Source organism: Thermotoga neapolitana DSM 4359, assembly GCF_000018945.1.
GTDB lineage: Bacteria > Thermotogota > Thermotogae > Thermotogales > Thermotogaceae > Thermotoga > Thermotoga neapolitana.
Window position 1 is genome coordinate 403,701 of sequence record NC_011978.1, and the last position, 56,962, is coordinate 460,662.

Below are 56,962 nucleotides of genomic sequence, written 5' to 3' on the forward strand. Positions count from 1 at the left end.
TCCTCCCAGGTTGTCGGCAGTGTGAGTTCTCTACCGTACTTTTCCTTGAAGGCCTGTCTGATCTTTGGATCTTCGAACAAATCCTTTCTGTAGTAGAAGAGCATCGTGTTGTTGTAGAACGGAAGACCAATGAGTTTTCCCTGCCACTTTCCGGATTCTTCAAGAACCTGCGGTATGAAGTCGTCCAGGTCATAATCTTCTGGAACAAGCTCTGGATGTTGTTTCATGAATTCTCCGAGATCGACCAGACCAAAAGAGACGGCTCCCGTTGTCATCACGTCGTAGGTGAACGCATCAAATGAACCTGCCTGGGATCTCAGATCCTGAAGCAGTTTTGGATACAACACTTCCCACGAAAGTGGAACGATCTCTACCTGGATATCCGTGTTTTTCTTCATGAACTCCTGTGCAAGCCACTTCAAGGCATCTGCGTTGTCTGGAGAACAGAGAACCGAAATCTTGACCGAGAAGATGAAAGATGCGACAACGAGTAAGACCACCAGGAAAAGTTTTTTCATGGAAATCCCCCCCACTCAAAAATGGTTGATATCGGTACGTACCAGTTGAAGTATATCACATCTGTCAATAAAGAATCACCCTACAGTCAATTTGTTAACATTCACTTCCCTGGTGTTGTGTTAGGATACGTATAAAGGTACGTACTTTTGTGTTATACTATGAAGATGAACACATCGGAAGGGAGGTTGGAGAATGATCGATCTCAAACAGTATGAGTTCTGGTTTCTTGTCGGCAGCCAGTATCTCTACGGTCTGGAGACGTTGAAGAAGGTAGAGCAGCAGGCAAGCAGGATAGTTGAGGCACTGAACAATGATCCCATTTTTCCCTCAAAGATCGTTCTGAAACCCGTTCTGAAAAATTCCGCCGAGATCAGAGAGATCTTCGAAAAGGCAAATGCAGAACCAAAATGCGCCGGTGTCATCGTGTGGATGCACACGTTCTCACCTTCGAAGATGTGGATAAGAGGCCTCTCCATCAATAAAAAACCCCTGCTTCACCTCCACACCCAGTACAACAGGGAGATCCCGTGGGACACGATCGATATGGACTACATGAACCTGAACCAATCTGCCCACGGTGACAGGGAACACGGATTCATTCACGCGAGGATGAGACTCCCAAGAAAGGTCGTGGTGGGACATTGGGAAGACAGAGAAGTCAGGGAAAAGATCGCAAAATGGATGAGAGTGGCCTGCGCGATACAGGATGGAAGAACTGGACAGATCGTGAGATTCGGCGATAACATGAGAGAGGTTGCCAGCACCGAAGGAGACAAGGTGGAGGCACAGATAAAACTCGGCTGGTCCATAAACACCTGGGGTGTCGGAGAGCTCGCCGAGAGAGTGAAGGCGGTTCCAGAAAACGAAGTGGAGGAATTGTTGAAGGAGTACAAAGAAAGGTACATCATGCCAGAAGACGAATACAGCCTCAAAGCGATCAGAGAACAGGCGAAGATGGAGATTGCACTGAGAGAGTTTCTGAAAGAGAAGAATGCCATCGCCTTCACCACCACCTTCGAGGATCTTCACGATCTTCCCCAGCTTCCCGGTCTTGCAGTCCAGAGGCTCATGGAGGAAGGGTATGGATTTGGAGCGGAAGGAGACTGGAAGGCAGCCGGGCTTGTGAGGGCTTTGAAGGTCATGGGAGCTGGTCTTCCCGGTGGTACATCCTTCATGGAGGACTACACCTACCATCTCACACCGGGAAACGAACTCGTGCTGGGAGCGCACATGCTAGAGGTGTGCCCCACGATCGCTAAGGAAAAGCCAAGAATAGAGGTGCATCCTCTCAGCATCGGTGGAAAAGCAGATCCTGCACGCCTTGTTTTCGATGGACAAGAAGGTCCCGCTGTCAACGCCTCCATCGTTGACATGGGAAACAGGTTCAGGCTGGTAGTGAACAGAGTGTTGTCTGTTCCCATTGAAAGGAAGATGCCCAAACTTCCAACGGCAAGAGTTTTGTGGAAGCCGCTTCCTGATTTCAAGAGGGCGACGACTGCGTGGATTCTCGCTGGAGGATCCCATCATACTGCCTTCTCAACAGCGGTGGATGTGGAGTACCTCATCGACTGGGCGGAGGCTTTGGAGATAGAGTATCTTGTCATCGATGAAAATCTGGATCTGGAGAACTTCAAAAAGGAACTGAGATGGAACGAACTCTACTGGGGACTTTTAAAAAGATGAACGAGGGGCGAAAGCCCCTCATTTTTTTGGATACGTGACGGATTCTCTCATGATGAGCCTTGGCTTGAAAACGTACTTTTCAGGTTTTTCGCCATCGATCATTTTCAAAAGGATTTCCACTGCCTTCTTTCCAACTTCCTCTTTTGGATGCTCGAACGTGGTCAGGATTTCTCTGATGTCACCTATGGGAGCATCGTCGAATCCTATGACAGAGACATCGTCCGGTATCTTCAGTCCCATTCTCCTGGCTGCAAGAAAGAACTGCAAAGCCGTTGCGTCGTTGTAGCAGAAAACGGCTGTGGGACGCTGATCCTTGGGAAGTGAAAGAAGCTCGAATGCACTCTGCATAACAACACCGGTGAACTCGGAAACGTGGAAGGATTTTTCATGGATCTTTTCAAAACCGAGTTCTCGTCCTCGCTTTAAAAACGCCTGAGCTCTGACAACACTGGGAAGGTGTATGGTTTTGTAGAGGACTGCCACGTTTCTGTGGCCGTATTGATAAAAGATCTCTGCGGCCTTTTCTCCACCATACCAGTCGTCTAGAACGACACTTCCCGCACCTTCTATATCCCAGTTGGTGTGGACAAGAACCACCTTCGTTCCCTTCCGTACAATGTCTTCTATGAGATCTCTGTTGGAACGCCTGGTGGCACTGCACACAGGATCTATAATGAGACCATCCACACCGATTTCAAGCCACTCGTTTATGATCTGCCTCTCTTTGTGCGGATCTTCGGATGCGTTTCCAAGAAGCATCTTGTAACCATTGGTGAAAAGAACCTCTTCAGCGCCAAGCGTTATGTACGGAAATATGTAACTCGTGATCTGCTGAACGAGGATTCCAACGACTTTGTTTCTCCTTTCGATGTTCACGAACGTTCCAAGCCCTGGCTTTCTGATGACCAGGTTCTTCACGACCAGTCTTTCGAGGGCCTTTCTCACCGTCTCCCGACTGGCGTTGAACTTTTCCATCAGTTCCTTTTCCGTCGGAAGTTTGTCTCCGTGTTTGTACTTTCCCGATTTTATCTCTTCGATCAAGAACTTCTCTATGATTCTGTACTTTGGAAGAATACAGGATCACCTCTTTCCGAGCCTTTCAACTATTTCTTTCGTATCCCTTGCGATCATGAGTTCTTCGTTCGTGGGAACAACCAGAACCTTCACACGAGAATCTGGTGTTGAGATTATTCCCTCTTTTCCCCTTATGGTCTCCTCGTTCTTTTGTTTGTCGAGTTTCACTCCGAGGAACTCCAGATAGGAACAGACATCTTCTCTTGTTATTGGGGAATTTTCTCCAACACCGGCTGTGAAGACTATGGCATCGACTCCGTTCATCGCCGCAGCGTACGCACCAATGTACTTGGCGATCCTGTAGTCGTATATGTCGAGGATGAGCTTGCACCACTCGTCTCCCTTCAGAGCAGCCTCTTCAATATCTCTCATGTCAGAACTGAAACCCTTCGAAAGACCGTAGACACCACTCTTTTTGTTCAGTATATCGTACATCTCCTGGGGAGAGATCCCCTCTTTCTCCATGATGAAGAAAGGAATGGCTGGATCCAAATCACCAGATCTTGTACCCATGACGAGCCCCTCAAGAGGAGTGAATCCCATGGAAGTGTCGACGCACTTTCCATGTTTCACAGCCGCTATGGAGGCTCCGTTTCCTATGTGACAGGTGATGATCTTGAGTTCTTCCAGTTTTTTCCCGAGGATCTCTGCTGCCCTTTTTGAGACGTACCTGTGGCTTGTTCCGTGGAAACCGTAGCGTCTAACTCCGTACTTCTCATAGTACTCATAGGGAATAGCGTAAAGATAGGCCTTTTGAGGGATCGTCTGATGAAACGCTGTGTCAAAGACTGCAACGTTGGGAACTCCAGGAAGAAGTTTCATGGCTGCCTTTATTCCCATGAGATTTGCCGGGTTGTGAAGCGGAGCAAGCGGAGATACCTCTTCGATTGCTTTGATCACTTCTTCGTTTACAAACACGGATTCTTTGAACTTCTCACCACCGTGGACCACCCTGTGTCCAACGGCATCTATCTCTTTGAGATCTTTTATAACACCGAGGTTCTCATCAACCAGGGTGTTCAGAACGAGTTTCAACGCTTCTTCGTGATCGGGAAGGTCTTTTTCTATCACGTGCTTTTCTTCGTTTACCCTGTGAACGAGCCTGCTACCATCGAGTCCAATTCTTTCGGCGATACCCTTACAGAGGACCCTTTCGCCCTCCATCTCGATGAGCTGGTATTTTATCGACGAACTTCCAGAGTTTATCACGAGTACTTTCATTTCTTTCACCTCACGCCTTTCCACTGGATCCGAAGATTCTGATTCTCTCTTTGACTATCTCTTTCACGTGTTCGAACACGGGTTTGAAGATCTTCCTTGGGTCTATCTGCGACTTGTCTTCGGAGAGTACCTTCCTCAAATAAGCAACAAAGGTGATTCTCAAATCGGTGTCCGTGTTGATCTTGTTGATTCCAAGTTCTATGGCCTTTTTCAACATGTCCTCGGGTACACCTTTTGCTCCGGAAAGTTCTGCTCCGTACTCGTTTGCCAGTTTTACAACATCCTGAGGAACCATGGATGCCCCATGGAGGACAAGAGGAATCTGGGTGTACTCTTTCACTTTCTTGAGTCGTTCAAAGTCAAGTTGCGCTTCTCCCTTGAACTTGAACGCTCCGTGGCTCGTTCCAATGGCGGGAGCAAGGAAGTCCACTTCTGTTTCTTTCACAAAGATCTTTGCCTCTTCGGGATCGACGAGGACGGATTCCTTCTCCACAACGTTGTCTTCTATTCCCTTGAGTTTTCCAAGTTCTGCTTCCACACTGATACCAACGGCATGAGCGATCTCCACAATTTTTTTGGTTTCTCTGAGATTTTCTTCAAACGGCAGGTGAGACGCGTCTATCATCACCGAAGAATAACCGGCCTTTATGGCGGTCATGATTATTCTGAAGTCTCTTCCATGGTCCAGATGGAGAGCCACGGGAACAGAGAGTTTCTCCGCGTAGGTTCTGACCATCTCAACGGCGAGTTTTGCACCGGTTTCTATGTCACCCTTTCCTATGTACTTTATCGCACCTTCGGATGTGGCAACTATGACAGGGGCTTTTTCTTCCTCCGCTGCCTCAAGGATCGCCTGAAGGAATTCCATGTTGTTGAAGTTGAACGCACCGATGGCATAACCTTCCCTGCTGGCCTTATCCAGTATCTCTTTCGTATTCTTCACGTAGGGCATTATCGCACCTCCTTCAAGGTAAAGGCCGGGACAAGCCCGGCCCAATTGTTACTGTTTATTCTTCAGAGCCGCCTGGGCTGCTGCAAGTCTGGCAACGGGTACCCTGTAAGGAGAACAGGAAACGTAATCAAGACCCACTCTGTCGAAGAACAGGATCGATCTTGGATCTCCTCCGTGCTCTCCACAGACTCCGACTTTGAGGTCCGGTCTTGTGCTTCTTCCTTTCTCCGTTCCCATCCTCACCAGTTCTCCCACACCATCGTAATCGAGAGATTTGAACGGATCGTGTTCGAGGATGCCCTTTTCAAGGTACTCCGGCAAGAACTTTCCAACGTCGTCTCGGCTGAATCCGAAGGTCATCTGCGTGAGGTCGTTCGTTCCAAAGCTGAAGAATTCAGCCTCTTCTGCGATCTGATGTGCGGTGACAGCAGCTCTTGGAACTTCGATCATGGTTCCTATCTTGTAGGTGAGATCGACTCCTGCCTCTTTGATCAGCGCATCGGCTGTTTCTTTGATGATCTTCTTCAAGTACCTGATCTCGTTGACGTGTCCCACAAGAGGAATCATGATCTCGGGTATGACATCTATTCCTTCCTCTTTCTTGAGTTCGATGGCCGCTCCGATGATCGCTTTAGTCTGCATCACAGCGATTTCAGGGTACGTGATGGTGAGCCTACATCCTCTGTGTCCAAGCATTGGGTTGAGTTCTCTGAGATTCTCTACGACGTTCTTGAGTTCTTCGAAGGAAACTCCCATCTGTTCTGCGACCTCTCTGATCTGCTCGTCCTCCTGCGGGAGGAACTCGTGAAGAGGAGGATCTATGAGCCTTATTGTGACCGGAAGGCCTTTCATCACCCTGAAGAGTCCCTTGAAATCCTCCTTCTGAAGTGGCAGAAGTTCGTTCAGGGCCTTTTCTCTTTCTTCCTTTGTCTTGGCAAGGATCATTCTTCTCACTTTGGGTATCCTGTCTTTTTCGAAGAACATGTGTTCTGTTCTGCAAAGACCGATTCCTTCAGCACCGAACTTTCTGGCAACCTCAGCGTCCCTTGGAATGTCTGCGTTGGTTCTCACACCGAGTCTTCTGATTTCGTCAGCCCACTGGAGAAGTTCGGCAACTGGTCCTTCGAGTCCCTGTGGTTTTATGGTCGTCACCTTTCCAAGGAGAACCTCTCCGGTCGTTCCATCGATGGAGATCCATTCTCCTTCTTTCACGGTGACATCTCCGACTTTGAAGTACCCTTCCTCTGGATGAACCTCTATGGATTCTGCTCCGACAACGGCGGGCTTACCCATTCCTCTTGCAACAACGGCAGCGTGAGAGGTCATTCCTCCTCTGGAGGTGAGAATTCCCTGTGCTGCTGCCATTCCACCGACGTCTTCGGGGCTTGTTTCCGGTCTTACAAGGATGACGAGTTCTCCGGCTTTTCCGAGTTCTTCCGCTTTCTTGGCATTGAAGACAACCTTACCAGTTGCGGCTCCAGGTGATGCTGGAAGACCCTTTGCAATGACCTTCGCCTGGGCCTTTTCTTTCGGGTCGAAGACAGGGTGAAGCACCTGCTCAACATCCTCTGGCCTGACTCTCAAAATGGCCTCTTCCTTGGTGATGAGTCCTTCATGGACCATATCAACGGCAATTCTTATAGCAGCCTGAGATGTTCTCTTTCCGCTTCTTGTCTGGAGGATGTAGAGCTTGCCTTTTTCGACTGTGAACTCGATGTCCTGCATGTCTCTGTAGTGCTTTTCAAGTTTATCCATTATTTCAAGGAGCTGATTGTAGACTTCGGGCATTCTGTTCTTCAGTTCTTCGAGTTTCAACGGAGTCCTTATACCGGCAACGACGTCTTCACCCTGAGCGTTGGGCAGGAACTCTCCGTAGGGCTTCTTTTCTCCTGTGTTCGGATCCCTTGTGAACGCAACACCTGTTCCGGAATCCTCACCCATGTTTCCAAAAACCATTGCAACGATGTTCACGGCCGTTCCGAGAAGATCTCCTTCTTTGATTCCATGGATTTCCCTGTACTTTATAGCCCTTTCGTTCATCCAGCTACCAAACACAGCATCGATGGCGAGCCAGAGCTGTTTCCAGGGATCCTGCGGGAACTCTTTACCCTCTTCCTTGTAGATCTGCTTGTACCTCTCGACGAGTTTTTTGAGATCCTCCGCGTCGAGTTCTGTGTCGAGTTTTACACCCTTTTCCTTCTTGATTTCTTCGAGGGCTTTTTCGAATTTTTCGTGAGGTATCTTGAGAACGACGTCACCGAACATCTGAAGGAATCGTCTGTAAGCGTCGTAAGCGAACCTTTCGTTGTTGGTCAGCTTGGCGAGTCCCTTCACTGTTTCATCGTTCAACCCGAGGTTGAGAACTGTATCCATCATTCCAGGCATCGAAATGGCCGCACCGGATCTGACGGAAACAAGGAGCGGATTGTTGGGGTCACCGAACTTCTTTCCGGTGACCTCTTCGAGTCTTCTCATTGCTTCTTCAACCTGTTCCTTGAGTTCTTCTGGATAGGTTCTTCCGTGATCGTAGTAGTACTTACAAACCTCTGCGGAGATGGTGAAACCGGGGGGAACGGGTATACCAAGGTTGGTCATTTCAGCAAGGTTGGCACCTTTTCCACCGAGGATATCTTTCATGTCTGCCCGGCCTTCTGCTTTACCGTTTGCGAAGAAGTACACGTATTTCTTGGCCATCTTCTGACTCCCTCCTTTTCTCTTCGTAATCCAAGATCTATTATAAGCACAAAAACTCACGATTAACTTCGGTATCATTTCACGTTAACATAGAGAACCATTTTTCCATCATCGTAGAATCCTCTCACAAGTACGTACGCTTCTTCACCCTCTCCAACGAGTGCCTCCATCACAGCTTTCATATCGAGAAAGAGGAAGAATACGTCCTTTTCGCCAGGGTGCTCACCAGGAGTCTTCGGTGTGAACTGTTCACTCTTCAAAACGACCGTGCCGTTTTCTAAAACAAGACGCAGGTTGTTCTGCAGAATGAATTCTTTTCCTCTCTTTTCGTACTGAACGTTGGCTTCTTTCAAGGCCTCTTCGATGGCTTTGGGATCTTTTATCCTGGCCTTTGCCACAAGTTCAAGAGTGGTGGGTGTCGAGCCTGAAATCAGGTCCATGAGCGACGAAGAGATGTTGGCACTGATAAACATGGGAGTGTCCAGTTTCTTCGAAAGATTCTCCATTGCTTTTCCGAGTTTTTCGTCTGGAAGCTGGACGGGGACTTCCACACTTTCACTGGAGAGGCTGATACCTGCGTTGGAAATCAGATCCATCAAACCGTCGTAATTTGCCGTGTTGAATATGAGCGTCAGTTCACCGTACACGTAGTAGTCCTGTGGAATGTTCCTTGGCTGGCCAACTTCTCTCAGGAAATCTCCGGAGATGTCATCATTGGGAATTATTTCTGTCTCTATGGTAAGATGATCCTCAACCGGTTTTTTCCTGCTCACAATCGTGAACGAATAGTCTTTCACATGAACTCTGGCGTAATTGAAGAAATCGAGACTCTTCAACTCCTCAGGAACACTTCCTCCACCCTTCAAAGCAGCGCTCACCGCTTTGCTCGTACCTATGAAAAGATAACCATCCTTTTCCATCGTGACGACGCTTTCTGCTCCAAAAAGATCGGCCAGAAGGGATTTCACACTGTCTTTCAGAGTCTTTGCCTTGCTGGACGGTCCCAGGATAAAACAGTTGTCTTCGTCGTCGAGCTGTACGTAAAGGAGCTCATGGGAGAGAAGATCGTAGAAATCTGAAGGTTCTATGTTTCTGCTGAGAAGCTGGGATTCCAGAACACCCTGAACCATCATCTCCAGGCCAAGAGTTTCTGTGAGGAATCTTCCGGTAGGAAGGTTTTTGAGTTCACCGTAGAAGTCCGAGAGATTTTTCACATATCGAATCGCCTTGAAATCGGTCGGGACATAGTTTAATATTTGTGAAAAAGAAAGGACAGCGATCAACACCGAAATGAAAACGAGCCACTTTCTCATAATGAGGACCTCCTCCTTGTTTTTCTTCCCAACTTCTATGATAACACAGGAAAGGAGGTAGCAAGTTGAGAAAATCTCTTGAATCAGGAAAGTGTGTGGTTCTGGAGGTTCTGACACCGCGAGGGACGAATCTAAAAAAGTTTCTGGATTTCACTGAAAAAGCCTGGGAAACCGGCATCGACGCGTTCACGGTGACGGACATGCCCATGGGCAGGGTGAGAATGGCACCATGGGCGGTCTCTCATCTGCTTGTGGAGAGTGGAAAGGAGGTTCTCATGCATTTCACAAGGAACACCAGAAACATGATAAGGATACAGTCCGACCTTCTGGGGTGTCACGCCCTCGGAATAGAGAATCTTTTGCTCCTCTCTGGAGACGATCCGTCCCACGGGGATTATCCACAGACAACTTCCGTGAACGACGTGGATATACTGGATCTTATACGACTCACAAAACTTTTGAACGAAGGAACAGATCTTGCGGGAAACAGGATGTATGGGAAGACGAATTTCTTCGTTGGAGGTGCGTTGAATCCATTCAGCGAAAAAGATCTGGAGAGGGCAAAGCAAAAAATAGAGGCTGGAGTGGATTTCCTTGTCACACAACCTCTTTTCCAGAGGGATGTAGCACAAAAGATCAAGGAGAAATTGAGCACGAAAATCCTTGTTTCGATAGCATTCTTCGAAAACGCAAAGCAAATGAATCACTTTTCTGGTGTTCCGGGAATAGAAATACCAAAAGAAATAATCGAGTCAGCAGAAAAGGGCGACGAACATGTGAAGGAGAGAAGCTTCGAGGCTGTTCTGAGGTTCGTCGAGGAAACCAGAAACATCGTCGACGGTTTCTACATAGTGGCCGTCGTAAAGGATCTCGAAAAAATAAGGATGGTGGTGGAGGTTGCCAAAGGTTGAACTGAATCCGGAGGAAATAAAGATTCCAGACAACGTGTTGAAAGCAAAACTTGGATTTGGAAAGGCCAGGGAAATTCCGGAGCATTTCAGAGAATACGTGATGAAGGCTTACGAAGAGTTACTCAAGGTTGCAGAACCTGTTGTTCTGTGGAAAGATTTCGAAACAAAGGGATCCCTTTCTTTCAACGACATAGAGATCACGGGTGATCTGGCAAAGAAGCATCTGTCGGGTAGCAAGATCATCACCGTTTTTCTTGCCACGCTGGGAAAAGAGGTGGATAAGAAAATAGAAGAGTGCTTCAAGAAAGGAAACGATCTTCTTGGCTTTTTCATAGACGGTATCGCATCGGAGATGGGTGGAGTACGCCCTCAGAAAGGTCGACTCCGATCTGAGAACGAAACGATCTCACCTTGAAGGAAGTTTCAGGATATCACCGGGTTATGGGGATTTGCCACTTTCGCTGAACAAAGAGATAGTAAAACTCTTCAAAGACGAAGTGGATGTGGACGTACTCGAAGATTCCTACGTTCTCGTTCCCAGAAAAACCATCACAGCACTCGTGGGATGGAGGGAAAAGAATGAGGAACAGGCGTGAAGTCGCAAAAATGTTGTCGGAAAAGGTGTTGCTCCTGGATGGGGCGTATGGAACGGAGTTCATGAAACTGGGACACGAAGAACTTCCAGAAGAACTCAACATAAAAGCACCTGAGGTGGTTTTTAAGGTCCACAGGACGTACATAGAAAGTGGCTCCGATGCCGTGTTGACAAACACCTTCGGTGCCACAAAAATGAAACTGAGAAAGCACGGACTGGAGAACGAACTGGATTCTATCGTCAGAAACGCAGTGAGGATCGCAAGAAAAGCCGCCGGTGAAAGACTTGTGTTCGGTGACATCGGTCCAACGGGAGAGCTCCCTTTCCCGCTTGGAAACACCCTGTTCGAAGAGTTCTACGAGAATTTCAAAGAAACAGCCAGGATCATGGTGGAAGAAGGTGTGGACGGCATCATTCTGGAGACGTTCTCCGACATTCTGGAACTGAAAGCGGCGGTTCTCGCGGTGAGGGATGTTTCAAAGGATGTGTTCCTCATAGCGCACATGACGTTCGACGAGAATGGAAGAAGTCTCACGGGGACGGATCCGGTGAACTTTGCCCTCACCTTCGATGAATTGGATGTCGATGCCCTGGGTATAAACTGCTCACTCGGACCGGAGGAGATCCTTCCCATCTTTCAAGAACTGTCTCAGTACACCGACAAGTTCCTCGTCGTAGAACCGAACGCCGGAAAGCCCATTCTGGAAAACGGAAAGACGGTTTACCCCCTGAAACCAGAAGACTTTGCAGTTCACATCGATTCCTACTACGAGGCAGGCGTGAACATCTTTGGTGGCTGCTGTGGCACCACTCCAGAACACATAAAGTTGTTCAGAAAGGTGCTCGGAAGCAGAAAACCACTTCCAAGGAAAAAGAAAAAGATCATCGCCGTTTCTTCCCCGTCTAAACTTGTGACGTTCGACCACTTCGTGGTGATAGGGGAGAGAATAAATCCTGCGGGAAGAAAGAAGCTGTGGAAGAAAATGCAGGAAGGAAACCTGGATGTGGTGGCGAACGAGGCAAAGGATCAGGTGGAAAAAGGTGCAGAGGTTCTCGACGTCAACTTCGGCATAGAATCCCAGGTGGATCCATCTTATGTGGAAAAAGTGGTGCAGTCACTTCCCTATACAGCAAGCGTTCCCCTGTCTCTGGATGTGCAGAGTTTAAACCTTGCAGAAAGATCCCTGAGAGTATACCCCGGAAGACCCCTGTTCAATTCATCAAAAGTCACGGAAAAAGATCTCGAAGAGAAGATAAACATGCTGAAAAAATACGGTGGAGTTCTCATTGTTCTTCTCATGGAAAATGACGTTCCAAAGACCTTCGAAGAGAGAAAGAAAAACTTCGAAAAAGCCTTGAAGATCCTGGAAGAACACCGTTTTCTGGACAGAGTGCTGTTCGATCCGGGAGTTTTGCCCCTTGGAGCAGAGGGAAAGCCCACCGAGGTATTGAAGACCATAGAGTACATCTCGAAGATGGATTTCAAAACGACTGTTGGTCTTTCCAATCTCTCCTTTGGGCTGCCCGACAGGAGTTTTTACAACACGGCTTTTCTCGTTCTTGGAATATCAAAGGGATTGAGTTCAGCCATCATGAACCCGCTCGATGAGAACCTGATGAAGACCCTGGACAGCACGCTCGTGATTCTTGAAAAGAAAGATCTTCCAAAAGCCGAGGTAAGAGAAGACAAACTGGTGGAAGCGATACTTTCAGGAAGAAGAGAGGACGTTGAAAAAGAGGTGGAGAACCTCCTGAAAGAGAAAGATCCTCTCTCGATAATAGAGGAACACCTGAGACCGGCCATGGAGAAAATCGGTTTGCTTTACGACAAAGGAAAAATATTCCTTCCTCAACTCATTCTTGCTGCTCAGACTGTAAAACCCGTCTTCGACAAACTGGCATCGATGCTTTCATCCGAAAACCAGGGAGAAACCTTCGTCATAGCGACCGTGAAAGGAGACGTACACGACATAGGAAAGAACATCGTGGCGTCCGTTATCAGGAGTAGCGGTTATCGAGTGGTAGACCTGGGAAAAGACGTCGATACCGAAAGAATAGTGGAAGCGGTAGAAAAAGAAAAACCGGTTGCACTGGGACTTTCTGCCATGATGACGACCACCGTGGGAAGGATCAAGGAAGTCGTTGAAAGCCTTAAGAAGAAGGGATTGAAAGTTCCGGTTATAGCAGGTGGCGCATCTTTGAACGAAAAATTGGCGAAAGAACTTGGAGCCGATTATTACGCAAAGAACGCTTCTGAAGCTGTGAAGATATTGAAGTCTCTTGGGAGATGAGAGTATGGACACGATAGTGGCGGTTGCCACGCCACCCGGAAAGGGAGCGATAGCGATTTTGAGATTGAGTGGCCCTGAAAGCTGGGACATTGTAAGAAAACACTTCAAAACCCGCTCAAACATCGTCCCAAGAAAAGCGATCCATGGCTGGATACGAGAAAACGGAGAAGACATTGATGAAGTGGTAGTGATCTTTTACAGATCTCCAAGGAGTTACACCGGAGAAGACATGGTGGAAGTGATGTGTCATGGTGGGCCATTCGTTGTGAAAAAGCTCCTTGATGTGTTCTTGAGTGCAGGGGCGAGGATGGCAGAGCCAGGTGAGTTCACAAAGAGAGCCTTTCTGAACGGAAAGATGGATCTCACCTCCGCCGAGGCAGTACGGGATCTTATAGAAGCAAAGAGTGAAGCGAGCCTGAAGCTTTCTCTGAAAAATCTGAAAGGTGGCCTGAGACAATTTGTTGAAACACTGAGGGAAGAACTCATAAACGTCCTCGCGGAGATCAGGGTGGAACTGGACTATCCCGATGATGTGGAGACGGATGTGGAAAGTGTCAAAACAAAGATCGAATCGATTCATGAAAGACTGAAAGAAGAACTGAAAAAAGCGGACGCAGGAATCATGCTGAACAGGGGTCTCAGGATGGTGATAGTGGGAAAGCCTAATGTGGGAAAATCCACTCTTCTGAACAGGCTTTTGAAAGAAGACAGAGCGATCGTCACCGACATACCTGGAACCACAAGGGACGTGATAAGCGAAGAGATCGTGATAAAAGGCATTCTGTTCAGAGTTGTGGATACAGCGGGAGTGAGATCCGAAACGAGAGATCTGGTGGAAAGGTTGGGAATAGAAAGGACTTTTCAGGAGATAGAAAAGGCCGATATCGTTCTCTTCGTGCTCGACGCATCATCACCGCTGGACGACGAGGACCGATTGATTCTCGAGAGAATAAAGCACAAAAGATACCTTGTGGTGATAAACAAGGTGGATATTGTCGAGAGAATAGACGAGGAAGAGCTGAAAAGGAAACTCGGAACCGACAGGCACATAGTTAAGATCTCAGCGCTGAAAGGTGAAGGCCTGGAGAAACTGGAAGAAGCCGTCTACAGGGAAACACAGGAAATATTCGAGAAGGGTTCCAGTTCTCTGATAACGAATCTTCGCCAAAAACAGCTGCTTGAAAACGTGAAAAAATCTCTGGAAAGTGCCATCGAATCTTTGAAGAACAAAACACCTATCGATCTGGTATCCATCGATCTAGAGAGGGCACTTCATGTTCTCGACGAAGTCACCGGCAGGAGTTTCAGGGAGGACCTTCTGGACGCGATATTCTCCACCTTCTGCGTGGGAAAATAAAGGGGAAGGGATTCCCCTTCCCCATCACTTGACCTTTTCTTTGAGAGCCTTTCCAGGTCTGAACTTCGGAACTTTCCTTTCGGGAATGGTGATGGGTTTCTTGGTCTGCGGGTTCACGCCTTTTCTGGCGGCTGCCTTTCTCACTTCAAAGCTTCCAAATCCAACCAGCTGGACCTTCTCGCCCTTTGCGAGGGCTTCTGTGATCGTTTCGAGAACAGCATCGAGGATCACTTTCACGTCCTTCTTCTTCGCACCCGCTTTCTTCGCCACCCTGTCAACGAGTTCCTTCTTGTTCATGAAACCCCCTCCTTCCTAGGGTTGTGAAGCGATCTCCTCACTGCTTGTAAATATACCATTTTGTACGAGGGGTTTGCAAGTCTCTACACAAAAGCATTTCGAAGATTTTGAATTCCAGAACCAGCATCAGAAGCGGATTTGGATATCACAAAGAAAAAAATTGGACTTTTTACTAAAAGTTTACAATCTCTCCAGAATTCTCCTTGCCACCTCAGCGCTTCCTATTACTCTTGCTATTTCTTCCACAGAAGCAGAGCGAATGCTCTCTATGGAACCAAAGTGCTCAAGAAGCTTCTTTTTTCTGATAGGACCCACTCCAGGAATCTCGTCCAGAACAGATCTGAGAGACTCTTTTTCCCTTCTTCTTCTGTGGTAGTTGACGGCGAATCTGTGAGTTTCGTCCCTCACCTGAATGAGAAGCCTCAAAACAGGATGATCCTGCGGGAGTACGATATCTTTGTCCTCAGTCACGATGATCTCCTCTTTCTTCGCAAGACCAACAACGGGACATGCTTTTCCCAGATCTTTCAACGCTTCCAGGGCAGCGTTTACCTGTCCCCTTCCACCGTCCACGAACAGAAGGTTCGGAAGAGGATGTTTGCTGTACCGTCTTCTTACAACTTCCCTTATAGCTTCGTAATCGTCGGGCCGTTCCAGATTCAATCTGTACCGTCTGTACTCGCTCTTTTTCGGGAGGCCATCCTCGAACACCACAAGGGAAGCAACGGTGTGTTTGCCCTGAAGATGAGAAACATCGATTCCCTCTATTCTATAGACGAATTCTTTCAGGTTCAACAGTTTCATCAACTCCTTCAGTGCTTCTTTTTTAAGCCCTCTCATACTCAGCTCGGTTTCGAGATTTTTCCTGGCCTTTTCCAGCAGATCCTTTTCCAGCTGAGATCGAGGTTTTCCAACATACTGGAAACCCAGTGAGGTGTAGTCCATTTCTTCCAGGTCGCTTTCCACTACGAGAGAATTTGGCACATCTCCCCTTCCAGACACGTAGTATTCTCTTATGAAGTCGTCCAGGTTTCCTCCTTCCATCTCAAAGGAGATCTTTCCTATCAGATAACCATCCCTTACCCTCAAAACCACGAACAATCCCTGAGCGTGAACTACAACGTCACAGTTGATCTTCTCTTCAAAAGCAACTCCCTGCGACTCCAGAACACTCGAAAGGTTCAAAAGCAGATCCCTGTACTTTGCAGCATTCTCAAAATCCAGCATCCTGCTGTGAAGTTCCATCTTCCTGCGCAGATAATCGAAAACGTCCCGCATGTTTCCAGAGAGGAAGTCTCTCAGTTTCTCTATCGCTTCTTCGTGCTGATCAACGTTACCAGCACACGGTCCAACACACCTTTTCAGATGGAAAAGAAAGCAGGGTCTTTTCACCCTGTTCAGATCGAACTTGCACGTTCTAAAACCCAGTATCCTTTGAAGCGTCTCAAGAAGATCTCGAACAAAACGGACCGTCGTGTAGGGGCCGAAGTAGGTACCATCCTTCAGCCTTCTCTTCACGATTTCCACATAGGGGATGTCATCATTCGATATCCGGATGTAAGGGTAAAACTCCGTGTCTTTCAGTCGAACGTTGTACTTTGGCCTGTATTTTCTTATGAGATTTGCCTCCAGAAGAAGCGCTTCCTTTTCGGTTGTTACCACGATCGTCTCCAGATCGTCCGCCTCTTCCACTATCCTTTCAACCTTCTCCGAGGAGGGATTGAGATAACTTTTCAGTCTGGAAGAGAGCCTCTTTGCCTTTCCTATGTATATGGGAGTCTCACCCTTTTTGAACAGGTAAACTCCCGGATCATCCGGTGCCAGTTCGATCTTCTTTCTGATCGTTTCCTTCAAAGACCTGCCTCACCTCCTCTTCGCTGAGGAACCTGTACTCACCCGGTTTCATCTCCTGGGGAAGTCTGAGTCCACCTATTCTGACTCTCTTCAAATGGATCGTTTTCAAACCAACCGCCGCCATCATTCTTTTCACCTGATGATACTTCCCCTCCGTTATGACGATCTTCACCGTATCATTCGAGATTTTCTCCACGTGTTTTGCCTTTGCAAAGAAACCATCCCTTAAACTCACACCTCTTCTCAGTTTTTCCAGTTTATCCTCCGTTATCTCTCCTTCCACTTTGACCACGTACTCTTTCTCGACCTTCCATCTCGGAGAGATCACCCTGTGGGCGAACTCACCATCGTTGGTCACCAGAAGAAGCCCCTCTGCATCCTTGTCGAGTCTTCCCACAGGGAATATACCCTTTATATCCGGTAAGAATTCCATGATAGTTTCCGAGTGAGGATCTCTGGTGCTTGTAACGTAGCCGGCAGGTTTGTAGAAGAGGATGTAAACTTTTTCGGGAAGATCGATCACCTTTCCATCGACTTTCACCACATCTTTATCCGAGAGTTTGTAAGCGGGATCGAGGACTGTTCTGTCGTTGACGGTTACCCTTCCGTGTTTTATTAACGCCCTTACTTCTTTCCTTGTTCCTATTCCCCTGTTTGAAAGATATCTATCCAGTCTCATTTTTTCCTTCCATCCAGGTAGATGATGAGGTTGGATATATCGGAAGGATTGATGCCCGGGATCCTCATGGCTTGTCCTATCGATCTTGGTCTGATCCTCTTCAATTTGTCCCTTGCCTCGGTGGAGAGGTTTGGAACAACGTCGTAGTCTATGTCTGCAGGTATCTCGTAACTTTCGTACTTTTCGAATATCGCCACCTCTTCAAACATCTTCTGGATGTATCCCTCGTACTTCACGTTGATCTCCACCTGTTCCGCAACCTCTGGATCGTCTATGGGATTCGGATCGAATCTCTTCAGCACCTCGTAACTCAACTCTGGTCGCTTCAAGAGCTGGTAGAGAGAGGTTGCTTCTTTCAGAGGAGTTGTGCCTTCGGCCATCAGAATGTCGTTGATTCTGTCTGAAGGTTTGATCACAACTTTTTTGAGCCTCTCTATTTCTTCCTTGACTCTTCTCTCCAGACTAAGCACCTTTTCGTAGAACCACTTTGGGATCAATCCAACACGATAACCGTGTTTTGCCAGTCTGAGGTGAGCGTTGTCGTGTCTTAAGAGAAGGCGATACTCTGCCCTTGAGGTGAGAAGTCGATAGGGCTCGTCGACACCCCTTGTCACCAGGTCATCTATGAGAACTCCGATGTAGGCTTCCGATCTTTTCAAAATCAGGGGAGGTTCCCCTCTCAACTTCAAGGCGGCGTTTATACCGGCTATTAAGCCCTGCCCGGCCGCTTCTTCGTAGCCGCTCGTTCCGTTCACCTGCCCTGCGAAGAACAGGTTCTCCACGATCTTTGACTCGAGTGTTGGATAGAGTTGCCTTGGATCTATGTAGTCGTACTCTATGGCGTAAGCAGGTCGTGTGATGATGGCGTTTTCTAGTCCCTTCACGCTCCTTATCATCTTTATCTGGGCTTCATACGGGAGGCTCGTACTCAGACCGTTCAGGTAGTACTCTTCCGTGTCTCTGCCCTCTGGTTCAACGAAGACCTGATGGGATTCTTTGTCCCTGAATTTGATCACCTTGTCCTCTATCGATGGACAGTACCTTGGTCCAACACCCTCTATGAGTTTTACCGTTCCGTAGAGTGGCGAAAATTCCAGGTACTGCCTTATTATGTTATGGGTTTCGGGATTTGTTCTGGTCAGCCAGCAGGGATAATCTTTCGGAAGGACTTTTGGCTCGCTGAAGAAAGAAAATGCAAGGGGCTCATCTGACGTGTCCTGCCTCTCCATGACAGAAAAGTTTATGCTGCGCTTCAAGACCCGAGCGGGAGTGCCCGTTTTGAATCTTCCAACCTCAAAACCCAGTTCGATCAGACTCTGCGTGAGTTTTGCGGCCGGAAACTCCCCCATTCTACCTGCAGGAAAAACCGATCGACCTATGAATATCTTTCCCCTCAAGAACGTGCCGGTTGTGATGATAACGGCCTTCCCAAGATAGTCTATCCCGTAGTTGTCAACAACTCCGACGACTTTGCCTTTCTCCACAAGAAGCCTTTCAACGATTCCATGTCTCAAAACAATGTTCGGGTTGGTTTCGAGTTTTCTTTTCATGGTTCTGCTGTACGAGATCTTGTCTATCTGAGCCCTCAGAGCTCTTACAGCCGGTCCTTTGCTCACGTTCAGCATTCGTACGTTGATCATCGTCTCATCGGTGGTTTTGGCCATCTCGCCCCCGAGAGCGTCTATTTCACGAACAACAACACCCTTTGCGGGACCACCTATGGCTGGGTTGCAGGGAGCCCAGCCTACCGTGTCGGGATTCACAGTGAGCACCAGTACCCTGAAACCCATTCGAGCAGAAGCCAGAGCCGCTTCTATACCGGCGTGACCGGCACCCACCACTATGATGTCATAGACTCTATCATCGTCTGGCCTCAAATTCTCACCTCATGCCAATCTTATGGGCATGACAATGTAGATGTAGCCGGAGATATCGAGAGGATTTATCTGACAGGGACTGGTCGAGTCGACAAAGTTCATCTCCAGTTCTTCCGTTTCAATGCGCCTCAGAGCATCCACTATGAACTTCGGATTGAACGCTATGATGAGGTCTTCACCCTCTTTCTGAACCTCCAGCTCATCGATGACTTCACCGTAGTCCGGACTCCTACTCACAAGTCTCATCGTGTTCTCTTCTATCTCAAACTTCACGGATTCGCTTCCCTTGCTGGCGATCACCATCACCCTTTTCAAAGACTCCTGAAGGGACTTCTTCGAAACAACCACCTTCGTTTTGAAGGTCTCGGGTATCACTCTTCTGTAATCGGGGAACTCCGCGTCCACCACTCTCATCACGGTTTCAACATCGTTCGTTGTGAGGGAAACCCTTCGTCCATCGTATCTCACAACCACCGTCGGTTCCGTTGTGTTGTTCAAAACGTTCTGGACTTCCTTCATGCTCTTCAGAGAAAGCAAAAAGTTCGTCTCCTCTTCGTTTTCTATTTGCTCCTCAGCCAGTGCCAATCTGAAACCGTCGCTTGCCACGAGCCTGAGAAAACCTTTGTGAAGCTCCCAGAACACACCGTTCAGGTTTCTCATGAACTCATCTGTCGCCGCCGCAAATATGACTTTCTCAACCATCTCCTCCAGAAGTGATGTGTCGATTTCGAAGGATATTCCAGATTCCGCCGGAGCAATGTCCGGGAATTCATCGGCCGGCATGGTCGTTATCCTGAAAACAGTACTTCCCGACGTGATCACCAGATTGTCTCCTTCGAGGGAAAGCTCGGTGGTCTCATCCGGCAAAACCTTCACAAGTTTTTGAAGAACATCCCCTGGCACTACAAATCGAGCATCCCCAGAAATCTCGGCGCAGTTAACTGACGCCTTAACACCCGTTTCAAGATCTGTGGCACAGATGAAGAAGTTTCCGTTCTTCACCTCGAAGAGAAAGCCAGCAAGAACCGGTTTGACCGATTTCTTTGCGAGTGCCTTTGATGCTATTGTTACCTTGTCCTTCAGTTCCAGTGTGGTGGTCACGATCTTCATCTTTACACCCCCATTAGAATTTTAACACGAGTTTCAAAATAGAATACACACCCGCAGAGGTCGCAGCGACGGTGGGAACGATCAGAAACCAGGAAATAACTATGTTCTTGAGAACACCGACGTTCACAACCTCAAGCCCTCTGGCCAATCCAACACCGGTGACCGCTCCCACGACCACGTGCGTGGTGGAAACAGGAAGACCCAGTGAGGACGCAAGAAGAACCGTCGTTGCGGTTGAAAAGTCAACGGTGAATCCCCTTGAGTTCGTCAGGGTGGTTATCTTCTCACCCACCGTTTCCATGACCTTCTGCCCGAGGAAGAAAACCCCCATGGAGATACCGATTCCACCCAAAGCAAGTGCCAGAAAGGGAATTTCAACGGTTTTGGGGATAACACCCGTTGATGCAACCATCATGACTGCGGCTATTGGACCGGCAGCGTTTGCCACGTCGTTTGCACCGTGCGAAAAAGAAACATAGCAAGAGGTCAGAATCTGAGCACGTTTGAATACATTTTCTACCACATCGTACTCGTTCTTGCTGTTTCGGATCAATCTCTTGACGATCAAATGCAGTGAGATAAAAGTCACTACGGCGAGGACCAATCCCAAGATCAAGGATTCAGACAATGGTTGTTTCAGAGTTTTCCTCACAAAGAGGGATGCCATGGTGAAGATGGCCAGAGATATGAAAAAGGGAACGGCGAAAACAGAGGATCTTTTCGGGTTTTTTGTGTGAAATATGGTGAAAGAGATCAGTTTGAAAACGACAAAGGACAGTGCTCCACCCAGGAGAGGAGAAATGATCCAGGACAGGACTATGAAGAGAAACACCTTCCAGTTTATTCCATCGAAACCCGCTGCTACAATTCCAAATCCCAGCATGCCACCAACTATCGAGTGCGTCGTGGAAACGGGATAGCCCCAGTTTGTGGCGATCAGGATCCACAGAGAAGCCGCTATCAGCGCCGAAAGAGAACCGTACATGAGTTCGACCGGTTGTATCCTTTCGATCTCCACGATTCCCTTCACTATCGTCTGCGAAACATGAGATCCAAACATCACAGCCCCCAGAAACTCAAGGAACATGGCTATCAAAGCAGCTTGCCTTACGGTGATGGCTCTGGCACCCACAGCAGTCGCCATGGAGTTTGCAACATCGTTGGCTCCTATGGAGAACGCCATTATGAATCCGAGAACTCCAGCCACAACGAGTATTAACACGACACTCCCTCCTTTATTTCAAAATTGCAGAGTTTATCCTCTTTGTTATGTCCTTTCCCTGGTCCGCAATCTTCGAGACAAGACGTGCTATCTTGTTCAGAAAGATGAGATCGACCGGATTCATGGAATTCTTCAAAGAGTAGAGTTTCTTTCCAAGATCTCTGGAGATGGTGTCCACCTCTCTTTCCTCCATTGAGACGTCAAACACTTCCCTCCTTTCCTTCTCCTCTTCGATCGGGGAGAAATCCGTTTCTGCCAGAACCTTCAGTTGCTCAACAGCCTCCACCGTTTCTCTGATCGTGCTGAGAACACTGTCAACAAGTTCCAGGAAGCGGTCTTTTACTTCCTCTGGCACATCATCAACTCTGTTCATGTCGAGCATAATGACCACATCTCTCACGATGTCGAGTATTTCGTCCGATTTGTGCACTATGTAGAGGAAATCATCCTTTTCGAAGTAGGAGTATTTGATCTTCTGGTAAATTCTCTTCAGCTTCGCTTTCAACTGGTCAGCATCTCTCTCCAGATCGATGACACGGTTGAGGTGTCCTTCACCGAACTTCTTTTCAAAATAGTCCTGGATAGCATCCTTGAGCAGGACCACCGCTGTTTCTCCACGCCTAGCAAGACCAACGAGCAACTGGATCGGAGATTCTTCAGGTATCATCTTTTCTATGAACCTCATGGCCTCACTCTCCTTTCAAAAAGGCACTCTTTATGATTATATCTATCAACTCCTCAAATTCGATGCCAGCTGCCTTTGCACTCGCGGGAAGGTCGCTGAGTTCGGTGAGTCCCGGGACTGTGTTTATCTCGAGAAAGAAAAACTCTCCGTTGAAGAAGATTCCATCCACACGTCCAAAGCCCCTGCAGCCTGCTTCAGTGAATGCCCTGAGGGCAGTTTCTTTCACTCGCTGTTCTTCTTCTGGTTTCAGCGGGGCTGGCAGCAGAAATTCCGTTTCACCTTCTGTGTACTTCGCGATGTAATCATAGAACTTCCTTCTCTTTGGTCTCAGTTCCAGTATGGGTAAAACTTTGAAACCTTCTTCGGTCTCTATTATCGATACCGTCATTTCTCGCCCCGGGATGTATTCCTGAACGATCACACTGCCGTAGAGCGGTAGATCTTCTTTCAGCGCCCTCTGGAATTCCTCATCCGATTCACAGATGAAAACACCGATACTGGAACCTTCTCTTCGTGGCTTCACCACACAGGGATAACCAACAGGAGATGAATCGATGTGTTCCTTGACTTCGACGAAATTCGGTATCTTAACAAAATCCTTCAGGAATCTGTAGGCGAGAAGTTTGTCGAAGCAGAGCATGCTGGAGAACGCATCAGAACCCGTGTACCGAACCCCGAGGAAATCCAGTATGGACTGGAGTGAACCATCCTCTCCGAACGTTCCGTGAAGCACGTTGAACACCAGGTCGAACTCCTTCAACTTTGGAGCCTCTTCCAGGAAATTTCTGCCAACGTCGAAGACGACGTATTCGTACCTCAGAGCATCAAGAGCTTTTTTTACCCTTTCTCCGCTTCTCAGTGAGACTTCTCTTTCTCTTGACGTTCCCCCCATCAGAAGTGCTATCTTCATCGTTCTTCCTCCCGATGAACATCTTTCCGTTCTCTATGACGGCAACCTCATCGTTTCTTACACTTCTGCTTTTTCCACATTCACACTTCAGGTAAAACCCATACCTTCCAAAAGAAAGAACCATGTCCTTTCCACAGGAACATTTTTGATCCGTTGGGTAATTGATGATGATCCTGTCGTTCTCGTTGAAGACCTTTGAAAAGGTTCGATAGAAATCCTGTAAAACTACTTTGTCTGTTTTCTTTCCCTGTTCTACCTCGTCGAGTTCTTTCTCCATCTCGGCGGTGAAAGAAATATCCACGATGTCGGCGTACTTTTTCTCCAGGTAGTCCATGACAACACTTCCGATAACCGTGGGATAGAGGTATCCCCTGATTTTCTTCACGTATTTTCTGGAAAGAAGAAGTTTTATCGTAGATGCATACGTGCTGGGGCGTCCTATTCCGAGTCTTTCCATTTCCTTCACCAGAGTACCTTCAGTGTATCTGGGTTTTGGCTTTGTTTCCAGTTCCTTTATCTCCACTTCCACCGGTTTTACGATCTCACCCTCTTCGAAGGGAAAATCACCGACGTTCCTCTCCGTTTTCCATACTCTCTCGTAACCATCGAAGATCCTCTTCAGAATCGAACCTTTGAATCGGTATTTCCCGTCTTTCGATCTCAACACAAAGCGAGTCTCTTCGTACTCTGAGGGTTTCATTTGAGAAGCAAAGAACCTTTTCCATATCAGTTCATAAAGCTTTCTCTGATCTGGGTTCAAATACTTGCTGATCTTTTCGGGCGTCATGAAAACATCCGTAGGGCGTATGGCTTCATGAGCATCCTGTATCCTGGCAGTCCTGCTCTTTTTTCTTCTTCCAGTTCCGATGTATTCCTTTCCAAAATCTTTCTCTATCAGCTCACGAGCGGCCTCTTTAGCGTAGTCTGAAACTCGGGTGGAGTCCGTCCTCATGTAGGTGATGAAAGCGATGTGACCTTCTTTCGTCTCCACTCCTTCGTACAGCTGCTGGGCGAGTAACATGGTCTTTGCTACAGAAAAACCCAGTTTCGCGTAGGCTTCCTGTTGGAGTGAACTGGTCTTGAAGGGATCCGGTGGTGAGAACTTCTTTCTGGAGACGGTCTTTTCCTCCACAACCAGTTCCTCTATGGACTGCAGCTCTTTGAGTACATCCTCTTCCAGAAAGGTCTTTTCCTTCGTTATCATCTCGGCTTCCAGACCATGGAACTTAACGACAACGCGATGGTATTTCTTCGGTACAAATCTCAGTATTTCCCTTTCCCGGTCACACACGAGTTTCAAAGTGGCAGACTGTACTCTACCGGCGCTCAAGTTGGATTTGAAATTCTTCCACAACACAGGGCTCAGAGAGTAGCCAACGATTCTATCCAGAATCCTCCTTGCAAGCTGGGCATGAACCTTGTTCATATCTATTTTCCGGGGATTTTTGACCGCTTCCTTTATGACCCTGGGGGTGATCTCAGAGAAGATGATTCTGTTTCTCTTTCCAAGGGTGTTCGTGAGTCTGGCCACATGCCATGCGATGGCTTCACCTTCTCTGTCCATGTCGGAGGCGATGAATATCTCTCCCACTTTCGAAATAGCCTTTATCTTTTCGACGATCTTTTCCTTTCCTTTTATCACGGTGAACTGTGGTTCAAAGTCGTTCTTCAAATCAACACCGAATTTGCTCTTTGGAAGGTCCACAATGTGTCCCATCGAAGCGAAAACCTCGTACTCGGGCCCCAGAATTCCCTTTATCGTCTTTGCCTTCGCCGGAGATTCCACTATTATGTACTTCTTTTTTTTACTCATTCAACTCCTCACCTCTTATGAATATCCTTCTTTTGAGATTCTTGTCGTACTCCGTCCACACCTGATCCGAATCGGCGTTCTCTATGATTTCAAAGAACCTTGCAAGTTTTGAGTCAAGATTTTCCACATGGTGAACGATCAACGCCTCTATGGTCTTCGGTACGACGGGAGATCCCCATTCCAGCTCTCCATGGTGAGAAAGGATGATGTGTTCCACCTCCAGCACCTTTTTCTCAGGAAGGCCAAGTTCTTTTGCCTTCTCCCTCACCATCATGGCACCTATCGATATGTGCCCCTTCAACTCTCCCTCCGTGGTCACATCGATTCCAGACTCCGTCACAACGTACTCTCTCACCTTCCCTACGTCGTGGAGAAGAGCCCCGGTTATGAGAAGATCACGATCCACCGGATAATACCTGCTGATTTCCCTGCATATTTCTGCAACCGTAAGGCTGTGTTCCAGAAGTCCTCCTATGTAGGCATGATGAACCCTCATCCCCGCAGGCGATTTGAAGAACTTTTCTGAGAACTCCTCATCTTCTACGAAAAATGCCCTCAACAGTCTTTTGTAATCTCGATCTTTGATCTGATCTATCAAAGAGAACAATTTTTTCTTCATAACCTCAAGATCTTTCTTCGATTGGGCCACGAACTTCGAGAAGTCGTATTCATCTTTCTTCAAAACCCTGATGGCGTTGTAGTCGTTTTCTACGTTTATCTGGATTCTGTTTTCAAAGAAAACGACCCTTCCCTTCACCTTGACGACACTTCCTTCTTTCAACCTCTGATCGTTCAACTCAGCGTTGTACCAGTCAACGGCCCTCACCGCCCCTGTTCGATCCTCCAGGGTCATTATCAGAAACTTCTTGTTGTCTTTAGTTTCTTGAAGCTTTTTGCTTCGAATTTTCAGAACGATTTCGACGTTGTCGTTGATGTGATCCTTGAGATCCTGAACGAAGAGTTCCTGACCAAGCAGATCCTTCGGCATCAGATCTCCCAGTTTCAATTCACTCACTTCCTTTCTCGACGATCAATTTCTTCAAAAAGTCGAAGTCCTCAACAGGATGAGGAAAAACAAAAGATGTCCCATCTTCAAAATAAAAAACTACAGATAGAGCTCTCTTCTCTACACTCTTCACCGAAGAGAGCCTGAAGACTTTTTTTCCCAATCTCAACGCGTCTGCTTCCTGATCGACGACGATTTCTCTTTTGAATATGGAAAGTACCCATACACCAAAGATTATATCCAGAATCAGGAAGAGATACCTCAGAAGAGCCAAGAGGGGTTTGTATAAAAGGAAAATTGTGAGATCAAAACTCACAACCCATAAGGCGAGCAAGGCAAACTTGTACCAGAAAGGTGTTCTGAATCTTATTGTCATGAACAACGCGGGCGAAACGCCCGCTCACACCTCCGAAACCTGACCTACGTATTTCTTCACCTTTCCGGCTTTCAAGCAAGAAGTGCAGACTCGCATTCTCTTGATGGTTCCATCCGGGAGCACGACTCGTACCTTTTGAAGATTCGGTCTGAACCATCTACCGGTCTTTTTGTTGGAATGACTCACGTTGTTTCCAGATCTGGGCGCCTTTCCGCACACTTCACACCTTTTTGCCATGATCACGACCTCCTGTGGATCTGTTTTTTCTCTTCATGAGTATACCACAGTTATCTGGAGTACTTCATGTACTCTCTTATTTTCCTTTCCATCTCCCTTCTCTTTATCGCCTCTCTCTTGTCGTACTTCTTTCTTCCCCGTGCAACGGCTATCTCTACCTTCGCTATTCCCCTATCGTTGAAGTATATCTTCAAGGGGACTATGGTGATTCCTTCCTCCTGCACTTTTCCCATGAGCCTTTTGAGTTCCCTCTTGTGAAGAAGAAGTTTCCTGGGTCTTTCTGGATCGTGGTTGTGTATTCCGCCATGACTGTACGGTGGTATGTGGAGGTTCAAAAGATACAGTTCTCCATCTTTGAACCGGCAGAAAGAGTCTTTGAAATTGACTGAACCGTTCCTGAGAGACTTCACTTCGGTTCCGGTGAGAACGATGCCCGCCTCGTACGTCTCAAGAATCTCGTAGTCCGTGTAGGCCTTTTTGTTGGTGGCCACGATCTTCACTCTCTCACCCCAGCCAGAGACCTTCAAAGTGGTCAATCCCTTTCGGTGTTACCCTCACAAAATCCACCCTCACAGGTCCTTTCAATCCTTTCTGAAGCATGTACAGTTTTGCCGCTTTCTCTATGTTTCGAACCTTCTTCATATCGATCCTTTCAAGGGGATCCACCTTTCCTCTCCCACTTTTGACCTCCACGAACACGGTTTCTTTTCCACAGCGCGCTATTATGTCTATTTCTCCGTACTTTGTTCGGTAGTTTCTTTCCAGAATCCTGTATCCTTTCTTTTTTAAAAAGTCACACGCGAGGTCTTCAGCCGCTCTCCAGTCCATCACCGATGAATCCCGGGAACCTTTATGTGACCGTCTTTTTCTTCGGGGAAGTTTTTCTTTATGAGATCTCTACCCTCGAAAAATCTGGGCCCACCTGTTCTGAGTTCAGCAACATCCTCGACCGGTGTGTACATCGGTTCCACACCTTCAACGTCCACTTCACTCAAAAGTTCCACATAATCGAGTATCTCCTGAAAATCCTTCATGAGGCTTTCTCTCTGTTCTTCAGAAAGTTCGAGTCTTGCCAGATTTTCAAGATGAAGGACCAGGTCTTTTGTAACCTTTATCATTCTTCCATACCTCCTTGAGATCGTCCTTTGATACGCTGGCTGCCTTTACGTTCTCATTTTTGAGTTCTTCGTAGAGTTCTTCCCTCAAAATTTTCACATGCTTTGGTGCCTCTATTCCGATTTTAACAGAATTTCCCTCGATTTTAAGAACAGTTATAACTATATCATCACCGATCACGATCCTTTCTCCGACCTTTCTTGTGAGAACCAGCATACTATCACCCCAGTGTTCTGTAGATACCCCCAGTGAATTCAACAAGGCCCATGAGTTCCAGTTCAGAGATCACCCTGAGAACCTCCGACACATCCCATTCCAGTTCCTCTACCAGATCATCCACAGATTTTGGAGAAACCTTCAGATATTCGTAAACCGTCCTCTGTGCCGGTTCGAGTGAAAGATCTTTTTTTGAGGCAATTCCAAAATAAAGTCTCAAGTCTTCTTCGTCCGTGAGGGGATACGCTCCAGACCTGACGAGATAGTTCGTTCCCTCACTCGTCTTCCTGTCTATATCACCGGGGACCGCAAACACATCCCTTCCGTTTTCCAGAGCAAACTTCGCCGTTATCAGAGCACCACTTTTTATGGGAGCCTCTGTGACGATGATCACCTTGGAAAGGCCCGCTATGATACGATTCCTCGCCGGAAAGTGATGTTTTCTAGGCTTTGTTCCCATCGGGTACTCACTCACAACACACCCGCTCTCCAATATCCTGTAAAACAAACCTTCGTTCGATCTTGGATAGATCACGTCCACCCCGGCTCCAAGAACCGCAACGGTTTTTCCACCGCTTTTCAGAGTTTCTCTGTGGGCAACAGAGTCTATCCCAAGAGCCATACCCGAAACAATCACAAAGCGCTCACACAAAAGCCTCACAAAACGCTTTGTTACACTGATTCCATAACCGGTCGGCCTTCTCGTTCCCACAACTCCTACACAGCTTTCTCTGAGAAGACTGTCATCCCCTCGAACGAAGAGAACAGCAGGTGGAAACTTGCTTCTTCTCAGAGACTCCGGATAGGAATCGTCCCAGAAAGAGATGAGTTTCACATCGTATTTCTCTATGAGGAATTTCTGTCTTTCAAACTCTTCTTCATCACACTTTTTTCGAAACCTCTGTGCTTTTTTTGGATCGGAGTTTTCCAGAAAGTCTTCCAGTTCAAGATGAGGTTTCAGTTCAGAAAATCTGAACCCTCCGTGGTGAACGAGTAGAGCTATCTCAAGAGGCGTCACTTTTGTGCTCCTCGAGTATTTTTTTTATCTTCTCTTCCACGCCCTGCGGTCTTCCTGGAAGACATCTGTTGGTTTCTGCCTGTCCTTTAACTATCGCCTTCGCGTAGGCTTCACAACCGGCAAACCCACAGGCACCGCAGTTTATACCGGGAAGAACCTCCACTATCATCTTCACACGTGGATCCTCTTCCACCCTGAACCTCTGTGCAGAATAGGCAAGAAAAACTCCGAATCCAAATCCCAGGATAGCGAGCAGAAGTGTAGAGTAAAGAACAACCAACTCCATCACCTCCTCACAGCTTCACCATGCCCTGGAAACCCATGAACGCCAGAGAAAGAAGACCGGCGGTGATCAGAGCGATAGCGGTTCCTTTGAAGGATTCTGGAAGATCGTACAGATCGAGTTTTTCCCTTATACCGGCAAAGATCACTAGCGCAAGGGCAAATCCCAGTCCAGAACCCAGGGCGTGAAAGACGGCCTCAACAAAGGTCAGTTTCATGAGACTGTTCAGAAGCACCATTCCAAGAATTGCGCAGTTCGTTGTGATGAGAGGAAGAAATATTCCAAGGGCTTCGTACAGATCGGGACTCGACTTCTTCAGGAAGAGTTCAACGAATTGAACAAAGGAGGCAATGACCAGGATGAAGACGATCGTTCTCAGAAATTCCAGACCCGTGGCGATGAGGAGTCTGTCCAGAAACCAGCTGATTGCAGCAGAAACCGTCATGACGAAGGTAACGGCGATACCCATTCCCGTCGCCGTTTCCAGCCTCTTGGAAACCCCAAGGAAGGGACATATTCCCAGGAACCTGGCGAGAACAAAGTTATTCACGAAAATGGCAGAGAAGAAGAGCAAGAACACCTTCATTTGGCTTCACCTCTCTTCTTCCTTCTCAGGCCGACATAAGAAAAGAGCGCTGAAAGGAGTCCAAGTGTTATGTAAGCGCCGGGGGGCAGTATTTCCAGGAAGATCTTGACCTTCCAGATCTCGTATCCGAATATCGTTCCGTTCCCAAAGAACTCTCTCACACTCCCGAGCAGAACGAGAGAACCAGTGAAACCAAGACCCATTCCCAGACCATCGAGGAAAGAGTCGAAAACTCCGTGTTTTGAAGCAAAAGCCTCTGCCCTTCCCATGATTATACAGTTGACGACGATGAGCGGGATGAAAAGCCCCAGCGTTTTCCACAGTTCGTAGGTGAAACCGTGCATGAGAAGATCTATCATGGTGACAAAGGACGCTATGACAACGATGAATATGGGAATTCTGATCTTTTCAGGAACGAGTTTTCTTATGAGAGAAATGACCACGTTCGACATGGTGAGAACCGCCGTGGTGGCAAGCCCCATTCCCAGACCGTTGATCGCACTCGTGGTGACAGCAAGAGTGGGACACATTCCAAGGACCTGAACATATGTCGGGTTTTCCTTTATGAAACCCTTTGTAAACTCCTTAAGACGGTTCATTTCAGCACCTCCTCGGTCAGATACCTGTACATGAGGTTCAGAGCCACCGTGACCGCCCTTGGAGTGATGGTCGCACCCGTCATGACATCGCTCACCTTCACGATTCCTTTTTGCTTCAGTTCCTCTGGAGACCCCTTCGGAAGACCGGCATCTTTGTCCACTTTTAGTCCATTCTTCAGACCCTCCGGTGGGATGGGAAAGAACCTCTTTTGAATGTCTTCCTCTCCTATCTTCGCTCCAAGACCTGGTGTTTCCTGAGAGTAGTCGATCACCCTCACGGAGTTGAGCATCAAGCCGCTTTCAGTTTCAAGAAAACAGGCCACAACGGTTACGTTCCCTCCGAAACCCGGTGCATAGCCTGACAGAACGTACGCCTTTTTTCCACCGTTTGTTCTGAACTCATAAACCGGTCCAAGAACGGTACCTTCTCTGTACTCTTTCAAAACGATCGTTTCTATTCCAGTTTTCTTCACCACTTCTTCGATCGTTTTTTCGTTCACCAGATATTCACCACTGATGGGATCTTTCAGAACAAATTTGATAGCGTCCAATTTAGCCGCGTTGTCTGCCTCCTGAATCTTTCCTTTGACCCCCATGTACACGAATCCCAGGAAAAGACCAGAGATGGCCGTGAAGATCATGAGAATCAGCCCTGTTTTGATGATGTCCTTCATTCTTTCACCTCACCGAAAATACGGGGTCTGGTGTATCTGTCTATCAGAGGAACCAGCGCGTTCATGAAGAGAATGGAGAACGAAACACCCTCAGGATACGCCCCAAAGAGTCTTATAGCCATGGTGAGAACACCACATCCCACACCGAAGATCAACTGACCCTTTGCGGTGATCGGGCTCGTCACCATGTCGGTGGCCATGAAAAGGGCACCGAGCATGAGGCCACCGCTGAGAATATGGAAGAGAGGATCCCCAAATCTCGGATTCACCAGATAGGCTATTGAAGAGAACAGAAAAACAGTTCCTATGTAAGAAATGGGGATGAAGATCTTAACTCTCTTTCTCAAAAGAAGATAGAGAAATCCTACAAGGAGAAGAAGAGCGCTCGTTTCACCAAGAGATCCCCCAACGTTCCCTATGAACAGATCCCAGTAGGAAGTGATCACACCATGTTCTTTGAAGAGGGCAAGTGGGGTGGCTGCCGTCATCACGTCCGCCGGGGACTTCCAGAACCCTGCGCCGGGTACAACCCACGTGGTCATGTAGGTGGGAAAGGAGATGAGAAGAAAAGCCCTTCCAACGAGCGCTGGATTGAACACGTTCTGTCCAAGACCTCCAAACGCGTGCTTACCCAATCCCAGTGCGAAAACAAGTCCCACCAGAAAGGCCCAGAAGGGAAGTCTTGTACTCACGTTCATCGCAAGAAGCAATCCGGTCACGGCTCCACTCCCGTCAGGGACAAATTCCTTTATACCCCTCAGGTACCTCATGACGAATATGTCGAAGAGTTCCCCAAGCAACGCCCCTGAAACGCAAAGAAACAACGCGTACCACCCGAAAAAATAGGCCGCTCCGACAACGGCAGGTGAGAGGGCGATGAGAACGTCTATCATGACCTTTCTCACATCGTCGTTTTCCCGAAGATGGGGTGCATAGGCGCTCGCCAACTTCATTTTCTACCCCTCCTTGTGGCCCGATAGACAGTTTTGGCAAGTTTTATGTATCTCACATGCTCTATCTTGGACGGACAGGTGTACGTGCATGATCCGCACTCTATACAGTCCATGAGGCCGTTTTCCACTGCCTCGTCGTATTTTCTCTTCGTGGAAAGAAGATAAAGCAGATAGGGCTGAAGGTTCATCGGACACACCTGAACACACTCACTACATCTTATACAGGGTTTCTGAGACTGGGGTTTCCTTGGGAGAAAGGCTGTTATTCCGGAGGTTCCTTTCATAACGGGAGTATCGAGACTTGTGATAGAGATGCCCATCATTGGACCACCCAGAATGACCCGTTCTGTCCTTTCATCGATTCCACCGCAGTACTCGAGGACGTCCTTCACGGGTGTTCCAATTCTGACGATGAGATTTTTCGGATCTCTGACCGCATCACCGCTGACCGTCATGCCTCTTTCCACAAGGGGTTTCCCATCAACGACCGCTTCTTTCACCGCAACGCAGGTTCCAACGTTTTGAACGACCACCCCAACGTCCATGGGAAGACCGCCCCTTGGGACCTTCCTTCTCGTGATAGCGTATATGAGCTGCTTTTCTGCCCCCTGAGGGTACTTTGTCTTGAGAAGTGCCACATCAACAGGATATCCCTTGAAGACCTTTTTCAAGTGATTGTAGGCATCCATTTTGTTGTTCTCCACTCCGACTACTGCTTTTTGAACTCCCAGCACCTTCATCATGATCAAAATTCCCTGGAGTATGTCTTCTGCCCTCTCCAGCATCATTCTGTGATCTATTGTGAGGACGGGTTCACACTCTGCACCGTTGATGATCAGGGTGTCTATCTTCTTCTCAGGAGGCGGTGAGAGTTTCACGTGGGTGGGAAACATGGCTCCACCGAGTCCAACTACCCCTGCCTTTTTGATGACATCCAGTATCTCCTCTTTCGACATGCGTTCGAAATCACCTGTTTCTAGCCTCACCCATTCGTCATCGGAGGTCCTTTCAATCACGACAGCTTCAACGGGTTTTCCAGCGACTGGATGAAGAATCTTTTTTATCTCGATCACTTTTCCTGTCACAGGAGAATGGAGGTAGGCCGAGATGAAACCATCTGGCTCTCCTATGATCTGTCCCGTTTTCACCTCATCGCCGGGTGAAACCAGTGCTTTGGAGGGACTTCCCGCATGGTTCAGTAGAAAAACGTAGACCTTCTGAGGAAGTGGCATCTTCTCGATTGGTTTTTCCTTCGTCCAATCTTTCAACTGTGGAGGATGTACCCCTCCTTTGAAAGTGAGCACGCTTTCACCTCCAGTGCACGTTGTAAACCGGTCCCTTCGGGCTTTCGTTGTAATAAGGGCGTGTACAATGTGGACAGCCTCTGGTTCTGAATGCCTCCTCTGGAAACTCACCGGACCATCTGACGTCAATTATTCTACCATTTTGATCAAAAATGATATCCTTCAGTGTTATCAGATCCTTCTCCAAAAGATATGTCGAAAGCTGAATCCTTCTGTAACGCTCCAGGGAGGGCCTTTCTTTCTTCTCCAGAGCGGTACCCTTTATGGGTGTGAAGGCGAAAAGAGAGAACGTGATTTTTCTCTCCTTTGTCCAGAGGAAAAATTCGATGATATCTCTATCGCTCTCTCCCAGTCCCACTATGACGTGCGTTGTGATCTTCCCCGGAAACATCTCCGAGGCTTTCTCAAGGATGGAAAGGTGTCTTTCGTAGTTTCCACCCCTGATTTTCTCGAAGAGATCTTTTCTCGGAACGTCCACGGCGATTCCCACTCTATCGGTTCCCAGTTCGAAGTACTCTGCCACCTCTTCTAAACTGACTGGCCTTACACTCAGGGAGACAGGTATCGTGAACCTTGGAACGATGGAACGAAGTGCCTTTCTGTAACCTGGCTGGGAAACGACCTGAACACACACCCTTTTGAAATGAACGTTCAGTTTGTCGAGAAGATCACCGGAGATCTCTTTCCAGACAACCCGGGAGAGGAAATGTGAGGGGGAAGTAGAGGACCTTGCCTGGGAACAGTAAAGACAATTGTACACACACCTCTCACCGAGCATGAGATAAGCAGTGTCCATGCTGAAGGCGGTTTTCCCTTCCAACTTCTGAAGTGTTCCTGCTGAGGCCCTCAGTATCATTGCTCCACCTCGAACCTGTACACTCTCCCAGATTTTTTCAGATATATGAAACCGTCCCTCACAGACACTTCGAAGCCGTTGTACGCTCCGGGAACAGTCTGACCTGCTTCGATCCTCATTAGAACACCCTTTGCTGTTCTTTTTGCGATCTCCCGTTCTCTGTACAACACGAACCTTTTTCTGGCCTGAACTGAAACACTACAAACCATCAAAAAGGCCATCGTCACAATGAGCAAGGCGAAGAGAGTTTCGAGAATCAACGAACCTAACTGAACAGAAGATAAGACAGAATCAGAAGTATCCCCATCACGAGCAAGGCCAGAACAAAAGCCAGGAAGAAATCCGAACTCGTCACCGCCTGAACAGGTTGTGCGTACTTTCTTGAAGGCGGTTTTTTCTCCTCTTTTGATGCTTTTTCCCCCTCCAGTATCTCTCCGATTTTTTCCATCCATTCCTCATCGGAAGTCTTCACCCTGTTTTCACCGTACTTTATCTTCAGGTTTGGCGACACTATGGCCTTTCCGTAGATGCCCTCGTCGAATTCTACCTTTAGAAGGTAAAAGTTGCCACTTTTCGTTTTTATGAGTTCTTTCGATATCAACTTTCCTGGAAGACTTGCCACATTCTCTGTTCCAAACCTCTCTTTGAGAAAATTCTTGAATTTTTCGGAAACACCACCATTCCCGTAGTTGAGGATCACAAAATCCACCACGTCTTCAACGTCTATCTCCTTTATGGTGACACCGTTCAGGGGGTCGAGAACGGGAAAGATCTCAGGGAGGTTTTTGAGGTCTTCCCTTTGTAAGACACTGAACACCGCCTCCGTAGAGAGCTCTTCAAAGTGTTGCTTCACCGCTTCAAGAGACACGTCTTCGAAATTCAATGGGGTGGCGACAACTTCCACATCGACCTTTTCAGACCACTCTCTCAGGATATCGGAGATGAACACCCTCAAGGCTTCGTGGTCGCCATTTTCGGTGAGCCTGAACAGCTCGCTTCCAATGAGGCGCAGGTTCTGCCTTCTGGACTGTATCAACCAGAAGTCGAAGAACTCGTCCGTTAGAGTAGGGCTCTCCGCAACTTCCACCAGTGCTTTTTCCTTTTTTATTCTGAAATCTTCGAGAAAATCCTCGAAGCTTCCGTTGAGGTCGACAGAGTACTTCCTTGCGTATCGGCCAGGGACAACGAAGAAGTCGTACTCAGGAACCTGGTTTAGCTTTCCGAGAAAATAACCCTGGACGACTTCGGATGTCAGCTTCGAGATCGCCCTGAACTTCACAAAATAGAGATCCACCTATCATTCCTCCCTGGGTAGAACAAAATCCCCTGACTCCAGTTTTTTTGTTTTGAAGTCCTCGGGTTTCACACCAACGCCTATTACACAGTTTTTCCCAATTACCACGTCGTCCGGTATCGTTGAATTCATTCCCACCACCGTCAAAAGTCCCGTGTAGATCTTGGGGTCGAGTTTGCTCTTGGCGTCCTCGCCCACTCCCATTTTCACGTTGTTTCCTATCTTCACGTTCTCTGCCACTATCACGTTTTCCAGATAACAATTTTCTCCTATCTCCGTCCTCGTCATTATCACCGAGTTTTTCACGACGGTACCCTTCCCGATCCTCACTCCCTGAAAGATCACAGAATTGGTGACTTCTCCGTACACCTCTGCACCCTCGCTGATAAGGGAAGTGGAAGTTCTTGCCTCTGGTGCCACGTACGCTGGAGGCATCTCTTCAGAGTGAGTGAAGAATCTCCAGTTTGGATCGTAAAGGTTGAAGGGAGGAACGGGAAGTACGAGTTCCAGGTTTGCTTCCCAGTAAGATCTGATGGTCCCCACATCCCTCCAGTATCCATCGAACCTGAACGCATAGAGGGACCCTTTGTTTTCCCTCAAAATCTTCGGTATCACATCTTTTCCGAAATCGTGCGAACTGTTCGGATCGTTTTCGTCCTCTATGAGGACCCTTTTCAGGAATTCGTAGTTGAACACATAGATTCCAAGGGAAGCAAGATTTGAGCGAGGCTTTGGTGGTTTTTCCTCGAAGTCCACGATTCTCCCTTCGACGTCCGTTATCATGATACCGAATCTGCTCGCTTCCTCCAGCGGCACCTCCATACAGGCTATCGTACCGTCTGCTCCTTTCAACAGATGATAGTCTATCAGGTCGTTGTAGTTCATGGCGTAGACGTGATCACCGGATAGAACCAGAACGAGCTCTGCATCGTTTTCTTCCAGAAACTCCAGGTTCTGATACACCGCGTTCGCCGTTCCCTTGTACCAGTCAGATTCGTTTCTTCCAACGTAAGGTGGCAGGATTTCCACTCCTCCATCCTTTCTGTCCAGATCCCAGGGTCTACCTATTCCTATGTGTTTTGCCAGAACGTGTGGTCTGTACTGCGTGAGTACTCCAACTCTGTATATACCAGAGTTCACGCAGTTGCTCAGTGTGAAATCTATTAGGCGGTATTTCCCACCAAACGGTACAGCGGGTTTTGCTATCCTTTCAGTGAGAACACCGAGCCTCGTTCCCTGCCCACCTGCCAGGATCATTGCAACTACGTTTCCCATGATATCTCACCTCACAGAACAGCCCTTTTCTCGAAAACGGGAAGATCACCACTGCCTTCCACGACCCGTCCTTCCCGTACGATACAGTTCTTATCGATTATCACGTTCCTCAGAACCGCACCTTCCTCCACGACCGTGTTTTCCATGATTATCGAGTTCTCCACGACGGCACCAACCTTTATCCTGACGTTTCTGAACACAACAGAATTTCTCACAGTACCAGCGATCACGCTTCCATCGGCTATCAGAGAGTTCTCCACAACGGCGGTCGAAGTGAACTTTGGAGGTGGAAGATCCTTCAGCTTCGTGTACACCTTGCCGTTCTTGTAGAACAGTTCATCACGGACTTCCTTTTTCAAGATGTCCATGTTTATTCTGTAGTACTCTCGTATTCCTTTCTTCACGTTCCTCCAGTATCCATCGAACCTGTAAGCGTACACCTTCAATTTGTCCAGATTTGGGATCACCACATCGAGTAGAAAATCGTACTTTCCCTGTGGAACGGTTGCGTAAAGAAGTTCTTTGAGAAGCTCCTTGTTGAGAAAATAAACTCCGAGAAACGCAATGTTCCCCTTCGGTTTTGCGGGTTTTTCTTCTATCTCCACAACCCTCATGTCCTGGTCAAGTTGTACGATTCCATACTCGCTCAGATTGTATGTCTCATCTAGTTCTTTTACAAGCAGTGTGATGTCCGCTCCTTTTTTGAGATGGTAGTTGAACATATCCTTGTAGATCATCTTGTAGATGTGATCGCCCGATCCTATGAGAACATGATCTTCTTCTCCTCGCCTCAAGATGGTCATGTTCTGAAAGATGGCATCCGCCGTTCCCCTGTACCACACTTCTCTGTTCGGTCCAACGTAGGGTTGGAGGATGAAGAGACCACCGCTTTTCCTATCGAGGTCCCACTCCTTCCCGGCCCCCAGATGATCCATGAGGCTTCTTGGGTTGTACTGGGTCAGGATACCGACTTTTCTGATACCGGAGTTCACCATGTTACTCAGCGTGAAATCTATCGCCCTGTACTTCCCGAAAACAGGAACAGCAGCACTTGCTCTGACCTTCGTCAGAGGCCACAACCTGTCGCTCTTTCCACCAGCGAGGATCAAACCGAGCACTCTCATCTTCTTCACCTCTCTTCTTCCTCATCGAAATTCTATCACCCCCAGCTTCCCTCAACGAAACCGTTGGAGAGTTTTTTCAAAAGGTTGAGGATAGAATTGGTAACGGGATCGGGATACTCTCTGATGACGAGGAAAACCCTCTCTCCGACACTCCTCATGGCGGACAGAAAACCCGCCACCCTGAAGACATGACCTACCGCCTCTGGAAACACCAGGACATCTGCTCTTTCCACTTCTTCAACTGTTCGTTCCGGTACGTCGAGCATCTCTTCGAAACTCACGCCGTAGCGTTTGGAGAAAAGATCCAGCATCGCACAGGAAAGGGAAAAAAGCACCTTGGGGTGTTCTGGAAAATGCTCTTCGAGTTTCTCAAAAAGACCGAATATCTGCGCGGATTTTGCTTCTTTCAGAAATCCTTCGTACTCTTCCAGCACGGCAACCACTATCTTGTAGTTCTCTCCCAGACTTCTTTCTGGAACGATTGAAGAGACTCCTTTGAATTTTCCCTCCATCAGTTCCAGTCTGATGATTTCCCTGTCCTGCCATTTCTCCAGATGATAGGTTACTATCATAATCTCACCTCCCTGGAAAAGTTTTAAATAAGGTGTTAGAATTCCTTCAGGGGTGGTTCAATAATGACTATATCAACAATCGCTTCGATTTTGAAAGATCAAATTCTGAAGGTCAACGCCCCTATGGATCTGGAAATCTCCGGAATCTCCAACCACACTTCCAGGGTGAAGAAAGGAGATCTTTTCATCTGCAGAAAGGGAGAAAAGTTCGACTCCCATGAGATAATTCCAGAGGTTATCGAAAAGGGAGCCGTGGCCGTTGTGGTGGAAAGAGAAGTGAATTTTGATGCTCCAAGCATCCTGGTCTTCGATTCGAGATATTTTGAAGCAAAGCTGGCGAGCCTGTTCTTCGAGGATCCCTGGAAGGACACTCTCACCTTCGGAATCACGGGCACGAACGGAAAAACGACCACAACGTTGATGATCTATCACATGCTCACATCGATGGGAGTGAAAGGGAGCGCCCTCACCACAGTGTTAAAGAACGTTCTTGGAAAAACCTATTACGAAGACATCACCACTCCCGATGCAATCACCGTTCTCTCCGCAATGAAAGAAAACAAAGACGGTGGAGGAAGGTTCTTTGCCCTTGAAGTGTCTTCCCACGCACTCGTACAGAAGAGAGTGGAGGGTGTGAGGTTCGACGTTGGTATCTTCACCAACATATCACGTGATCATCTGGATTTCCACGGAACTTTCGAAAATTATCTGAAGGCCAAACTCCATCTGTTTGATCTTTTGAAGGACGATGGTTTTGCCGTTCTGAACGAATCTTTGTCCGATGCCCTTCATCGAAGGGTAAGGAAGGTCACTTTCGGCACATCCAGAAATGCAAACTACAGACTGGGGAACATCGAAGTGAGTTGGGAGGGAACATCTTTCGTACTGGAAACACCGGATGGCTTTCTGAAGGTTTTCACAAGAGCCATCGGTGATTTCAACGCGTACAATGCAGCAGCGGCCATAGCCGCCCTTCACCAGCTGGGGTTCGATCCAAAAGAACTCGCCGAATCCCTGGAGAGTTTCACGGGGGTTGAAGGAAGATTTGAGGTCGTGAAGGCAGCAAAAAAATCGGGCTTCAACGTCATCGTTGACTTTGCCCATTCACCGGATGCCCTGGAGAAACTGTTAAAAAACGTCAGAAAGATATCTAAGGGAAGAGTGATCGTTGTGTTCGGGGCGGGGGGAAACAGCGACAGAGGCAAACGCCCCATGATGTCGAGAGTTGTTTCTGAGTTAGCAGATGTGATGATACTGACGACGGACGATCCAAGAGGTGAAGATCCAGAGCAAATAATGGAGGATCTGATAAAAGGGGTGGACAAAAACAAGCCCTATCTTGTGCTCTTCGATAGAAAGGAAGCCATAGAGACAGCCCTCACGATAGCAAACAGGGGGGACACCGTTGTCGTCGCTGGAAGAGGTCATGAAAGATACCAGATAATAGATGACGAAAAGAAGATCCCGTTCCACGATAGAGAGGTGATCGAAGAGATACTGAGAGAAAAGTTAAGGGGGAGGAAGTTCGTCCAGTGAAGGAGCTCCTTGGAAGAAGATTCGTTTTGAACTCAAAAGAGGTAAAGGAAGGAGACGTTTTCGTTGCTGTGAAAGGAAAAAGATTCGACGGTCATGATTTCATAGATGAGGCTCTGAAGCGCGGAGCTCATGCTGTCATAGCAGAGAGAGCAGTAGTACACTCGGACAGAATTGTTCTTGTCAAAAACACGGTGGAAACGCTGGCAGAACTTGCCCGCCTGAAATTGAACGACTCTCCGAAAACGATAATTGGAATAACGGGCTCGAACGGAAAAACAACAACGAAGGAAATACTTTACGAACTTCTGAAGAGAAGAAGAAACGTTTTCAAAACCCCCGGCAACATGAACACGGAGTATGGCCTTCCCCTTTCTATACTGAACGAGTACGGTGGAGAGGAGATCCTTGTTCTTGAGATGGCCGCAAACAAAAAAGGAGACATCGCACATCTGTGCAGCATAGCACCTCCCGACGTGGCCGTTTTGCTGAACGTGGGAAGCGCTCATCTGGAATTCTTCAAAAGCAGGGAAAACATCATGGAAGCCAAACTCGAGATCGTAAAACATTCGAAGAAAGACTCCGCTGTCGTCACATTCTTTGACGATGGTGACCTGAGAAAGAAGGTGCCAGTTCTTAGAGAAAACGTGTTGTTCTTTGGAACAAAGGGTGGAGATGTCGTTCTAGAGGACTGGTGGTACTACGAAAACTCCACCATCTCAGAGTACCGGATGTTCGGTTCATCTTTCACGATCAAATTACCGGGATTCTGGAACAGAGGACAACTTCTCAATCTTGCTGCCTCACTCTGTGTCATGAAGGTCCTTGGAGAGAAAGTGGACGTTCTCGAGTTATCCAATCTGAAAGCTGTTCCGGGAAGATTCAACGTGAAGGAAGTGGAGGGAGTGAGGATCATCGACGACACCTACAACGCCAGTCCAGAAGCCTTTCAAATGGCGATAGAAGCGCTTCTCAAATTCCCCGGCAGAAAGTTCGCCGTTGTGGGGGCGATGAAAGAGCTGGGGGAGGAATCGAAAAAATTTCATGAAATGCTAGGAAAACAGCTCGATGCCCTGGACGGTGTGTACGTGTTTTCAACTGAACCCGAGGCAGGGTGGATAAAAACCAGAAAGAAGGTGCTCGAAACAGACAGTGCAGAGGAGATCGCCAGAGATCTCTACACGAGAGTCAGAAAAGGAGATACTGTGCTCTTCAAAGCCTCCAGAGCGGTTAGAATAGAAAGAGTTCTGGAGATCTTCGAAAGGGAGCTGAAAAAAGGATGATAGCAGCAAGTTTTCTTTTGAACCTTCTGATCTATCCGTTCCTGATAAACCTGTTCAGAAAAAAGAGTGTGGGGCAGTACATAAGGAAAGAAGGCCCCGATCTTCATGGGTACAAAGAAGGAACACCAACGATGGGAGGCATTCTGTTCGTCCTGATCGGACTTTTGTTTGGCGTGCTTTCAAAAGAAAATGGTGTGATCCTCACCGGAGCATTTCTGTTCTTTCTCATAGGTTTTCTCGATGATTTTCTCAGCATTGCAAAGAAAAACTCCACCGGTCTAAGAGCATACCAGAAGGCTCTCCTTCAAATTGCCGCTGCTTCCGTTGTGATCGCTTTTTCCCAACCGGAAACGGCTGTCGATTTCTTTGGTATCAAACTGGAAATGGGTGCCTGGTACTACCTACTTGCGCTGATCGTGATCGTGGGAAGTTCGAACGCCATGAACCTGACCGACGGGCTCGATGGTCTTGCGGGATGGGTCTACATCAGTGGAGCCATTCCATACTGGTTCTTTCTCAAAGAGAAGGGTTTTTCAGAAAACATCATCATCCTTCTGAGTGCGGGAGTTCTGGCGTTTCTCATCTTCAACTCTAAACCTGCCAGGATCTTCATGGGTGACACAGGATCCATTGCGCTGGGCGGGACACTGGGTGTCGTCTCCGTTCTCACCAAGACGGAGTTCTACCTGATCGTGTTTTTCCCGATTCTGGTCGTTGAAACACTGAGCGTGATCCTTCAGATTCTGTCCTTCAAACTCTTCAAAAGAAGAATCTTCAGGATGGCACCTCTTCATCATCATTTCGAGCTTCTCAGCTGGGAGGAAGAAAAGATCGTGGCGGTCTTCACCATTTTCAATCTGATTTCTTCTCTGATAGCCCTCGAGGTCTTCGGGGTGATAGGATGAGGATCGGTCTTCTTGGATTCGGAAAGAGCAACAGGGCGCTTCTGGATTATCTTCTGGAAAATGGGGAAGCCGAGATCTTCGTGAGCGAGGAGAAAAGACTCGATGACGATACGAAGAGTTATCTGAGAAAGTGCGGTGTTGATTTTGAGGAGGAAGGCAACACCGAGAAACTCCTGGATTGTGACGTTGTGTACGTCAGTCCCGGTGTGAAACCCCGCTCGGACATTGTCAAAAAACTGCTTGCAGGTGGTGTGAACATATCCACAGAGCTTCAGTTTTTTCTGGACAGAGCGGACAAAGAAAAGGTCATAGGTATCACCGGAACGAACGGAAAGAGTACCTCTGCTGCTTTAATGCACCATGCCCTCTCACATCGAGGATTGAAGGTCTTTCTGGGAGGAAACTTCGGAACACCCGCTGTGGAGGCACTCAGAGAAGATTACGACTATTACGTTCTAGAGGTGAGCAGTTTTCAGCTCTTCTGGTGTGAAAGACCCCGAGTTTCCAGATTTGTACTTTTGAACATATCGGAGGATCATCTGGACTGGCACTCTTCGTTCAAAGAGTATCTCAACTCGAAATTGAAACCCGCTTTCTTTCAGGAAGAGAAGGACACATTCGTGTACAACAAGAACATAGAGACTCTGGAAGACCTGAGCAGAGTGAAACCGAAAAAGATCCCGTTCTGGACAGAGGACACCTTCGTTGAAGAAAACAGATTGGTTCTTCAGGGAAAAAGTTTTCCACTTCCAGGATCCTATCCACTCCAGATGAAGGAGAACATCCTAGCGGTTTCCGTTCTGTATAATGAACTTTTTGGGGATGTGGAAGGATTTCTAGACTCTCTCAGAAGTTTCAAACCCCTTCCTCACAGGATGGAGTTTCTCGGAAAGATAAAGGGAAGATCCTTCTACAACGATTCCAAGGCGACTTCCACTCACGCTGTTCTGGGAGCCCTTTCAAACTTCGACAGAGTCATTTTGATAATGTGTGGTATCGGAAAAAATGAAAACTACTCTGTGTTCATAGAAAGGGCAAGACCAAGAATAAAACATCTGATCGTGTTCGGTGAGATCTACAGAGATCTCAGACCGTTTCTAAGTAATGTTCCTTACAGCATTGTCTCTGATCTGGAAGAAGCGTTTAGAAAGGCACTCGAGGTGTCAGAAGAAGGAGACGTGATCCTGTTCAGTCCAGGCGGTGCCAGTTTCGACATGTACGAAAACTACGCAAAGAGGGGGGAACACTTCAGAGAAATCTTCGAAAGATACAAAAAAGAGGAGGGTGAATCTTGAACGAAAAATCCCTCGTGTTCTTTATCATCGTTCTTCTGTGTGTTGGCTTTATGGCTCTCAGCAGTTTCGAAATGATGCAGGACTACATAAGACCCACAAGTGAGCGTTCTGTGATCTTGAATCACCTTCTGAAACTGACGGTGGCCCTCGCTTTCTTCGTGGTTTTTCTGTACACCGACCATAGACTTCTCTTTTCAAAACAGGTGATAGTGGGTGGATATATCCTTTCCCTGGTGCTGCTGATGATTGTGCTGATTCTTCCAGGTGGAGAGACAGGAGCACACAGGTGGATCGACCTTGGCTATTTTTCCTTTCAACCTTCCGAACTGGTCAAGATATACACGATCCTCTTTCTGGCATGGTATGTTGAAAAAAACCAACTGTACATGAAGCGTCTGTTCAGGGGATTTCTGAAACCTTTACTTCTGGTGTCTCCGTTTCTCTTTCTCATACTCGTGGAGCCAGATTTCAGCACCTTCGTTTTGCTTCTCCTCACCGTTTTGCTGACCCTCTACGTTGCCGAAACACGCGGTGTATACGTTTTGACGTTCTTCCTTATAGGTGTGATTTCCTTCATCTACATGTACAGAATGGGGATTTTAGACAACATCCTGAGAAGCTATCAGATGCAAAGAATCGTTTCCTATCTGAAAGGAAACGTTTCAGAACAGGTGATGAGAGCCGTTGAGGCGATAAGAAGTGGAGGGGCTGTGGGAAAGGGTCTTGTTCTGGGAGAAGAAAAGCTTTTTGTTCCGGTTGTGACCAGTGATTTCATACTGGCGATAGTTGGAGAAGAACTTGGTTATATCGGCCTTGGTGTGGTTCTCTTCTCCTTCTACGGATTGATACACAGCCTCGTGAAAGTGGTTTCAAGAATGCAGCCTATGCTTTCTGTTAAAACATTCATCTCAGGCTTTGCGATTCTGATCATGCTTCAGGTGATGGTGAACGTCGGTGTTATATCCGGAATCTTTCCTGTGACAGGGGTAACACTTCCACTGGTGAGTTATGGAGGAAGTTCTCTTCTTGCCACGATGATAGGGTTTGGCATAGTCGGTAACATGATCCTGGAGAGTGAAAGAGAATGATACGGGTGGCAGCCGCTGGTGGAGGAACGGGCGGACATCTTTACCCTTTGCTTGCCATACTTGAAACACTCTCCAAAGATGTGGAAACAAAGGTCCTGTTCTTCGCTGTGAAAGGAAAGATAGACGAAAAAGTCGTGAAACAGGAACATCCAGAGTACGAAGTTGTCACTCTGGACGTTAGAGGCCTTTTCAGGCCACTCTACCATCCAAAGAACTTCTGGCGAGCCGCGAAGGTGGTCAACGCGATTTTGAAGGCAAAAAAAGAACTCCTCCGGTTCAAACCCGATGTGATTGTTCTCACCGGTGGATACATTTCAGGAGTTGTGGGGCTTGCGGCAAAAAACATGGGAGTTCCCATCTTCCTGCACGAGCAGAACGTGGTACCCGGCCTTGCGGTGAAAACTGTGGCGAAATACGCCAGAAAGATCTTCGTCTCTTTCGAGAGAACAAGAGAGTTCCTGACAGAGTGGAAGGACAGGGTTCTCTTCACTGGATGTCCTGTGAGAGAAACAAAAGAGGAGGTAGATCTGGAAGACTTTGTCCTTGTTCTTGGTGGAAGTTTGGGGAGTGACCTGATAAACAGTCTGATGGAGGAAGTATATCGCAGGATCTCCTGTATTCGTTTTGTCCACTCTACGGGATCTCGGAGATGGGCAGAAAGGCTCTCTGTGTTTCCGAACGTCACAGCACATCCTTACATAGAAAACATGTCTTCCTTCTGGAAAAAGGCACGCGCGTCCATCTCCAGGGCAGGTGCGAGTACGATAGGTGAGATGATCTACTATGGAGTGCCCGGTGTTCTCATACCCTGGGAAGGCTCGGCAGAGTCACACCAACTTGAAAATGCCCTGGAAGCTGAAAGGCTCGGTTATGCGATCGTTGTGAGGGAAAAGGAGGCCACTCCTCAGAAGATAATTGAGGCTATTGATAAAACAATGAAAAAAGGTAAAATAGAGAAGATGAAGGAAAACCCTGCAACGATAATCTCGAGAGAAATACTGGGGGAGATAAGGTGAAAATTCACTTTGTTGGTATCGGTGGAATCGGAATGAGCGCACTGGCACTGCATGAATTTTTCAGTGGCAATGAAGTTTATGGTTCCAACATAGAGGAAACAGAAAGAACCACGTATCTAAAAAAGTTGAAAATACCCGTTTTCATCCCTCACTCTGAGGAGAACTGGTTCGACCCGGATGTCCTGGTCAAAACACCGGCCGTTCACGAAGACAATCCTGAGATAATCCGCGCAAGGAAAGAGAACGTACCGGTTGAAAACAGGCTTTCTTACTTCAAAGTGATCCTCAAGCGGGAAAACAGGGAAGAATTTGCCGTCACAGGAACGGATGGGAAAACCACCACAACGGCCATGATCGCCCACGTTTTGAAAGAACTGAACAGATCTCCTACGGCGTTCCTCGGAGGGATCATGGATTCACTGGAACACGGTAACTATGAAAGTGGAAAAGGACCAGTTGTGTACGAACTCGACGAGAGCGAAGAGACCTTTTCGGAATTTTCCCCGAACTATCTGATCATCACAAACGCCAGAGGAGACCACCTGGAAAACTACGCAAACTCGATCTCAAGGTACAGAGCCGCATTTGAAAGAATCAGCAGAAACTCAGATCTTGTGATCACCTTCGCCGAAGACGAACTCACCTCGCATCTCGGCAACGTGACTTTCGGTGTGAGAAAGGGAATGTACACACTGGAGATGAGGAGTGCGTCCCGCTCCGGGCAGCGGGCAATCATCGAAAAAAACAGAAAAAGATACGCAGAACTGAAACTCAGGATTCCAGGTTTTCACAACATACTGAACGCTCTGGCGGTGACGGCCCTCTTTGATTCTCTGGGATACGACCTGGAAGAAGTTCTGAAAGCCCTGGAGAGGTTTCCAGGTGTTCGAAGGAGATTTTCGATATCCTACCACGATCCGGAGAACAACATATACGTGGTCGATGACTATGCGCACACCCCGGAGGAGATAAAAAATCTCCTTCAAACGGCAAAAGAAGTCTTCGAAAACGAAAAGGTCGTGGTGATCTTTCAGCCCCATCGTTATTCACGTCTGGAAAGGGAAGATGGAAACTTCGCAAGAGCACTTCAGCTGGCAGACGAGGTGATAGTGACAGAAGTCTACGATGCGTTCGAAGAGAAAAGACCCAACGTCTCCGGGAAGATCATCTGGGACTCTCTAATGAATCTTGGTAAAGAAGCGAAATTTGTGGATGACCTTTCTCGGCTGAACAGCGTTATCGTTCCCAGAGACAACACCGTGTTTTTGTTCGTTGGAGCAGGAGATATCATTCACTACTCAAAGAAGTTTGTGGAGACGCTTCAGAGCTCCACTAACTCTCCTTCACGCGTTTCTGGATCGAAAAGGTAAACGGTCGATCTTCCGGTGAGATATCCACACAGCTCTCCTGGATTGATAACCAGGGTTTTTCCCACTTTCCTCACATCGATTCGATGGGTGTGACCGTAGAGCACCAGATCGTACTCCTGGGAATTTGCAATGGTTTCTATCAGAATGGGTTCGTGCATCATCACCACCTTCAGACCATCTGCTTCGACAACAGAGGGTGGCTTCACTATCCTTCCATCGCTTCTTCTGTGAAGGAGCAGAACTTCTCCATCGTTGTTTCCAAACACCCCGTGAAATTCCACTCCTTCTTTCAGAAGTTTTCCCAGAACGAAGGGTGCCACGAAATCTCCGCAGTGAAATACCCTCTTCACCTTTTTCTCAACGATCAGGTTCTCAACCCTTTCCAGAACCTTCATGTTATCGTGAGAGTCACTCAAAATCAACCACATAACCTCACCCCCAGAAACGATCTGTCAGCAAGATGATAGCCGATGAAACGATTGTGGAAAAGGTGATCAACCCACTCGCCAGTTCGGAATCGTAGTCCTTCTCTATAGAATAGACAAGGGTCATAATGGCAGATGGAAGAAGCGGAGAAAGAAACAGGTTCATCTTTTCAAACGATGAGAGTGTAAACATCCTTACCGCAAAAAAAGACACGATGAATCCCAGAAGATACTTCACAACACCCGCCACCGCTATCAACCGGGCCTTCCTGAAGACCGATTTGAAACTCAGGTAATATCCAACAAGGAAGAAAACCAGAAAAGCGTTGGCGTTCTTTATTGTCTGTGCAACTTTGAGGACTATCCCTGGAGGATAAAATCCAAACTGGTTGAGAATCAAACTCAACATAAGAACAAGAAAGGGCGGAAACTCAAAGACTTTCAGAACTCCCTTCACACCTGATCTCTCCGCCACTGCTTTGCCCACCCCGAATATGAAAAAAGAGTTTCCCAGATCGAAGAGAGCGTAATTCACAACGGAATCGACTCCCCAAAGGCTTTCGGCCAGAGGGTACATGAACAAACCTGTGTTGAACCCCACAAAAGATAAAACGATGGGAATCCTCACTCTCGGATCCTCTATTCTTGAAAAGACGAGCAATGCAACCGAAATCAAAACCAGATTGCTCAGCACCCCAGTCGCTGTGAAGGCAAACTTGGAAAAGTGAAATCGCGCGGTGGTCAGGCTGTAAAAGACGGCTGCCGGCAGGGTAAAGTTCACCACCAGCTTTGACAGGATCTTTCCCGTTTCTTTCTCGAAGAATCTCTTCGTCAGGTACCCAATCAGTATCACGATTGGAAATTCCATTCACTGCACCCCTGGTAGAATTTTATCAAACAGAAAGGGCGCCCTCTTGGCGCCCTCTTTATCTGTTCTTGACACTTATCTTTCTTGTGGCTTTTTTCTTTTTGAATTCACAAACGCCCGCGGGACACTCTTTAGATTCAATGTGGGCTCTGAACTCGTCTTCGAAATTGTTGACGATCGAAAGCAACGGTACCGGGATGCTCTGGCCAAGCCCACAGAACGATGTTTCACCCGCGTTCTCTGCCACTTTTCTGAGAAGATCCAGATCCTCTTTCCTTCCCTCTCCCCTGCTTATTCTCTCGAGAATTTCAACGGCGATCCTCGTGCCTTCTCTGCATGGTGTGCACTTACCACAGGATTCGTGCTCAAAGAATCTCATGACGGTAAGTGCGAGATCCACCGCACAGTGTGACTCGTCCGCAACGAGTATGACACCAGAACCAAGAGAAACACCGTACTTTGCGTACGAATCGAAATCCAGTGGTACGTCGAGTTTGTCAGGACCTATGAACGTTCCCGCACTTCCTCCTGTTTGGACCAGTTTCAACCTCTTTCCTTTCTCCACACCTCCACCGAATTTGAAGATTAAATCCCTGACCGTTACACCCATGGGTACCTCCACAATCCCCTTCCTCACCACGTTCCCCACAAGTGAAAAGACCTTGGTGCCGGGCGACGATTCTGTGCCGAACTTCCTGAACCAGTCCGCTCCGTTCAGGATGATCCTTGGAACGTTCACGAAGGTTTCGACGTTGTTCACGACTGTGGGTTTTCCAAAAAGGCCAAAAGTCGGTGGATATGGAGGCTTCAGTCTGGGACGTGCGGGCTTTCCCTCTATGGACTCTATCAGCGCGGTTTCCTCACCCGCCACGTAGGCACCGGCACCGAGTCTGATCTTCAGATCAAAAGAAAAGCCTGTTCCAAGGATGTTTTCACCCAAAAATCCATATTCGTAAGCCTGCTCTATCGCCCTCTTCAGGATCTCGATGGAACTGTAGTACTCTCCCCTGATGTATATGTATCCCTTTCTCGCTCCAACTGCATAACCTGCTATGATCATGCCCTCTATCAGAGAATGCGGGTCTCCTTCCATTATGAGCCTGTCCTTGAAGGTGCCGGGTTCTCCCTCGTCCGCGTTACAGAGAACGTACTTCTGATCGGAAGAAGCCTTGTAGGTGAACTCCCACTTCAGGCCCGTTGGAAAGCCTGCACCACCCCTTCCTCTGAGACCACTCCGCTTTATCTCTTCTATTATCTCCTCCGGTTTCATCTGAAGTGCCTTCGCGAGGGCAAAGTATCCGTCCCTTGCTATGTACTCTTCTATGCGTGTGGGATCTATTTCTCCCACGTTCTTCAGGACGATACGTGTTTCTTCCGATACCCTTTCTACCTCCACCGTTCCCTTTATCTGATCTCTCGATATTTCAAGATCCGGAATTCTTCTTCCCTTCAATATGTGTTCTTCGAAGATCCTCTTCACATCGTTTTCACTCTTCACAACGTAGTAGACATCATCCGGAAGAATGGAAACGATCACACCCTCAGGATAAACTCCCATGCTTCCCGTTTCCAGCACATCCACAAAATCCGATAGATTGTGATCTCTGACCAGATCTCTCAGGTAATTGAGAAAGTGACGCGCCCCCATCAGAACACTGTTGGAGTCCACCGAAACGAGAACGGTGATCGGTTTCATTTTTCCTCACCTCTCAATCTGTTTATGAGGTTCTTCACTTTCTCCGGTGTCATGTTTCCGTAGTACTCGTCGTTCACCATGATCACAGGTGCCACACCGCAAAGCCCCAGACAACTCGTCATCTCTAAGGTGAACATGTTGTCTGGGGTGGTCTGACCGAAGTCTATTTTCAGGGTCTCTTTCAGCGCTTTCACCACTTCCCTTCCGTTTTCCACGTGACACGGAAGACTCTCGCACACCCTGATCACGTACTTTCCCTTCGGCTTCGTGGAGAACATCGTGTAGAAGGTGAGCACCTCGTAAACCTTTGAGAGGGGAACGTTGAGCTCTTCCGAAACGATTTCGGCTGCTTCGGGTGGTATGAAGTTTTCGAAGCGTTTCTGGATCTCGTGAAGGGTGTTTATCAGGATATCCCTCTCCTCCGCCGATTCTTTCGCCTTCCGAATGATCTCAACTATTGCTTCCCTCATGTACCTTCCCCCTTCGTCAAAAATTTCACAATTATTCATAGAAAATTATACCACTTCTAGCCGCACATTCAGAAAAGGTTCTTCAACCAGTCAAAGAATGGTATCAGAACGAGCGCCGGAAGGAGATTTCCCACCCTCACTCTTTTCAATTCGAGGATCCTTATTCCAAGGCCCAGTATCATGATTCCTCCTGTTCCAACGAAATCGGCTATGAAGACGTCACCGGTGAGGAAAGTGAGACTTCGTGCAAAGACAACCAGCAACCCCTGAACAATGAACACGGAAAAAGCAGACAGAAATACCCCCGATCCCAGGGTTGCCGTGAGTACAACGGCAGAAACGGTATCGAGGACCGTCTTTATGAGTATCAACTCGGCGTTTCCAGAGACCCCTATGTTTATGGAACCAATGATCGTCATCGGACCAACAAGGAAAAGCAAAGAAGACGCAAGGAAACTCTCCGCAAATCCGTGAGAATCTTTGAATCTTCTGCCGAGGTTCTCTATTCTGTCCTCGATCTTCAGAAGCTCTCCAATAACTCCTCCAGCGACGAGCGAGAGCAGTATCAACAGAAAGTCGTTTCCCTGGATGATCATGCGCACACCTATTCCCAGGGTGGTGAGCCCAATCACCGTGAAAAGGATTTCGTGGAGCTTTTGTGGGATCTTCTTCTTGAATATGGCGCCGATGAAGGCACCAAGAAGTACTCCAAGAGAGTTCAGGATGACGGCATAGTGGAACATCATACCAGCCTCCCGCTCTGCGCGAACACGCCGAATATTCCTCCTGTGTGGACGAATAAAATCCTCTTTCCAGAAGACCTGAACATCTCCAGTGTTCCTCTGAAGGCCTTCGAGGTGTAAACCGGGTCAAGAACGATCGCTTCTTTCGTTGCGATCTCCTTTATAACGTTCACATCTTCATCGGAAGGAACGGCATAGGCAGGCCCTCTGAACGAATCCACTATCTCGAACCTGGGTTCTTTCGCCTCCACGCCGAGTTTCCCCATATCCCTAACGATCTTCTTCACCTTTTCAACGAAGTAATCTGCATTTTTCGTTGTGACGTTCACACCGATCACCGGTACACGATAGCCCAGGAAGGAAAGAGCTGCCGAGATTCCCGCTATTGTTCCACCGCTTCCCACAGCACAGACGATGGCCTCGAACGATTCCACATCGATCTGATCCTTCAACTCCATCACCATGTTGAAATAACCAAGAGCGCCCAGGGCGTTCGATCCTCCTTCTGGTATGATGTAGACTTTTTCTCCCCTTTTTTCTTTCTCTTTTTTGTACTCCAAAAAGATCTCGTCGATGTTCTCGTATTCCTCGGAAGATACTTCCACGATTTCTGCTCCAAAGAGCATATCCAGCAGGAGATTTCCGTTCAAAACTTTTTCACCTTTTCTGAGGAACAGAACGGGTTTTAGCCCGAGTTTTCTGGAAACGTACGCAGTTGCCCTGGCATGGTTCGATTGAAGACCTCCACTGGTGAAAATCGTCGTTGCCCCCTGTTTCAGAGCATCTCCCATCAGGTATTCAAGTTTTCTGATCTTGTTTCCAGAACCGAGAAGCTCTGTGAGATCGTCTCTTTTGATGTAGAGATCGAATCCGTACTCCGCCGAGACTTTTCTCAGAAATTGAACGGGAGTTGGTTTGATGGCAAGGTCGATTCTCACAACCACCCCTCCTTTCGTTTGTTAGAATTGTAGCACGGAGGGATGTCGAAATGATCGGAGAGAAGATCATCTCGTTTGAAACGATAGATTCCACGAACCAATTTTTGAAAGAACATTTCTCGAAGTATCCCAGTGGAACGGTAGTAGTTGCTCTGGAGCAAACATCGGGATACGGCAGAAACAAAAGAAGATGGTATTCGGCAAGGGGTGGTCTGTGGTTTTCCGTACTATTCAAGCCAAGAAAACAGGTAGACACAACCTTCTATACCAGGGTATTTTCCGTTGCCATTGTGAAGGCACTGGAGACCTTCAAAGTTCATGCGGACATAAAATGGCCAAACGACATTTACGTACGCGGCAGAAAACTCGCAGGAATTCTTACAGAGGGGATCTTCGAAGGGAAAAAGCCGCTGGCGTTAATTGTAGGAGTGGGCATGAACGTGAACAACGAAATTCCAGACGAACTGAAAACGAGGGCGATCAGTCTGAAGGAAATCCTCGGCAGGGAAATACCTCTGATGAAACTACTGGAATTGATACTGAAAAATGCCCGGGTGCTTTTTAGAAGATACACCAAGAAAAAAGAAGCATTGACGAGGATCTGGAAAAGGCATTTACTCCAGAAGGAAGGAGACATCGTTACCTTTTCAGAAAACAACCAGGAAAAGATTGGAAAGATCCTGAAAATCTTGCCGGATCATCTGCTCGTTGAAACCGATGAAGGTGTCAGGAAGGTCTATTCACTCTCTCCTCACTGAGAATCTCGTACCCTCCGTTTCCCACCACTCTCAGTTTCACCTTCTTTGTGGGAAGAAACACCTCCACCACATCACCGTCTTTCACCTCGTAAGAGGCTTTGGCCGGTCTTCCATTCACCAGGACCTTCTGTCCCTTCAAGAGTTTTTGCGCGACGGTCCTTCTCTTCACAACCGAGATCTTCAGGAACACATCCAGCCTCATATCCGATACACCCTGTCTATCAACTCTTCATCTCCCATCGAAAAAGGATCTTCACCTGATAGAAGGAGTCTTCTCATCGTCCTCAACCTGGTCGTGAGGTAATGAACATCGATTTCTCTCAAAAAATCTTCCCTTGAACCGTCGAAGATCTTTCTTCCATTTTCCAGAAACACTACACGATCCACGTGCTTTATCACCGTCTCTATGTCGTGCGAGATGATGACAACCGTTCTTTTAAGTTTCTTCCATTTCTCTATCACCCTCAAAAGATCGCCCTTGCCTTCCCTGTCGAGTCCCACAAGCGGTTCATCAAGCATTAGAACGTCCGGCTCGTGCACGATCACAGAGGCAATGGCGACTCTCCTCTTTTCACCTCCGGATAGAAAGAAAGGAACTCTATCTTTGAACTCATCGAAGTTCAACCCAACAAATTCCATCGCTCTCTTCACGAAAGGAACGGGATCTTCATCGGGGTAAAAGTTCCGCACAGCGAAAGCGATCTCATCGAAAACAGTTTCTGCGAAGAACTGATCTTCCGGATACTGGAACGCTATGCCAATGTGTTTTCTCACCTCGTAACCCTTTCTCTGTCTTCCATCGTACAGCACCTGTCCACCGGTAGGTTCTATCAAACCCGCAATGATCTGAAGGAGGGTGGATTTTCCAGATCCGGTGTTTCCAGCAACGAGGAGACACTCTCCCTCCTCGATCGTAAGATCGATATCTCTGAGTGCGATTCTTTCCAGAGGGGTTCCACGGTAAAAGATATGGGTGACGTTGACGACCTCGATCTTCATGTTGAAAATTATAACAAAGACCGGCCGTCTCTTCAGCCACATACGTGGTAAAATTTAACGAGAGGTGAACAGAAGGATGAATCTTTTCGAGCAAATCAAAAATCTCTGGAAGAAGATCTTCGATTTATGGAACTCCATGCCGCGGGAAAGAAGATTTCTGGTAGGGGGCATCGCAGCGGCCCTCATAATATCGATCGTTCTCTTTGCAATAATAGCCGCCACCCCACACTACAGACTCCTTGTTGCCGGCCTCAGCGAAGAAGAGGCGGGAACGATCATTCAGAAACTCGAAGAGATGAACATTCCCTACAAAGTCTCCCCGGGTGGAGACATTTACGTCTCCGACAAATACAACGTCTACGAGTTGAGAATGAAACTCGCTTCCGAGGGAATACTTGGAGGAACAAGACAGGGTTTCTCCATACTCAGCGAAAACTCGTTCGGGGCCACCAGTTTTGACAAACAGGTGAAATACCAGATCGCTCTACAGCAGGAACTTGAAAGAAGCATCATGACCATCAGGGGAGTCAAAGACGCCCGGGTCCACCTGGTCCTGCCGAAGTACACCTATTACGTCCGCGGAGAGATGGCTGAACCACGTGCCTCCGTCCTCGTTGTGCTGGAACCCGGTGCTGAGCTCACACGAGAGCAAGTAAGAGGAATCGTTGAACTCGTCTCGGGAGCCGTTGAGGGGTTGAAACCAGAAAACGTGAGAGTGGTGGACAACTACTCCAGATCGCTCAGTGATATGCTGGAAAGTGATGAAGAAACCTTTCTGGCATCCAGTAAACTGGAGTTGAAACAACAACTTGAGAAATACTACGAAAACAAGTTGAAGAAGGCCCTTGAGAGTGTTTTTGGCCCAGGAAGGGTAGAGGTGATTCCCGATGTTTCCCTGAACTGGACGAAGATAGAAACAGAAATGAAAAGGTACGAAGCACCGGCCAGAAGAGAAGGACTGGTCAGAAGTCAGGAGACAGAGACCGAAAGAAGTCAAAATCTGCCTGTCAGCGGTGGTGAAGTGGGAACGGAGTCGAACATACCTCCACTCAGCTATCCATCCGTAAGTGGCGAAGGAACGAGCACATACGAGAGAACCCACACCATCACCAATTACGAGCTGAACGAGATCTATCAGAAGATTCTTCAAAACCACGAAGGAGAGATATCATCTCTTTCTGTTGCTGTCATAATCGACGCTTCCTCCACAGTTCTTCAAAGCAACAACAACTGGAACGATGTCATAAACGATCTGGTGGAGAAAGGGATCGGTTCTGTCACCTCTTCCGCTTCTTTTAGCGTTGCGGTGGCGTTTCTGCCCTTCGACAGAACAATTGAAAGAACCCTGCAGAGGGAACTGGAGCAGATTCAGGCAAGAAAGAGGTTCACCATGTACTCGCTTGGAATCGCTATCCTTGGTTTTCTCACCTTTTTGCTCATGTACATCCTGATAGTACAGATCCGAAGAATCAGGGCCAGAAAACTGGCAGAAGAAAGAAGAAGAAAGCTCGAAGAAGAGATAAAGGAAGTCCTCCAGGAAGAGATGAAAGAAGAAAAAGAACTCTCACCCGAAGAGAAGGAACTGATGGAACTCATAGAAGAATTGGAGAACATTTTCAGCCGATCACCCGCCGATATCGCTGAGATAGTCCGTCTGTGGTTCTTCGAGAGGGGATGATATCATGCCCGAAAGAAAACTGGATGGGAAGAGAAAGGCAGCCGTTCTTCTGGTGGCGCTTGGTCCGGAGAAAGCCGCTCAGGTGATGAAACATCTTGATGAGGAAACGGTAGAACAGTTAGTGGTGGAAATAGCAAACATAGGTAAAGTCTCCCAGGAAGAAAAGAAACAGGTGTTAGAGGAGTTTCTGAATCTTGCCAAGGCAAAGGAGATGATCTCAGAGGGTGGTATAGAGTACGCAAAGAGAGTGCTGGAAAAAGCGTTCGGACCAGAAAAGGCCCGAAAAATCATAGAAAGACTGACTGCCTCCCTTCAGGTGAAGCCCTTCAGTTTCATAAAGGACACGGATCCTGTCCAACTTGTGAACTTTCTTCAGGGAGAACACCCTCAGACCATAGCGGTCGTTCTGAGCTATCTTGATCCACCAGTCGCTGCCCAGATACTGGGAGCCCTCCCGGAGAATCTGCAGAGTGAGGTTTTGAAGAGAATCGCCCTTCTTGAGAGAACCTCACCGGAGGTTGTGAAGGAGATCGAGAAAAACCTCGAGAAGAAAATATCCGGATTTGTGAGCCAGACTTTCAGCAAGGTGGGAGGGGTGGACACCGCCGCTGAGATCATGAACAACATAGACAGAAGCACGGAGAAGAAGATCATGGACAAACTGGCTCAGGAAGACCCCGAACTCGCCGACGAGATAAGAAGGAGGATGTTCGTGTTCGAAGATATCCTCAAACTCGATGACAGATCGATCCAGCTTGTCCTGAGAGAAGTCGACACACGGGATCTGGCTCTCGCCCTGAAGGGTGCCTCAGACGAGTTGAAGGAGAAGATCTTCAGAAACATGTCCAAGAGGGCAGCCGCATTGCTCAAAGACGAACTGGAATACATGGGCCCCGTGAGGATAAAAGACGTCGAAGAAGCCCAGCAAAAGATCATAAACGTGATCAGAAGACTCGAAGAGGCAGGAGAAATCGTAATAGCAAGGGGCGGTGGAGAGGAGTTGATCATGTAGTATGCTTCTCAGAAAAGATGAGATATTCTACATAGACCTTCCAAAAAAGATCAAAACAGAGGAAAAAGAGTCCAAAGAGTCCAGAGAGGTCAAAGAAGATCCAAGGAAACAGTTCAACAGGATCAAAGAGCAGATCATCTCCCAGGCCCGGGAAGAGGCCCGAAAGATAGTAGAAGAGGCAGAAAAAAGGGCAGAAGAAATATTGAAGAGCGCTTCAGAAGAAGCGGAGAGGTTGAAACTCGAAGTGGAAAGGCTTCTAGAAGAAAAGAGAAAAGAAAAACAGAAGTTCTCCGAGTACATTCTCTCGCTGAAAAAACAGATTCAAATGCAGATCCATCA

General features: G+C 47.7%; 60 protein-coding genes (2 of these 60 only partly in view). 17 read left to right on the forward strand and 43 right to left on the reverse strand.

Translation table 11 applies throughout. The annotated features are described in order from the left end of the window. Window positions 1–518, reverse strand: the beginning of a protein-coding gene (locus CTN_RS02005) for an ABC transporter substrate-binding protein (RefSeq protein ID WP_038066608.1). Its footprint begins 793 nt before the window's first position; 518 of the gene's 1,311 nt are visible here — the first part of the coding sequence; the start codon lies at window positions 516–518; the stop codon falls past the left edge of the window. A 193-nt stretch (window positions 519–711) separates the two neighbouring features. On the opposite strand from CTN_RS02005, the gene araA reads away from it, so the two are divergent. Continuing rightward, window positions 712–2,202: an L-arabinose isomerase gene (araA, locus tag CTN_RS02010; RefSeq protein WP_015918904.1), complete on the forward strand. Its 1,491-nt coding sequence runs from the start codon at window positions 712–714 to the stop codon at window positions 2,200–2,202. An 18-nt stretch (window positions 2,203–2,220) separates the two neighbouring features. Here the strand turns inward: araA and CTN_RS02015 are convergent, their stop codons facing one another. The 5 genes from CTN_RS02015 to CTN_RS02035 all read right to left on the reverse strand — a co-directional run bounded on the left by CTN_RS02015 (window position 2,221) and on the right by CTN_RS02035 (window position 9,456). Next, window positions 2,221–3,276 (reverse strand): GntR family transcriptional regulator, encoded by a 1,056-nt coding sequence (locus tag CTN_RS02015; protein WP_081434632.1) that lies wholly within the window; start codon window positions 3,274–3,276, stop codon window positions 2,221–2,223. A 6-nt stretch (window positions 3,277–3,282) separates the two neighbouring features. Continuing rightward, window positions 3,283–4,497 carry an acetate kinase gene (gene ackA / locus CTN_RS02020; RefSeq protein ID WP_038066864.1) on the reverse strand — a complete coding sequence of 405 codons (1,215 nt, stop codon included), beginning with the start codon at window positions 4,495–4,497 and terminating at the stop codon, window positions 3,283–3,285. Between the two features lie 10 nt (window positions 4,498–4,507). Next, complete coding sequence (gene fba, locus CTN_RS02025; protein WP_015918907.1) at window positions 4,508–5,449, reverse strand: class II fructose-1,6-bisphosphate aldolase; 942 nt, start codon at window positions 5,447–5,449, stop codon at window positions 4,508–4,510. A 48-nt stretch (window positions 5,450–5,497) separates the two neighbouring features. Continuing rightward, window positions 5,498–8,143 (reverse strand): pyruvate, phosphate dikinase, encoded by a 2,646-nt coding sequence (gene ppdK / locus CTN_RS02030; RefSeq protein WP_038066611.1) that lies wholly within the window; start codon window positions 8,141–8,143, stop codon window positions 5,498–5,500. 74 nt (window positions 8,144–8,217) lie between these two features. Beyond that, window positions 8,218–9,456, reverse strand: coding sequence for a hypothetical protein (locus CTN_RS02035; protein WP_038066616.1), 1,239 nt, complete (start codon window positions 9,454–9,456; stop codon window positions 8,218–8,220). Window positions 9,457–9,521: 65 nt separating this feature from the next. Between CTN_RS02035 and CTN_RS02040 the strand changes: the two genes are divergently transcribed. The 5 genes from CTN_RS02040 to mnmE are packed head-to-tail and all read left to right on the forward strand — an operon-like array spanning window position 9,522 to window position 14,610. After that, window positions 9,522–10,367 (forward strand): methylenetetrahydrofolate reductase, encoded by an 846-nt coding sequence (locus CTN_RS02040; protein ID WP_015918909.1) that lies wholly within the window; start codon window positions 9,522–9,524, stop codon window positions 10,365–10,367. Then, on the forward strand, window positions 10,354–10,782 hold the full coding sequence (locus CTN_RS02045) for a Vitamin B12 dependent methionine synthase, activation region (RefSeq protein WP_015918911.1): 429 nt from the start codon (window positions 10,354–10,356) through the stop codon (window positions 10,780–10,782). Before CTN_RS02040 ends, CTN_RS02045 begins: the two co-directional genes overlap by 14 nt. A gap of 34 nt (window positions 10,783–10,816) precedes the next feature. Continuing rightward, window positions 10,817–10,963 (forward strand): hypothetical protein, encoded by a 147-nt coding sequence (locus CTN_RS10040; protein ID WP_015918912.1) that lies wholly within the window; start codon window positions 10,817–10,819, stop codon window positions 10,961–10,963. After that, window positions 10,947–13,253, forward strand: a complete 2,307-nt coding sequence (locus tag CTN_RS02050; RefSeq protein WP_015918913.1) for a homocysteine S-methyltransferase family protein — start codon at window positions 10,947–10,949, stop codon at window positions 13,251–13,253. Before CTN_RS10040 ends, CTN_RS02050 begins: the two co-directional genes overlap by 17 nt. Before the next feature lie 4 nt (window positions 13,254–13,257). Beyond that, a complete protein-coding gene (mnmE, locus tag CTN_RS02055; RefSeq protein ID WP_038066624.1) occupies window positions 13,258–14,610 on the forward strand; it encodes a tRNA uridine-5-carboxymethylaminomethyl(34) synthesis GTPase MnmE in 1,353 nt (450 codons plus the stop codon). Window positions 14,611–14,634: 24 nt separating this feature from the next. On the opposite strand, the gene hup is transcribed toward mnmE, so the two are convergent. From hup to CTN_RS02200, 29 genes are all read right to left on the reverse strand, one after another. Further along, window positions 14,635–14,907 carry a DNA-binding protein HU gene (gene hup / locus CTN_RS02060; RefSeq protein ID WP_015918915.1) on the reverse strand — a complete coding sequence of 91 codons (273 nt, stop codon included), beginning with the start codon at window positions 14,905–14,907 and terminating at the stop codon, window positions 14,635–14,637. A 180-nt stretch (window positions 14,908–15,087) separates the two neighbouring features. Next, window positions 15,088–16,761: an excinuclease ABC subunit UvrC gene (gene uvrC, locus CTN_RS02065; RefSeq protein WP_038066627.1), complete on the reverse strand. Its 1,674-nt coding sequence runs from the start codon at window positions 16,759–16,761 to the stop codon at window positions 15,088–15,090. Continuing rightward, window positions 16,718–17,440, reverse strand: a complete 723-nt coding sequence (locus tag CTN_RS02070; protein WP_015918917.1) for a pseudouridine synthase — start codon at window positions 17,438–17,440, stop codon at window positions 16,718–16,720. The genes uvrC and CTN_RS02070 overlap by 44 nt, the downstream gene beginning before the upstream one ends. Then, window positions 17,437–19,317: a tRNA uridine-5-carboxymethylaminomethyl(34) synthesis enzyme MnmG gene (gene mnmG / locus CTN_RS02075; protein WP_015918918.1), complete on the reverse strand. Its 1,881-nt coding sequence runs from the start codon at window positions 19,315–19,317 to the stop codon at window positions 17,437–17,439. The genes CTN_RS02070 and mnmG overlap by 4 nt, the downstream gene beginning before the upstream one ends. 9 nt (window positions 19,318–19,326) lie before the next feature. After that, window positions 19,327–20,427, reverse strand: a complete 1,101-nt coding sequence (dnaN, locus tag CTN_RS02080) for a DNA polymerase III subunit beta (protein WP_015918919.1) — start codon at window positions 20,425–20,427, stop codon at window positions 19,327–19,329. A 13-nt stretch (window positions 20,428–20,440) separates the two neighbouring features. After that, on the reverse strand, window positions 20,441–21,649 hold the full coding sequence (locus CTN_RS02085; protein WP_015918920.1) for an inorganic phosphate transporter: 1,209 nt from the start codon (window positions 21,647–21,649) through the stop codon (window positions 20,441–20,443). A 13-nt stretch (window positions 21,650–21,662) separates the two neighbouring features. Beyond that, window positions 21,663–22,334 carry a DUF47 domain-containing protein gene (locus CTN_RS02090; protein ID WP_015918921.1) on the reverse strand — a complete coding sequence of 224 codons (672 nt, stop codon included), beginning with the start codon at window positions 22,332–22,334 and terminating at the stop codon, window positions 21,663–21,665. A 4-nt stretch (window positions 22,335–22,338) separates the two neighbouring features. Next, window positions 22,339–23,244 (reverse strand): D-alanine--D-alanine ligase, encoded by a 906-nt coding sequence (locus tag CTN_RS02095; protein ID WP_038066631.1) that lies wholly within the window; start codon window positions 23,242–23,244, stop codon window positions 22,339–22,341. Then, window positions 23,159–25,057 carry a type I DNA topoisomerase gene (gene topA / locus CTN_RS02100; RefSeq protein ID WP_015918923.1) on the reverse strand — a complete coding sequence of 633 codons (1,899 nt, stop codon included), beginning with the start codon at window positions 25,055–25,057 and terminating at the stop codon, window positions 23,159–23,161. Before topA ends, CTN_RS02095 begins: the two co-directional genes overlap by 86 nt. Then, window positions 25,050–26,063, reverse strand: a complete 1,014-nt coding sequence (locus tag CTN_RS02105) for a 3'-5' exoribonuclease YhaM family protein (RefSeq protein ID WP_041437470.1) — start codon at window positions 26,061–26,063, stop codon at window positions 25,050–25,052. Before CTN_RS02105 ends, topA begins: the two co-directional genes overlap by 8 nt. A gap of 1 nt (window position 26,064) precedes the next feature. Then, a complete protein-coding gene (locus tag CTN_RS02110; RefSeq protein ID WP_236681735.1) occupies window positions 26,065–26,337 on the reverse strand; it encodes a hypothetical protein in 273 nt (90 codons plus the stop codon). 126 nt (window positions 26,338–26,463) lie between these two features. Beyond that, the gene (gene rpmB, locus CTN_RS02115; protein WP_038066635.1) at window positions 26,464–26,676 is read right to left on the reverse strand and encodes a 50S ribosomal protein L28; all 213 of its coding nucleotides are present in this window, start codon (window positions 26,674–26,676) and stop codon (window positions 26,464–26,466) included. A gap of 50 nt (window positions 26,677–26,726) precedes the next feature. Next, window positions 26,727–27,176 carry an SsrA-binding protein SmpB gene (gene smpB / locus CTN_RS02120; RefSeq protein ID WP_174872576.1) on the reverse strand — a complete coding sequence of 150 codons (450 nt, stop codon included), beginning with the start codon at window positions 27,174–27,176 and terminating at the stop codon, window positions 26,727–26,729. Between the two features lie 4 nt (window positions 27,177–27,180). Next, window positions 27,181–27,507 carry a YraN family protein gene (locus tag CTN_RS02125; protein ID WP_038066638.1) on the reverse strand — a complete coding sequence of 109 codons (327 nt, stop codon included), beginning with the start codon at window positions 27,505–27,507 and terminating at the stop codon, window positions 27,181–27,183. Further along, complete coding sequence (gene gatC / locus CTN_RS02130) at window positions 27,504–27,794, reverse strand: Asp-tRNA(Asn)/Glu-tRNA(Gln) amidotransferase subunit GatC (RefSeq protein WP_038066640.1); 291 nt, start codon at window positions 27,792–27,794, stop codon at window positions 27,504–27,506. Before gatC ends, CTN_RS02125 begins: the two co-directional genes overlap by 4 nt. Continuing rightward, the gene (csrA, locus tag CTN_RS02135; protein ID WP_015918930.1) at window positions 27,757–28,008 is read right to left on the reverse strand and encodes a carbon storage regulator CsrA; all 252 of its coding nucleotides are present in this window, start codon (window positions 28,006–28,008) and stop codon (window positions 27,757–27,759) included. Before csrA ends, gatC begins: the two co-directional genes overlap by 38 nt. 4 nt (window positions 28,009–28,012) lie before the next feature. Next, entirely contained in the window at window positions 28,013–29,026 is a 1,014-nt protein-coding gene (gene dprA / locus CTN_RS02140; RefSeq protein WP_015918931.1) for a DNA-processing protein DprA, read from the reverse strand. Further along, a complete protein-coding gene (locus CTN_RS02145) occupies window positions 29,013–29,306 on the reverse strand; it encodes an RnfABCDGE type electron transport complex subunit B (protein ID WP_038066643.1) in 294 nt (97 codons plus the stop codon). The genes dprA and CTN_RS02145 overlap by 14 nt, the downstream gene beginning before the upstream one ends. Window positions 29,307–29,319: 13 nt before the next feature. Further along, window positions 29,320–29,895 carry an electron transport complex subunit RsxA gene (gene rsxA, locus CTN_RS02150; RefSeq protein WP_015918933.1) on the reverse strand — a complete coding sequence of 192 codons (576 nt, stop codon included), beginning with the start codon at window positions 29,893–29,895 and terminating at the stop codon, window positions 29,320–29,322. Further along, window positions 29,892–30,494 (reverse strand): electron transport complex subunit RsxE, encoded by a 603-nt coding sequence (gene rsxE / locus CTN_RS02155; RefSeq protein ID WP_015918934.1) that lies wholly within the window; start codon window positions 30,492–30,494, stop codon window positions 29,892–29,894. Before rsxE ends, rsxA begins: the two co-directional genes overlap by 4 nt. Then, window positions 30,491–31,168 (reverse strand): RnfABCDGE type electron transport complex subunit G, encoded by a 678-nt coding sequence (locus CTN_RS02160; RefSeq protein ID WP_015918935.1) that lies wholly within the window; start codon window positions 31,166–31,168, stop codon window positions 30,491–30,493. Before CTN_RS02160 ends, rsxE begins: the two co-directional genes overlap by 4 nt. Then, window positions 31,165–32,121, reverse strand: a complete 957-nt coding sequence (locus CTN_RS02165; RefSeq protein WP_015918936.1) for an RnfABCDGE type electron transport complex subunit D — start codon at window positions 32,119–32,121, stop codon at window positions 31,165–31,167. Before CTN_RS02165 ends, CTN_RS02160 begins: the two co-directional genes overlap by 4 nt. Further along, window positions 32,118–33,425 carry an electron transport complex subunit RsxC gene (gene rsxC, locus CTN_RS02170; RefSeq protein WP_015918937.1) on the reverse strand — a complete coding sequence of 436 codons (1,308 nt, stop codon included), beginning with the start codon at window positions 33,423–33,425 and terminating at the stop codon, window positions 32,118–32,120. Before rsxC ends, CTN_RS02165 begins: the two co-directional genes overlap by 4 nt. Window positions 33,426–33,429: 4 nt before the next feature. Then, window positions 33,430–34,281: a LipS2 family lipoyl synthase gene (lipS2, locus tag CTN_RS02175; RefSeq protein ID WP_015918938.1), complete on the reverse strand. Its 852-nt coding sequence runs from the start codon at window positions 34,279–34,281 to the stop codon at window positions 33,430–33,432. Beyond that, entirely contained in the window at window positions 34,278–34,541 is a 264-nt protein-coding gene (locus CTN_RS02180) for a hypothetical protein (RefSeq protein ID WP_015918939.1), read from the reverse strand. The genes lipS2 and CTN_RS02180 overlap by 4 nt, the downstream gene beginning before the upstream one ends. Window positions 34,542–34,546: 5 nt before the next feature. Beyond that, window positions 34,547–35,575, reverse strand: coding sequence for a DUF4899 domain-containing protein (locus tag CTN_RS02185; protein WP_015918940.1), 1,029 nt, complete (start codon window positions 35,573–35,575; stop codon window positions 34,547–34,549). 3 nt (window positions 35,576–35,578) lie between these two features. After that, window positions 35,579–36,850 carry a glucose-1-phosphate adenylyltransferase gene (locus tag CTN_RS02190; RefSeq protein ID WP_015918941.1) on the reverse strand — a complete coding sequence of 424 codons (1,272 nt, stop codon included), beginning with the start codon at window positions 36,848–36,850 and terminating at the stop codon, window positions 35,579–35,581. A gap of 11 nt (window positions 36,851–36,861) precedes the next feature. Further along, complete coding sequence (gene glgD, locus CTN_RS02195; RefSeq protein ID WP_041437477.1) at window positions 36,862–37,974, reverse strand: glucose-1-phosphate adenylyltransferase subunit GlgD; 1,113 nt, start codon at window positions 37,972–37,974, stop codon at window positions 36,862–36,864. A gap of 35 nt (window positions 37,975–38,009) precedes the next feature. After that, window positions 38,010–38,546, reverse strand: coding sequence for a hypothetical protein (locus CTN_RS02200; protein ID WP_015918943.1), 537 nt, complete (start codon window positions 38,544–38,546; stop codon window positions 38,010–38,012). 63 nt (window positions 38,547–38,609) lie between these two features. Here CTN_RS02200 and CTN_RS02205 point away from each other — a divergent pair, with 63 nt between their 5' ends. From CTN_RS02205 to murC, 7 genes are read left to right on the forward strand one after another with little or no spacing between them, the layout of a single operon-like run. After that, on the forward strand, window positions 38,610–40,082 hold the full coding sequence (locus tag CTN_RS02205; protein ID WP_015918944.1) for a UDP-N-acetylmuramoyl-L-alanyl-D-glutamate--2,6-diaminopimelate ligase: 1,473 nt from the start codon (window positions 38,610–38,612) through the stop codon (window positions 40,080–40,082). After that, a complete protein-coding gene (locus tag CTN_RS02210) occupies window positions 40,079–41,362 on the forward strand; it encodes a UDP-N-acetylmuramoyl-tripeptide--D-alanyl-D-alanine ligase (protein ID WP_015918945.1) in 1,284 nt (427 codons plus the stop codon). The genes CTN_RS02205 and CTN_RS02210 overlap by 4 nt, the downstream gene beginning before the upstream one ends. Then, window positions 41,359–42,267, forward strand: coding sequence for a phospho-N-acetylmuramoyl-pentapeptide-transferase (mraY, locus tag CTN_RS02215; protein WP_015918946.1), 909 nt, complete (start codon window positions 41,359–41,361; stop codon window positions 42,265–42,267). Before CTN_RS02210 ends, mraY begins: the two co-directional genes overlap by 4 nt. Beyond that, entirely contained in the window at window positions 42,264–43,562 is a 1,299-nt protein-coding gene (gene murD, locus CTN_RS02220; protein WP_015918947.1) for a UDP-N-acetylmuramoyl-L-alanine--D-glutamate ligase, read from the forward strand. Before mraY ends, murD begins: the two co-directional genes overlap by 4 nt. Further along, window positions 43,559–44,650, forward strand: a complete 1,092-nt coding sequence (locus CTN_RS02225) for an FtsW/RodA/SpoVE family cell cycle protein (protein ID WP_015918948.1) — start codon at window positions 43,559–43,561, stop codon at window positions 44,648–44,650. The genes murD and CTN_RS02225 overlap by 4 nt, the downstream gene beginning before the upstream one ends. Beyond that, the gene (gene murG / locus CTN_RS02230; RefSeq protein ID WP_015918949.1) at window positions 44,647–45,666 is read left to right on the forward strand and encodes an undecaprenyldiphospho-muramoylpentapeptide beta-N-acetylglucosaminyltransferase; all 1,020 of its coding nucleotides are present in this window, start codon (window positions 44,647–44,649) and stop codon (window positions 45,664–45,666) included. Before CTN_RS02225 ends, murG begins: the two co-directional genes overlap by 4 nt. After that, on the forward strand, window positions 45,663–47,036 hold the full coding sequence (murC, locus tag CTN_RS02235; protein ID WP_015918950.1) for a UDP-N-acetylmuramate--L-alanine ligase: 1,374 nt from the start codon (window positions 45,663–45,665) through the stop codon (window positions 47,034–47,036). Before murG ends, murC begins: the two co-directional genes overlap by 4 nt. Here murC and CTN_RS02240 read toward each other — a convergent pair. The 6 genes from CTN_RS02240 to CTN_RS02265 form a co-directional block, all read right to left on the reverse strand. Continuing rightward, window positions 46,988–47,464, reverse strand: coding sequence for a metallophosphoesterase (locus tag CTN_RS02240; RefSeq protein WP_015918951.1), 477 nt, complete (start codon window positions 47,462–47,464; stop codon window positions 46,988–46,990). The genes murC and CTN_RS02240 overlap by 49 nt on opposite strands. A gap of 4 nt (window positions 47,465–47,468) precedes the next feature. Further along, complete coding sequence (locus tag CTN_RS02245; RefSeq protein ID WP_015918952.1) at window positions 47,469–48,329, reverse strand: AEC family transporter; 861 nt, start codon at window positions 48,327–48,329, stop codon at window positions 47,469–47,471. Between the two features lie 58 nt (window positions 48,330–48,387). Beyond that, the gene (nuoF, locus tag CTN_RS02250; protein WP_015918953.1) at window positions 48,388–50,025 is read right to left on the reverse strand and encodes an NADH-quinone oxidoreductase subunit NuoF; all 1,638 of its coding nucleotides are present in this window, start codon (window positions 50,023–50,025) and stop codon (window positions 48,388–48,390) included. Beyond that, a complete protein-coding gene (gene nuoE / locus CTN_RS02255) occupies window positions 50,022–50,495 on the reverse strand; it encodes an NADH-quinone oxidoreductase subunit NuoE (protein ID WP_038066648.1) in 474 nt (157 codons plus the stop codon). Before nuoE ends, nuoF begins: the two co-directional genes overlap by 4 nt. Window positions 50,496–50,563: 68 nt before the next feature. Beyond that, the gene (locus CTN_RS02260; protein WP_038066650.1) at window positions 50,564–51,238 is read right to left on the reverse strand and encodes a DUF554 domain-containing protein; all 675 of its coding nucleotides are present in this window, start codon (window positions 51,236–51,238) and stop codon (window positions 50,564–50,566) included. Next, the gene (locus CTN_RS02265) at window positions 51,238–52,176 is read right to left on the reverse strand and encodes a D-cysteine desulfhydrase family protein (RefSeq protein WP_041437482.1); all 939 of its coding nucleotides are present in this window, start codon (window positions 52,174–52,176) and stop codon (window positions 51,238–51,240) included. The genes CTN_RS02260 and CTN_RS02265 overlap by 1 nt, the downstream gene beginning before the upstream one ends. A 50-nt stretch (window positions 52,177–52,226) precedes the next feature. Here CTN_RS02265 and CTN_RS02270 point away from each other — a divergent pair, with 50 nt between their 5' ends. Next, window positions 52,227–52,934, forward strand: coding sequence for a biotin--[acetyl-CoA-carboxylase] ligase (locus CTN_RS02270; protein ID WP_015918957.1), 708 nt, complete (start codon window positions 52,227–52,229; stop codon window positions 52,932–52,934). Here the strand turns inward: CTN_RS02270 and CTN_RS02275 are convergent. After that, window positions 52,903–53,136 (reverse strand): S4 domain-containing protein, encoded by a 234-nt coding sequence (locus tag CTN_RS02275; RefSeq protein WP_038066653.1) that lies wholly within the window; start codon window positions 53,134–53,136, stop codon window positions 52,903–52,905. The genes CTN_RS02270 and CTN_RS02275 overlap by 32 nt on opposite strands. Continuing rightward, window positions 53,133–53,933, reverse strand: coding sequence for an energy-coupling factor ABC transporter ATP-binding protein EcfA2 (gene ecfA2 / locus CTN_RS02280; protein WP_041437486.1), 801 nt, complete (start codon window positions 53,931–53,933; stop codon window positions 53,133–53,135). The genes CTN_RS02275 and ecfA2 overlap by 4 nt, the downstream gene beginning before the upstream one ends. Window positions 53,934–54,009: 76 nt before the next feature. Between ecfA2 and fliF the strand changes: the two genes are divergently transcribed. The 3 genes in view from fliF to CTN_RS02295 are tightly spaced (at most 4 nt apart) and all read left to right on the forward strand, a layout consistent with a single transcriptional unit that may run on beyond the window. Further along, window positions 54,010–55,611, forward strand: coding sequence for a flagellar basal-body MS-ring/collar protein FliF (gene fliF / locus CTN_RS02285; protein WP_038066655.1), 1,602 nt, complete (start codon window positions 54,010–54,012; stop codon window positions 55,609–55,611). A gap of 4 nt (window positions 55,612–55,615) precedes the next feature. Next, entirely contained in the window at window positions 55,616–56,623 is a 1,008-nt protein-coding gene (gene fliG, locus CTN_RS02290; protein WP_015918960.1) for a flagellar motor switch protein FliG, read from the forward strand. A 1-nt stretch (window position 56,624) separates the two neighbouring features. Continuing rightward, a protein-coding gene (locus CTN_RS02295; RefSeq protein ID WP_015918961.1) for a FliH/SctL family protein crosses the window boundary here: on the forward strand, window positions 56,625–56,962 show its beginning. It continues 370 nt past the right edge of the window; the window shows 338 of its 708 coding nt (coding positions 1–338); its start codon is at window positions 56,625–56,627; its stop codon lies off the right edge, out of view.

What these genes read in the sequence shown, in the direction of transcription:
- mraY (WP_015918946.1), top strand. Translation starts at nt 41,359, where the DNA reads ATGATAGCAGCAAGTTTTCTTTTGAACCTTCTGATCTATCCGTTCCTG.
- csrA (WP_015918930.1), bottom strand. Translation starts at nt 28,008, where the DNA reads ATGCTGGTTCTCACAAGAAAGGTCGGAGAAAGGATCGTGATCGGTGAT.
- CTN_RS02070 (WP_015918917.1), bottom strand. Translation starts at nt 17,440, where the DNA reads ATGAGACTGGATAGATATCTTTCAAACAGGGGAATAGGAACAAGGAAA.
- CTN_RS02205 (WP_015918944.1), top strand. Translation starts at nt 38,610, where the DNA reads ATGACTATATCAACAATCGCTTCGATTTTGAAAGATCAAATTCTGAAG.
- CTN_RS02240 (WP_015918951.1), bottom strand. Translation starts at nt 47,464, where the DNA reads ATGTGGTTGATTTTGAGTGACTCTCACGATAACATGAAGGTTCTGGAA.
- CTN_RS02050 (WP_015918913.1), top strand. Translation starts at nt 10,947, where the DNA reads ATGAGGAACAGGCGTGAAGTCGCAAAAATGTTGTCGGAAAAGGTGTTG.
- CTN_RS02035 (WP_038066616.1), bottom strand. Translation starts at nt 9,456, where the DNA reads ATGAGAAAGTGGCTCGTTTTCATTTCGGTGTTGATCGCTGTCCTTTCT.
- CTN_RS02270 (WP_015918957.1), top strand. Translation starts at nt 52,227, where the DNA reads ATGATCGGAGAGAAGATCATCTCGTTTGAAACGATAGATTCCACGAAC.
- rsxA (WP_015918933.1), bottom strand. Translation starts at nt 29,895, where the DNA reads ATGAAGGTGTTCTTGCTCTTCTTCTCTGCCATTTTCGTGAATAACTTT.
- CTN_RS02245 (WP_015918952.1), bottom strand. Translation starts at nt 48,329, where the DNA reads ATGGAATTTCCAATCGTGATACTGATTGGGTACCTGACGAAGAGATTC.
- rsxE (WP_015918934.1), bottom strand. Translation starts at nt 30,494, where the DNA reads ATGAACCGTCTTAAGGAGTTTACAAAGGGTTTCATAAAGGAAAACCCG.
- araA (WP_015918904.1), top strand. Translation starts at nt 712, where the DNA reads ATGATCGATCTCAAACAGTATGAGTTCTGGTTTCTTGTCGGCAGCCAG.
- ppdK (WP_038066611.1), bottom strand. Translation starts at nt 8,143, where the DNA reads ATGGCCAAGAAATACGTGTACTTCTTCGCAAACGGTAAAGCAGAAGGC.
- murD (WP_015918947.1), top strand. Translation starts at nt 42,264, where the DNA reads ATGAGGATCGGTCTTCTTGGATTCGGAAAGAGCAACAGGGCGCTTCTG.
- dnaN (WP_015918919.1), bottom strand. Translation starts at nt 20,427, where the DNA reads ATGAAGATCGTGACCACCACACTGGAACTGAAGGACAAGGTAACAATA.
- CTN_RS02275 (WP_038066653.1), bottom strand. Translation starts at nt 53,136, where the DNA reads ATGAGGCTGGATGTGTTCCTGAAGATCTCGGTTGTGAAGAGAAGGACC.
- mnmE (WP_038066624.1), top strand. Translation starts at nt 13,258, where the DNA reads ATGGACACGATAGTGGCGGTTGCCACGCCACCCGGAAAGGGAGCGATA.
- CTN_RS02190 (WP_015918941.1), bottom strand. Translation starts at nt 36,850, where the DNA reads ATGGGAAACGTAGTTGCAATGATCCTGGCAGGTGGGCAGGGAACGAGG.
- topA (WP_015918923.1), bottom strand. Translation starts at nt 25,057, where the DNA reads ATGAGTAAAAAAAAGAAGTACATAATAGTGGAATCTCCGGCGAAGGCA.
- lipS2 (WP_015918938.1), bottom strand. Translation starts at nt 34,281, where the DNA reads ATGATACTGAGGGCCTCAGCAGGAACACTTCAGAAGTTGGAAGGGAAA.
- ecfA2 (WP_041437486.1), bottom strand. Translation starts at nt 53,933, where the DNA reads ATGAAGATCGAGGTCGTCAACGTCACCCATATCTTTTACCGTGGAACC.
- CTN_RS02260 (WP_038066650.1), bottom strand. Translation starts at nt 51,238, where the DNA reads ATGTTCCACTATGCCGTCATCCTGAACTCTCTTGGAGTACTTCTTGGT.
- fliF (WP_038066655.1), top strand. Translation starts at nt 54,010, where the DNA reads ATGAATCTTTTCGAGCAAATCAAAAATCTCTGGAAGAAGATCTTCGAT.
- fliG (WP_015918960.1), top strand. Translation starts at nt 55,616, where the DNA reads ATGCCCGAAAGAAAACTGGATGGGAAGAGAAAGGCAGCCGTTCTTCTG.
- CTN_RS02160 (WP_015918935.1), bottom strand. Translation starts at nt 31,168, where the DNA reads ATGAAGGACATCATCAAAACAGGGCTGATTCTCATGATCTTCACGGCC.
- CTN_RS02165 (WP_015918936.1), bottom strand. Translation starts at nt 32,121, where the DNA reads ATGAAGTTGGCGAGCGCCTATGCACCCCATCTTCGGGAAAACGACGAT.
- nuoF (WP_015918953.1), bottom strand. Translation starts at nt 50,025, where the DNA reads ATGAAACCGATCACCGTTCTCGTTTCGGTGGACTCCAACAGTGTTCTG.
- CTN_RS02200 (WP_015918943.1), bottom strand. Translation starts at nt 38,546, where the DNA reads ATGATAGTAACCTATCATCTGGAGAAATGGCAGGACAGGGAAATCATC.
- CTN_RS02090 (WP_015918921.1), bottom strand. Translation starts at nt 22,334, where the DNA reads ATGAGGTTCATAGAAAAGATGATACCTGAAGAATCTCCGATCCAGTTG.
- CTN_RS02095 (WP_038066631.1), bottom strand. Translation starts at nt 23,244, where the DNA reads ATGAAGATAGCACTTCTGATGGGGGGAACGTCAAGAGAAAGAGAAGTC.
- nuoE (WP_038066648.1), bottom strand. Translation starts at nt 50,495, where the DNA reads ATGAGGGAAGCAATAGTTGAGATCATTCGGAAGGCGAAAGAATCGGCG.
- murG (WP_015918949.1), top strand. Translation starts at nt 44,647, where the DNA reads ATGATACGGGTGGCAGCCGCTGGTGGAGGAACGGGCGGACATCTTTAC.
- glgD (WP_041437477.1), bottom strand. Translation starts at nt 37,974, where the DNA reads ATGAGAGTGCTCGGTTTGATCCTCGCTGGTGGAAAGAGCGACAGGTTG.
- gatC (WP_038066640.1), bottom strand. Translation starts at nt 27,794, where the DNA reads ATGATAAAGGTTACAAAAGACCTGGTCCTTCATCTTGAAAATCTGGCA.
- ackA (WP_038066864.1), bottom strand. Translation starts at nt 4,497, where the DNA reads ATGAAAGTACTCGTGATAAACTCTGGAAGTTCGTCGATAAAATACCAG.
- hup (WP_015918915.1), bottom strand. Translation starts at nt 14,907, where the DNA reads ATGAACAAGAAGGAACTCGTTGACAGGGTGGCGAAGAAAGCGGGTGCG.
- fba (WP_015918907.1), bottom strand. Translation starts at nt 5,449, where the DNA reads ATGCCCTACGTGAAGAATACGAAAGAGATACTGGATAAGGCCAGCAGG.
- rpmB (WP_038066635.1), bottom strand. Translation starts at nt 26,676, where the DNA reads ATGGCAAAAAGGTGTGAAGTGTGCGGAAAGGCGCCCAGATCTGGAAAC.